41 protein-coding genes are annotated in these 57,671 nt (G+C 45.4%); 24 read left to right on the top strand and 17 right to left on the bottom strand.

The annotated features are described in order from the left end of the window. Positions 1-245 precede the first annotated feature (245 nt). The 3 genes from ACRBG0_RS02310 (at position 246) to ACRBG0_RS02300 (ending at position 4,461) form a co-directional block, all read left to right on the top strand. A complete protein-coding gene (locus ACRBG0_RS02310) occupies positions 246-1,277 on the top strand; it encodes a PorP/SprF family type IX secretion system membrane protein (RefSeq protein ID WP_431485316.1) in 1,032 nt (343 codons plus the stop codon). Positions 1,278-1,407: 130 nt separating this feature from the next. Next, positions 1,408-2,904, top strand: a complete 1,497-nt coding sequence (locus tag ACRBG0_RS02305; protein WP_020538676.1) for an SUMF1/EgtB/PvdO family nonheme iron enzyme — start codon at positions 1,408-1,410, stop codon at positions 2,902-2,904. Positions 2,905-3,138: 234 nt separating this feature from the next. Then, positions 3,139-4,461, top strand: coding sequence for a UDP-N-acetylmuramoyl-tripeptide--D-alanyl-D-alanine ligase (locus ACRBG0_RS02300; RefSeq protein WP_431485315.1), 1,323 nt, complete (start codon positions 3,139-3,141; stop codon positions 4,459-4,461). Between the two features lie 106 nt (positions 4,462-4,567). Here ACRBG0_RS02300 and ACRBG0_RS02295 read toward each other — a convergent pair whose 3' ends face one another. After that, positions 4,568-5,662 carry a hypothetical protein gene (locus ACRBG0_RS02295; protein ID WP_431485314.1) on the bottom strand — a complete coding sequence of 365 codons (1,095 nt, stop codon included), beginning with the start codon at positions 5,660-5,662 and terminating at the stop codon, positions 4,568-4,570. Positions 5,663-5,803: 141 nt separating this feature from the next. Here ACRBG0_RS02295 and ACRBG0_RS02290 point away from each other — a divergent pair, with 141 nt between their 5' ends. The 3 genes from ACRBG0_RS02290 to ribA all read left to right on the top strand — a co-directional run bounded on the left by ACRBG0_RS02290 (position 5,804) and on the right by ribA (position 9,724). Beyond that, positions 5,804-7,060, top strand: coding sequence for a Glu/Leu/Phe/Val dehydrogenase dimerization domain-containing protein (locus ACRBG0_RS02290; RefSeq protein WP_431485313.1), 1,257 nt, complete (start codon positions 5,804-5,806; stop codon positions 7,058-7,060). 256 nt (positions 7,061-7,316) lie between these two features. Further along, entirely contained in the window at positions 7,317-8,783 is a 1,467-nt protein-coding gene (locus ACRBG0_RS02285; RefSeq protein WP_431485312.1) for an OmpA family protein, read from the top strand. A 302-nt stretch (positions 8,784-9,085) separates the two neighbouring features. After that, complete coding sequence (gene ribA / locus ACRBG0_RS02280; RefSeq protein ID WP_431485311.1) at positions 9,086-9,724, top strand: GTP cyclohydrolase II; 639 nt, start codon at positions 9,086-9,088, stop codon at positions 9,722-9,724. A 59-nt stretch (positions 9,725-9,783) separates the two neighbouring features. Here ribA and ACRBG0_RS02275 read toward each other — a convergent pair whose 3' ends face one another. Beyond that, the gene (locus tag ACRBG0_RS02275; RefSeq protein ID WP_431485310.1) at positions 9,784-10,299 is read right to left on the bottom strand and encodes a hypothetical protein; all 516 of its coding nucleotides are present in this window, start codon (positions 10,297-10,299) and stop codon (positions 9,784-9,786) included. 256 nt (positions 10,300-10,555) lie between these two features. Here ACRBG0_RS02275 and ACRBG0_RS02270 point away from each other — a divergent pair, with 256 nt between their 5' ends. Next, positions 10,556-11,134, top strand: coding sequence for a pentapeptide repeat-containing protein (locus ACRBG0_RS02270; protein WP_431485309.1), 579 nt, complete (start codon positions 10,556-10,558; stop codon positions 11,132-11,134). 89 nt (positions 11,135-11,223) lie between these two features. On the opposite strand, the gene ACRBG0_RS02265 is transcribed toward ACRBG0_RS02270, so the two are convergent. After that, on the bottom strand, positions 11,224-11,583 hold the full coding sequence (locus ACRBG0_RS02265; RefSeq protein ID WP_431485308.1) for a cupin domain-containing protein: 360 nt from the start codon (positions 11,581-11,583) through the stop codon (positions 11,224-11,226). A 300-nt stretch (positions 11,584-11,883) separates the two neighbouring features. On the opposite strand from ACRBG0_RS02265, the gene ACRBG0_RS02260 reads away from it, so the two are divergent. The 6 genes from ACRBG0_RS02260 to ACRBG0_RS02235 all read left to right on the top strand — a co-directional run bounded on the left by ACRBG0_RS02260 (position 11,884) and on the right by ACRBG0_RS02235 (position 20,486). Further along, complete coding sequence (locus ACRBG0_RS02260) at positions 11,884-15,111, top strand: S41 family peptidase (RefSeq protein ID WP_431485307.1); 3,228 nt, start codon at positions 11,884-11,886, stop codon at positions 15,109-15,111. 260 nt (positions 15,112-15,371) lie between these two features. Beyond that, positions 15,372-16,805 (top strand): SDR family oxidoreductase, encoded by a 1,434-nt coding sequence (locus ACRBG0_RS02255; RefSeq protein WP_431485306.1) that lies wholly within the window; start codon positions 15,372-15,374, stop codon positions 16,803-16,805. A 165-nt stretch (positions 16,806-16,970) separates the two neighbouring features. Then, a complete protein-coding gene (locus ACRBG0_RS02250; RefSeq protein ID WP_431485305.1) occupies positions 16,971-18,233 on the top strand; it encodes a putative DNA modification/repair radical SAM protein in 1,263 nt (420 codons plus the stop codon). Further along, positions 18,234-19,001, top strand: a complete 768-nt coding sequence (locus ACRBG0_RS02245) for a TIGR03915 family putative DNA repair protein (RefSeq protein WP_431485304.1) — start codon at positions 18,234-18,236, stop codon at positions 18,999-19,001. It begins immediately after the preceding gene. Positions 19,002-19,085: 84 nt separating this feature from the next. Next, the gene (locus tag ACRBG0_RS02240) at positions 19,086-19,808 is read left to right on the top strand and encodes a protein phosphatase 2C domain-containing protein (protein WP_431485303.1); all 723 of its coding nucleotides are present in this window, start codon (positions 19,086-19,088) and stop codon (positions 19,806-19,808) included. 150 nt (positions 19,809-19,958) lie between these two features. Continuing rightward, positions 19,959-20,486 (top strand): GNAT family N-acetyltransferase, encoded by a 528-nt coding sequence (locus ACRBG0_RS02235; protein ID WP_431485302.1) that lies wholly within the window; start codon positions 19,959-19,961, stop codon positions 20,484-20,486. A 9-nt stretch (positions 20,487-20,495) separates the two neighbouring features. On the opposite strand, the gene ACRBG0_RS02230 is transcribed toward ACRBG0_RS02235, so the two are convergent. Together ACRBG0_RS02230 and ACRBG0_RS02225 are read right to left on the bottom strand one after the other, a co-directional pair. Next, the gene (locus tag ACRBG0_RS02230; protein ID WP_431485301.1) at positions 20,496-21,197 is read right to left on the bottom strand and encodes a LytR/AlgR family response regulator transcription factor; all 702 of its coding nucleotides are present in this window, start codon (positions 21,195-21,197) and stop codon (positions 20,496-20,498) included. Positions 21,198-21,199: 2 nt separating this feature from the next. Next, positions 21,200-22,228 (bottom strand): sensor histidine kinase, encoded by a 1,029-nt coding sequence (locus ACRBG0_RS02225; RefSeq protein ID WP_431485300.1) that lies wholly within the window; start codon positions 22,226-22,228, stop codon positions 21,200-21,202. Positions 22,229-22,431: 203 nt separating this feature from the next. Here ACRBG0_RS02225 and ACRBG0_RS02220 point away from each other — a divergent pair, with 203 nt between their 5' ends. After that, on the top strand, positions 22,432-24,810 hold the full coding sequence (locus ACRBG0_RS02220) for a TonB-dependent receptor domain-containing protein (RefSeq protein ID WP_431485299.1): 2,379 nt from the start codon (positions 22,432-22,434) through the stop codon (positions 24,808-24,810). 48 nt (positions 24,811-24,858) lie between these two features. Here ACRBG0_RS02220 and ACRBG0_RS02215 read toward each other — a convergent pair whose 3' ends face one another. From ACRBG0_RS02215 to ACRBG0_RS02205, 3 genes are all read right to left on the bottom strand, one after another. Continuing rightward, positions 24,859-25,845 (bottom strand): NAD(P)H-quinone oxidoreductase, encoded by a 987-nt coding sequence (locus ACRBG0_RS02215; protein WP_431485298.1) that lies wholly within the window; start codon positions 25,843-25,845, stop codon positions 24,859-24,861. 39 nt (positions 25,846-25,884) lie between these two features. Then, a partial coding sequence (locus tag ACRBG0_RS02210; RefSeq protein ID WP_431485297.1) for a CPBP family intramembrane glutamic endopeptidase occupies positions 25,885-26,754 on the bottom strand: 870 nt, incomplete at its 3' end. Between the two features lie 78 nt (positions 26,755-26,832). Further along, on the bottom strand, positions 26,833-27,690 hold the full coding sequence (locus tag ACRBG0_RS02205; RefSeq protein WP_431485296.1) for a hypothetical protein: 858 nt from the start codon (positions 27,688-27,690) through the stop codon (positions 26,833-26,835). Positions 27,691-28,020: 330 nt separating this feature from the next. Between ACRBG0_RS02205 and ACRBG0_RS02200 the strand changes: the two genes are divergently transcribed. From ACRBG0_RS02200 to ACRBG0_RS02185, 4 genes are all read left to right on the top strand, one after another. After that, on the top strand, positions 28,021-30,672 hold the full coding sequence (locus ACRBG0_RS02200) for a DUF5916 domain-containing protein (RefSeq protein ID WP_431485295.1): 2,652 nt from the start codon (positions 28,021-28,023) through the stop codon (positions 30,670-30,672). Positions 30,673-31,061: 389 nt separating this feature from the next. Next, positions 31,062-31,940 (top strand): thioredoxin family protein, encoded by an 879-nt coding sequence (locus ACRBG0_RS02195; RefSeq protein WP_431485294.1) that lies wholly within the window; start codon positions 31,062-31,064, stop codon positions 31,938-31,940. A 232-nt stretch (positions 31,941-32,172) separates the two neighbouring features. Further along, positions 32,173-36,795: a gliding motility-associated C-terminal domain-containing protein gene (locus ACRBG0_RS02190; RefSeq protein WP_431485293.1), complete on the top strand. Its 4,623-nt coding sequence runs from the start codon at positions 32,173-32,175 to the stop codon at positions 36,793-36,795. A gap of 203 nt (positions 36,796-36,998) precedes the next feature. Beyond that, a complete protein-coding gene (locus tag ACRBG0_RS02185) occupies positions 36,999-38,084 on the top strand; it encodes an AAA family ATPase (protein ID WP_431485292.1) in 1,086 nt (361 codons plus the stop codon). Between the two features lie 74 nt (positions 38,085-38,158). Here the strand turns inward: ACRBG0_RS02185 and ACRBG0_RS02180 are convergent, their stop codons facing one another. Next, positions 38,159-39,715 (bottom strand): response regulator, encoded by a 1,557-nt coding sequence (locus tag ACRBG0_RS02180; RefSeq protein WP_431485291.1) that lies wholly within the window; start codon positions 39,713-39,715, stop codon positions 38,159-38,161. A gap of 140 nt (positions 39,716-39,855) precedes the next feature. On the opposite strand from ACRBG0_RS02180, the gene ACRBG0_RS02175 reads away from it, so the two are divergent. Together ACRBG0_RS02175 and ACRBG0_RS02170 are read left to right on the top strand one after the other, a co-directional pair. Continuing rightward, positions 39,856-40,659 carry an SAM hydrolase/SAM-dependent halogenase family protein gene (locus ACRBG0_RS02175; RefSeq protein WP_431485290.1) on the top strand — a complete coding sequence of 268 codons (804 nt, stop codon included), beginning with the start codon at positions 39,856-39,858 and terminating at the stop codon, positions 40,657-40,659. A 4-nt stretch (positions 40,660-40,663) separates the two neighbouring features. Beyond that, positions 40,664-41,386 carry a hypothetical protein gene (locus ACRBG0_RS02170; RefSeq protein ID WP_431485289.1) on the top strand — a complete coding sequence of 241 codons (723 nt, stop codon included), beginning with the start codon at positions 40,664-40,666 and terminating at the stop codon, positions 41,384-41,386. A gap of 294 nt (positions 41,387-41,680) precedes the next feature. Here the strand turns inward: ACRBG0_RS02170 and ACRBG0_RS02165 are convergent, their stop codons facing one another. Further along, on the bottom strand, positions 41,681-42,073 hold the full coding sequence (locus ACRBG0_RS02165; protein ID WP_431485288.1) for a VOC family protein: 393 nt from the start codon (positions 42,071-42,073) through the stop codon (positions 41,681-41,683). 41 nt (positions 42,074-42,114) lie between these two features. Here ACRBG0_RS02165 and ACRBG0_RS02160 point away from each other — a divergent pair, with 41 nt between their 5' ends. Beyond that, on the top strand, positions 42,115-42,570 hold the full coding sequence (locus ACRBG0_RS02160) for a DUF1801 domain-containing protein (protein ID WP_431485287.1): 456 nt from the start codon (positions 42,115-42,117) through the stop codon (positions 42,568-42,570). Between the two features lie 103 nt (positions 42,571-42,673). Here ACRBG0_RS02160 and ACRBG0_RS02155 read toward each other — a convergent pair whose 3' ends face one another. Beyond that, complete coding sequence (locus ACRBG0_RS02155; RefSeq protein ID WP_431485286.1) at positions 42,674-43,108, bottom strand: DUF1761 domain-containing protein; 435 nt, start codon at positions 43,106-43,108, stop codon at positions 42,674-42,676. A 117-nt stretch (positions 43,109-43,225) separates the two neighbouring features. Here ACRBG0_RS02155 and ACRBG0_RS02150 point away from each other — a divergent pair, with 117 nt between their 5' ends. Then, the gene (locus ACRBG0_RS02150) at positions 43,226-44,512 is read left to right on the top strand and encodes an MATE family efflux transporter (RefSeq protein ID WP_431485285.1); all 1,287 of its coding nucleotides are present in this window, start codon (positions 43,226-43,228) and stop codon (positions 44,510-44,512) included. A gap of 383 nt (positions 44,513-44,895) precedes the next feature. On the opposite strand, the gene ACRBG0_RS02145 is transcribed toward ACRBG0_RS02150, so the two are convergent. Together ACRBG0_RS02145 and ACRBG0_RS02140 are read right to left on the bottom strand one after the other, a co-directional pair. Beyond that, positions 44,896-45,837 carry an alpha/beta hydrolase gene (locus tag ACRBG0_RS02145; RefSeq protein ID WP_431485284.1) on the bottom strand — a complete coding sequence of 314 codons (942 nt, stop codon included), beginning with the start codon at positions 45,835-45,837 and terminating at the stop codon, positions 44,896-44,898. Positions 45,838-46,268: 431 nt separating this feature from the next. Then, positions 46,269-47,363 (bottom strand): adenylate/guanylate cyclase domain-containing protein, encoded by a 1,095-nt coding sequence (locus ACRBG0_RS02140; RefSeq protein ID WP_431485283.1) that lies wholly within the window; start codon positions 47,361-47,363, stop codon positions 46,269-46,271. A 118-nt stretch (positions 47,364-47,481) separates the two neighbouring features. Between ACRBG0_RS02140 and ACRBG0_RS02135 the strand changes: the two genes are divergently transcribed. Next, on the top strand, positions 47,482-48,147 hold the full coding sequence (locus ACRBG0_RS02135) for an outer membrane beta-barrel protein (RefSeq protein WP_431485282.1): 666 nt from the start codon (positions 47,482-47,484) through the stop codon (positions 48,145-48,147). Between the two features lie 190 nt (positions 48,148-48,337). Here the strand turns inward: ACRBG0_RS02135 and ACRBG0_RS02130 are convergent, their stop codons facing one another. Next, a complete protein-coding gene (locus tag ACRBG0_RS02130) occupies positions 48,338-53,197 on the bottom strand; it encodes a DNA repair ATPase (RefSeq protein WP_431485281.1) in 4,860 nt (1,619 codons plus the stop codon). A 266-nt stretch (positions 53,198-53,463) separates the two neighbouring features. Between ACRBG0_RS02130 and ACRBG0_RS02125 the strand changes: the two genes are divergently transcribed. Beyond that, on the top strand, positions 53,464-53,826 hold the full coding sequence (locus ACRBG0_RS02125; protein WP_431485280.1) for a four helix bundle protein: 363 nt from the start codon (positions 53,464-53,466) through the stop codon (positions 53,824-53,826). A gap of 260 nt (positions 53,827-54,086) precedes the next feature. Here ACRBG0_RS02125 and ACRBG0_RS02120 read toward each other — a convergent pair whose 3' ends face one another. From ACRBG0_RS02120 to ACRBG0_RS02110, 3 genes are all read right to left on the bottom strand, one after another. After that, positions 54,087-56,207: an SPFH domain-containing protein gene (locus tag ACRBG0_RS02120; protein WP_431485279.1), complete on the bottom strand. Its 2,121-nt coding sequence runs from the start codon at positions 56,205-56,207 to the stop codon at positions 54,087-54,089. 289 nt (positions 56,208-56,496) lie between these two features. Next, on the bottom strand, positions 56,497-57,129 hold the full coding sequence (locus ACRBG0_RS02115; protein ID WP_431485278.1) for a hypothetical protein: 633 nt from the start codon (positions 57,127-57,129) through the stop codon (positions 56,497-56,499). Positions 57,130-57,281: 152 nt separating this feature from the next. Beyond that, positions 57,282-57,614: a hypothetical protein gene (locus tag ACRBG0_RS02110; RefSeq protein WP_020538634.1), complete on the bottom strand. Its 333-nt coding sequence runs from the start codon at positions 57,612-57,614 to the stop codon at positions 57,282-57,284. Positions 57,615-57,671: the final 57 nt, after the last annotated feature.

Below are 57,671 nucleotides of genomic sequence, written 5' to 3'. Positions count from 1 at the left end.
CTATTGGAAAAACCTTAGAGAATGTTTCATTTGTTTTTTGCGCAATAATTAATGTATTTGAAACGTAAACAGCCAATACCTATTTTTCGTTAACGGCAATTTGACCTCAAAATGTCGTTTAGCTGCAATGAACAAGTTTTTTATCACCGCTGGAAGACCAATTGTGTTAAAAATTTTGGGATGCGAAGGGGGTTTGTTAGTTTGGTCTTCGGAAAACTATAAGAAAACGACGAAATCGCGCAGCTATGAGGAGAAAGTTACACCTACTGGTAAGTTTGTTGTTCGTTATGACGATCACACTACAAGCCCAAGACCCTATTTTCAGTCAGTTCTTTGCTGCGCCATTACAGCTGAACCCTGCTTTTGCAGGAACAACGATTGCTCCTCGCTTCACTTTCAATCATCGAAACCAATATCCCAACTGGCCCAACGCTTATATTACTTACGCGGCCTCCTTCGAGCAAGAGATTGAGTCACTCAATAGTGGTTTTGGTATTCAGGTGATGACCGATGCTGCCGGAGATGGCATTTATAAAACCCATCAAGTATCGGGTATTTACTCTTATAAAATACAATTAGGCAGAGAAACCAATGTAAGAATAGGCCTGGAAGCTGGTTTCTATCAAACCAGAGTAGACTGGGACCAGCTTCGTTTTGGTGATCAACTCGATAACATTTACGGCGAAGAAATAAATGGCGTACCACTTCTCAGCGAAGAAAACCAACCAGCTTCGCTCACCACTACCTTATTTGATGCATCTGCCGGTATTCTGTTTTATAATCGTAATGTATACGGAGGTATTACGATGAAACACCTCAATCGACCTAACGAAAGTTTCCTTGCGATCAATGAAAATTTGTTCGCAGGACGGCCTTTACGGCTGACAATTCACGGGGGTGCAGAATTTGACCTTGGTCGGCGCAATAAGCGAGGAGGAACAACGTTTATCTCACCGAATGCTATGTTCGTAAAACAAGGTGACGTCGGGCAAATTATGCTTGGCACTTACTTGGGAACTGGCAGCATTTTTGGCGGTGCATGGTATCGTCACAACTTTACGCTTGCTGATGCTGCAGTTTTTTCGTTTGGTGTTCGACAGGGTGTCTTTCGGATTGCATATAGCTACGACATGACTGTTTCCACTTTAGCAGATGTTCCTAATGGAACCGGAAACACACACGAGATAGCCCTGATAATCAACCTGGAAGATAGTAAGATACTGGAGCGCAAAAGGCACTCCTCACGCTGGAACAACTGCTTCAAAATGTTCAATTAGAGAAGCTCGTTGACCGGTATAAATGTTAAAGTTCGCATTTTTGTGTCCAAGGATTGCGGAGGACGTTAGCTGGCTACCGTTTTTCTCCTATATTTGTTGGTCGATTCGCAAAATTAACTCGGTAAAGGGAATGAAAAATCTGTTAAAATTGGGCTCCATTGCTATGGGCCTCACGTTGGTGTTTAGTTCGTGTGGAAAGAAAGAATCCTCGGACGTCACCGGCTGGAATTTCAATGACACCAAATGGGGTGGCTTCGAGAAAAACCTCGATTATGAAGGACAACCTACGGGACCAAATCTGGTATTAATCCCTGGTGGTACTTTTGTAATGGGTAATACCGAAGCAGACGTAACTTTTGACTGGGACAATACGCCTCGTCGTGTTACGGTTTCCTCTTTCTACATGGATGAAACTGAAATCTCCAACCACAACTACCGCGAATACCTCTATTGGACCAAGAGAGTCTTTGGAGAAAGCTATCCGGAAGTTTACCTCAATGGTTTACCTGACACGCTGGTATGGCGTGATGAATTATCTTTCAACGAACCACTGGTAGAAACTTATTTCCGTCACCCTTCTTACGATGACTATCCAGTCGTTGGTGTAAGTTGGATTCAGGCTAATGAGTTCTGTAAGTGGCGTTCTGACCGTGTGAATGAGGCTATCCTCATCGAGCGCGGTATCCTTAATCCTAACATGGAGCAAAAGGATGAAGACAACTTCAACACCCAAGCTTACCTTGTAGGTCAGTACCAGGGAGATGTTCGCAAGAACCTCAAAGATTTGCAAACGGGAGGTGAAAGACCTGTTCGTTTCGAAGACGGTATCGTACTACCAGAATACCGCCTTCCTACAGAAGCGGAATGGGAGTATGCTTCTTTAGCATTGATCGGTCTTCAGGAAAACGAAAAAGACGAATTGTATACCGATCGTCGTGTCTATCCTTGGAGTGGATCTTCTGTTCGCTACCAGAAGCGTGATCGCTACCAAGGTTACATCCAGGCCAACTTTAAGCGTGGCCGTGGTGACTACATGGGTGTTGCCGGTCGCTTGAACGATAATGCCTGTCCTACTGCACCTGTACGTGCCTACCTACCTAATGACTTCGGTCTTTACAACATGGCTGGTAACGTAAACGAATGGGTACTTGATCTCTATCGTCCATTAACAACCACCGACTTGGTAGATGCTGACAACCATGATATGAACCCATATCGTGGTAATAAGTTCCAGCACTTAGAGTTGGATGAAGATGGTCGCCCTATTGAAAAAGACAGCCTTGGCCGCCTTCGCTACCGTTACGTAGAGGATGAAGAAGCAGCTGACCGTGAGAACTACAAAGTGGGTATGGCTTACAACTTCCTTGATGGTGACCAGCAGTCTGAAGCTTACTACGACTATGGTCGTCATACGCTGATCAGTGACGAAGCTCGTGTTTACAAAGGTGGTTCTTGGTCTGACCGTGCTTACTGGTTGACTCCGGGTACGCGTCGTTTCAAAGATGAAAACAAAGGTGACCGTGCAATTGGTTTCCGTTGTGCGATGATCCGGATGGGTGCACCAACGGACAACGAAACGGAAAGTGGACACTTCTTTAAGACGAAACGGAGTAGCCGTCGTCGTTAGAATTTTCCAGCTCCGCTGAAAAATTAATTTCAGAAAAGCCATTCTGCTCACTGCAGAATGGCTTTTCTATTATATTTGAGGCTTTTAACTATCAGGACAGTATCATCTTAGATCGAGATAATTCTATCCTATACCTGGCACTAAGTGGTTTGCGACATTTAGTAACGGGTATAACACTTATTTATTCTTCACAGCGCTGGTGCTAAAGGTTCCAGCCTACTTCTGTCGATATTTATGGCTTACACCACGGTAGCTACCTTATTGCAGCATTTTTCAAAATGCCAGCGAGTCTGTACTGACACGCGAAAGTTGTTGGCAGGTGATCTGTTCTTTGCCCTAAGGGGAGATAATTTTGATGGCAACCGCTTTGCTGCTCAAGCCCTGAAGGATGGCGCTGCTTTCGTCGTCATTGATGATCCATCAATCATAAAAGACGAACGTTATCTGCTGGTGGAAAATACATTGTTGGCGCTCCAGGCACTGGCTCACGCCTATCGCCAGCAATTAAATATTCCTATTGTAGCCATTACTGGCAGTAATGGGAAAACCACTACCAAGGAACTGGTAGCTGCTGTATTGAGTAAAGCTCACCAGACGCACTTCACGCAGGGGAATTTCAACAATCATATTGGAGTACCACTCACCCTGTTGGCCATGCCTTTGACCACCGAAATTGCTGTTATCGAAATGGGTGCTAACCATCAGGGCGAAATCGCTGAACTCTGCGAGATAGCAGACCCCACCCACGGCCTGATCACAAATATCGGCAAAGCTCACCTCGAAGGCTTTGGAGGAATTGAAGGTGTAAAAAAAGGAAAGTCCGAACTGTATACTTACCTCGCTACTCACCAAAGGGTAGCTTTTATCAATCTTGAAGAAGATTATCTTGAAGACTTAGCAATCCAGCATGGTGTCAACCGAAAAATTGACTATTGCCTTAGTACAACTCCAGACCCTACGACCCCTTTCTATGAGATCCGACTAGACCAGCTCGTCCCAACAATTAAGGTTTCATTTCTTAAGCCTGATGGCAATATTCGTACTGTAGAAAGTTCTCTCTCTGGTCGGCACAACTTGCAAAATATCATGACTGCGATTGCTGTGGGCAAGTATTTCAAAGTTTCTTCTCACTTAATCGTGGAAGGTATAGCCGAATATGTCCCCTCTAATAATCGCTCACAACGACTGGAGCATAAAGAAGTTGGTGTTTATCTGGATGCTTATAATGCGAACCCTTCTAGTATGAGAGCAGCGTTGCTAAATTTTGCAGCGGAAGCCAAAGGACCTCAGACGGTCATTTTAGGAGATATGCTGGAGCTAGGTAAAACAGCGGCAACAGAACATCTGGACATTGCCCAACTGGCACAGTCACTCGCATTTGAAAATATTACACTAGTGGGGCCACTATTTGCTGCCGCTGCTAAAGAACTGGGACTCCCCCATTTCCTCAGTGCGCAAGAGCTTAGGAATGCTTTGGATTGGCCGGCACTTGTTGGTACAGAACTGCTAATCAAGGGATCACGGGGGATGAAATTGGAGCTGCTACTGGAGCAGTAAACGTTTTAACCGGTTAACCAGTCTTTTGGTTTACCCATCCTTGCCCAAGCAATAAACGTTTTAACTAGTTAACCAATCTTTTGGTTTAGCCCCCTACTGCCCAGTGCTAAAACCTCCGAAAAGCATTCCAAAGTCGATCTGGCAATTCTTGCTGGATGGCTTTTTTATAATCGGAATAACTACATGGAATCAGACGGTGGCGTTGTTGCTTGCGGCTGGTTTTGGCAGGTACTTGTAGCCACCAGCGGCCACTCCGAGGGCTCTTCCAAAAAGTAAGTTTTTCTTCCTGTCCTTTCCAGTCGACAACATATTCAGTGAGGCCTTTATTGGTAACAGGATAATCGCCCAGCCGCTGATAATACCCCTCCGTAAAATACCAGACCAGTTGGGCTACAGCCTGCGCAGTAGGAGCTAATTTTCTTTTAGCACTATTATCGACACCGTAAATACCAAAGGACCGCAACTTATCACTCATTCCTGCATAACGGCAGAGTTGAGCGGCCTCTTCCAGAAAGAAACCGCTGGGGCTTGGGTTCAACTGCCCAGGAGCCTCCGATTGTTTTAGCGCATCCAGGTGAAGGGCTATGATATCGGCGTCCCTTAGTTGGGGTTCCACTTCTGCGAGACTCTCTCGTGCTTGCCCCAAACGGAGGTATTCATAATGCTGTTCTTCAAGCCAGTCAATAATTGCAGGATCTGTAAAATGCGCCTGTGCTCCAATGAGACTGAGATGAAATACACTCTCCTGCCTGTGCCGAAACAAATGATTGAGATACTTAGTCGAAGACTTTTTCCGATCCATACTGATAGGCACCTGCTCATCGATCAACGCAATACTTACCAAGTCGCGCAGGTTTAAAAACGATTGGAACTGCGAATAAAAAAGATTGGGGTTACCACCTATCAGAATGGGAAACAATTGACTGTCCATTACTTCTCGTAACAACGGAATGACAAAATCCTCGTTGGTCTTACGTAAGTTCCCTAAATCTGTAAACCCAAGATCTCCGAAGGCCCAACTCATGGGGTAGAGCGCTTCACGCACGGCATCAGCAGCCGTTGCATCCAGACCAATAAGCACGCATTGCTTGGAACTCAGGCTACCTTTCCCTCCTTGATAGAAAGAGATATTCGTGGCCCAGCTATGGGGCGCAGCAGAAGTAGCAATCTTAGTGGTTGGCTCCAGCCAGTGATCAAACATTCTTTCGCGAATAGGTTATGCGCCGAAAATAGGAAAATGGCAGCGCTTTGTTCACTTTTAAGGCATTATTATTCCAATTTCCTATATTTGCTGCGCCAAAAATTACTTGCCTTAGCAAGTATTACCAAACAGAACCAAACCATGGAAGATTTATTACAATTGTATCGGCAGAAACGCCCAGAGATCGTTTTTGAATGGTACGATGAGCCCACCGGTGCTGAGGGCTGGATTGTGATCAACAGCCTTCGCAACGGCGCTGCCGGAGGAGGTACAAGAATGCGCAAGGGCCTTACAAAATCAGAGGTCGAATCACTTGCCAAAGTAATGGAGATAAAATTTTCCGTAGCTGGCCCTAGCATTGGAGGCGCCAAATCCGGCATCAATTTCGACCCCAAAGATCCGCGCCGCCATGAGGTACTCGAACGCTGGTACAAAGCGGTGCTACCGATTCTAAAAAGTTATTATGGTACGGGCGGCGACCTCAATGTAGACGAACTAAAGGACGTTATTCCCATTACCGAGGATTTAGGTCTTTGGCATCCTCAGGAGGGAATTGTCAATGGCCATTTAAACAGCAGCAAAGGTGATAAAATTAATATCATTGGACAGTTGCGCTATGGTTGTGCCAAAATTGTAGAAGATGCGGAGTACGTTCCTGACGGTCCTAAAAAATTTGCAGTAGCTGACCTGATTACTGGTTACGGTGTTGCAGAATCCATACGCCATTTTTATGACCTCTACCATCAAGATACGGCAGCTGGAAAAACGGCCATTATTCAGGGCTGGGGCAATGTAGCTGCTACAGCAGCATCTTACCTCACGTTACAAGGTGTAAAAATTGTAGGTATCATTGATCGAGAAGGTGGTATCATTGCCCCTGAAGGGCTCGGTGTCGAAGAAATCAAAACCTTATTTATTGATAAATCAGGTAATGCACTGGAATCCGTCAATATGCTACCTTTTGACGAGGTCAACCAACAGATATGGTCACTAGGTGCTGATATATTTGTTCCCGGTGCAGCGTCTAAACTCGTGACACCAGAACAGGTAGCTATGATGCAAGCCGGTGGTCTTGAGGTAATTGGCTGCGGTGCCAATGTTCCTTTTATTGACGATGGCATTTTCTTCGGTCCTACAGCTACCCGCCTCGATCAGGAAATTGCTTTGATTCCTGATTTTATTGCTAATTGTGGAATGGCACGCGTATTTGCCTATTTGATGCAGCCAGATATTGAAGTAACAGATAAGGCTATCTTCAGCGATGTTTCAGCTACCATCCGTAAGGCACTGAGCAGGGTTCAGGAAACATCTTCCTTACCCGTAGGCATCTCTATGACGGCCTTAAATATTGCCCTGGAACAATTATTACCAGATAAAAAAGCAGCTGTAACTTCATAAAACACTGATTTTGGGCCAGAAAGAATGCTTTTCTGGCCCAATTTTTGGTAGAGCAGGAAAATTAACAATATCTTTGCTAAGATAAAGGCATTAGCTTGCATTTACCACGATAAACAATCCACCCAAAAACTACACAGAGATTGGTGAAACTCTTACCATTATCAAGCGTAAACAAGGTTTGACCTATTGGGTCAGGCCTTTTCTATTTATTACCCAAAAACAAGAACCCTTGAACATGACTTTAAAAATAACTCCTATGAAGATGAAAATTACAACAATTCTCCTTGGACTAGCACTCCTGCTTTGTGGGAATGTAAATCTCCAGGCCCAAAACGGATCAAACTCCAAGCCTAAGGATATGTACGAATTCGGTGTCAGTGGTGGCTATTTGTTTGTCGCTGGTGAAATTGATCCTGAGTTTGGCTATGCATATGGCCTGCACTTACGTAAAGCAACAGACTACCTTTTCTCTTTGCGCCTGGATCTTATGATGGGCAAAGCAAATGGCATGGGTAAAGATGGTAGTGATGCCTGGGATTTTGAGACCAACTACACCTCTGCAGCCGTTTTAGGTGTGTTCTCTTTAAACAGTGTACGGCTAGACCGCCCAAAGAAGAAAGTTAACCTCTACGCTATGATTGGTGGTGGGGTAAATTTCTTTGAAGTACTAGAGTATAATACGCCTGGTAATATTGCTGGTATTCCTAGAACAGGCTCTATTGCTTCAGAAGTTTCTCCTCATGCTACTGTTGGTGCAGGTGTTTCTTTCCGTTTGAGCAACAAGATTAATGTAGGTTTTGAACACCAATCCAGTGGCCTTTTTGGTAATCGTTCTGATTTGCTGGATGGCTTAAATAAAGAAGGCAGCCAAGGCAGTAAATCTATCGCTGGTGACATCTTGAATTTCACCAGTCTCCAGATGAATTTCAACCTTGGTAATCCTGCTTCACGCAGTGAACCGCTTTATTGGGGTAGTTTGGGAGAAGATATTATGAAAAATATTGACGATGTCAAAAAACGCCAGGATGTTGCCTTAGCAGATACCGACCAAGACGGTGTTATTGACGCCATTGACCAGGAACCTAACACACCTGCAGACGTACCTGTAGATACCAAAGGACGCACCTTGGATAGTGATAAAGATGGTGTTGCAGACTACAAAGATTTGGAACCTTACTATCCACCTCGTGCTGGTGAACGCGTAAACGAAGACGGTGTAGTGATCAACCCTATTGCTGCACCTGGAGGAGGCGTAACAGAAGAGCGAGTGCAAGAGATGATTGATGAAGCCCTTAGCCAGTACGGCCTAACAGAACCTAAAAACAATGTTGCGGAATGGTTCTTGCCTATGATCCACTTTGGCACCGACAACTATACCGTAAAGTATTCTGACTATGGTACACTTGCCAGTTTGGCACGAATGCTGAAAGCTAACCCTGATATGCGTTTGGTCATCACAGGCTTCACAGATAAAACTGGCCCTGAAGCTTATAACTCCAACTTGAGTTACCAACGTGCAGATGCAGTTGCCAAACACCTGATGAATCAGCACGGTATTGGCCGTAGCCGATTGGTTCTTCAATACAAAGGCCAACAAGACGCACTGGTTCCTTCAACGTCCAGTTATATGAACCGTAGAGTAGAGTTCCGAGTAGCAAGCCCAACTGATGTGGAAATGGATCGCCCCACTGGTTTGAAGCCTGGAAATAGCGACGGCTATTAATGGCACAGAAATCTGTTCTACCTTTACTTATTAGTTATAACTAAACAAGAATGCCTACTGAAGCCTCAGTGGGCATTCCTGTTTATTGGCCCACCTTAACATTTTTTTGCAACTAATCCTCAGATAGACTTGTTGATATACCCGTTAGAGATTTTCTCTTCCTTACCTTTGTGATTTCAAGAACAGCACAAAAATAAATTGAGCCTTCGTTTTTTAAAAAGATGGCTAAGCGGTTCAATTTAAGCGTGTCAGCTATTTGAAAAACCACAGAGAAGGCTCAACTTATTTTTTGCGCAATACGCATGGAATGTAAAGCGGAAGTAATCACGCATCCAAGTATGTCAGGAAAGTACCTCAAGCGGCAGGCAGAAGCACTCATCCCCACACCTTGGGGTAATTTCCGAATGCTGGCCTATGCCGAAACAGAAGAGGAATGGATGCCCCATATAGCCCTCGTTCATGAAGACTATCAAGAGGGGAAACCGACCCTCATTCGTCTACATTCAGAATGTATCACCGGTGATTTATTTGGCTCAAAACGCTGTGATTGTGGAGAACAACTTCACTATGCATTAGATCGTATTGCCAAAGAGAACGGTATCCTTCTTTATCTACGACAGGAAGGCAGGGGTATCGGTATTATCAACAAACTAAAAGCCTATCAATTACAGGATCAAGGGCTCAATACCATTGACGCTAACTTACACCTGGGGCTTGAAGTAGACGCCCGACAATACGACATTGGAATTTCTATGCTACAGGATTTGGGGGTTGAACAAGTTCATTTACTGACCAACAACCCAGAAAAAATAGAGGCTATAGATCAGTCCATAATTGAAGTTATTTCCCGGCAACCCATTGTTATTTCTCCCCAAGACGAAAACGCGGGCTACCTGAAGACAAAGCAGGAAGATATGGGACACTTATTTGATTTACTCTAAAAAAAGAACCCCGGATACTCAATCAAGAGCACCCGGGGTTCTTTTTTAGTGTTAAACGACTATTCCTCAAAAGTATAGCGAATAGTCAATGCCCCATTATCGGCACCAAAGCCATCCCCATATCCACTGATGTAGAAGGTCGGCACCCAATCTAAACTTAGGTTTACCGGAGCACCGGCAAACTTATAATCTAAACCAAGATAGCCTTGAATTCCCAGCGACAAGTTCGCTTCGTCTTCAAAACCAGAGAAGTCGTTATCATAACTCCAGAAATAAATAGCAGCACCGCCACCGTAATACCACTGTAAACCATCAACCGAGCTGATAGGGTTATGCACCTGATATGCACCACCTACCCCTATTCGGGTCCAGCCGTAAGAAAATACTTTCTGAGACCGATAGTTAACAAATGCTTCCAATGCGTTATTGGAGTTACCAAGAAACATCTTGTAAGAGATGGAAACAGGGTAGCCTAAACGTAAGCCAATGGCTTTCTGATAATCTTGGGCTTGCAAGCTACTGAAAGCTAAGCTGCAACAAAAAATAGTCAATACAAACAAACGTAAACGGGTCATAATTAGGTTGTTTAGTTGAACGATTAAAAATGATATTATTTCAAGTTATAAGACGACTACAGCTTAGTCCCCCTATAGCTATAGGTGTTACTGATTTTTGAAAAAAATTAAGTAGAAAGTTGGATTAGTGGATATAAAATAGCCCTTTGCTGCCGGCGTACACTTGAGTAGTAATAGTTGCCCAGCAAAGATAAAAAAGGATTTGCTTATCTTACAAAAATGGCGTTTATTTCTATTCTCAATCCAGCAGATCATCATGCCCGACAATTATTTTGTGGATACCACCTACAAGGCTATTGATTTCTCAGCAAAGGGCTTTCCAGCAGGTGATTATGAAGATTGCACCTTCATCAACTGTATATTCAGTGGTAGTAATCTTCGTGGATCTCGCTTTGCTGATTGTGAATTCCAAGACTGCGATCTGAGCAATGCAGAGATGGTTGACACCGCTTTTCAGGAGGTTATCTTTCGCGATTGTAAATTATTAGGCGTTCATTTTTCGAGTTGCCGGACCTTCCGCTTTAAGGTCGAATTTGTAAATTCCCAACTCAATTGGGCTTCTTTTGAAGCACTGCCCATGAAAACTACCCGCTTTGAAAGCTGCCAGCTATTAGGCACCGACTTTACGCAAGCTGATTTGGAGAAAGCCGAATTTATTGGTACTAATCTCGAAGGAGCCGTCTTTTCGCGTACCAATTTAGCTGGTGCTGATTTCCAGACAGCTGATAATTTCATGATCGACCCAGAGGAGAACAACCTCAAGCAAGCCCGATTTTCAGCCCATTCCTTGGCTGGCCTTTTGGGGAAGTATCAGCTTCGGATTGAGGGGGATTAGGTATTCAAAAAGTGAATCGCGCAGAGGCGCACAGACGCGGAGTTTTTTGAGCGGAATTCCCAAATAGCTATACACCTTTGAGTAGGCTCTCACGCTCCCAACGATTGGTAATCCTCTGGCAGAAAACGGGGGCTACAGATTGCCAAAAATACCAAATCTTCCTTTCCTGAGTTATAGATGCGCTGCGCTTTTTCTGGGGAGATATGTACCAGCATTCCGGCGGTTACCTCCTTACGCTCCTCCCCTACTTCGGCTACTCCTTCTCCTGAGAGGATATAGTAAATTTCCGTACCCTTTAAAGCGTGCAATACCGTCGTAACACCCGGTAATACCCTGGCTTGTGCAATCGACAAGCCGGGCGCTTGTTCGCTGTTGAGCAGCTCACGAATGTAGCAACGTTCTTCGAAGTAGTATTCGGGGCAATCTTGTGTGGTTATGAATGTCGACATGTTTTTTTGAAGTATGTTCCAACTGTAGGTTAGTAATACGAGGTTTGAAGTATAGTGTACTGATAGTTGACGGCTTTTTCTAAAACCTCACTGTACTGGATACTAAGTACGTGGTGCCATGTGCAAGTTACGGAAAGCCCATCCATCATCAGGTAGGGTGTTGGGATGCTTGACTATACGAGATACAGCCAAGTCTAACTGGTGCTAAGATAGCCTGTTGCCGAGGAACATCAACCCAAATAGATATTTTGCCTTATTTTACCTCTCTAAGCATTGCATAGAAAATAAAACCTACCATTCATGAAACTGCTGTACAGCCTACTATTCGCCCTCACATTTTGCTCCTTATTCGGCCAAGGCACCCAACTCCTTCGACAGCCAACACTGAGCCAAGACCACGTGGTTTTCGTCTACGCCAATGACCTTTGGAAAGCGGACCGTGCTGGAGGAACGGCCATCCGGCTGACTACTCACGAAGGTTATGAATCCTTGCCGCACTTCTCTCCCGACGAGCAGTGGATTGCCTTTACCGCAACCTATGACGGCAATACTGATGTCTACCTCATTCCTTCTGAAGGTGGCACACCACAAAGGCTTACCTGGCACCCCGGCGGTGATTTCGTCACCGGATGGACACCCGATGGAGAAGTACTTTTCCGCTCTGGTAGGGAAGGTCGCCCTACTCAAACCAATAAGTTATACACCGTTTCGCCAAAAGGCGGACTACCAGTAACGCTGGAAATACCGCGTGCTGCTTACGGTGAAATTTCCGCCAATGGGCAATACCTCGCCTACGTCCCTATCACCTCTTGGGACCCCGAATGGCGTAACTATCGCGGCGGGCAAGCCATGCCCATCTGGATTGTAGACCTCAAAACCAAGGAACTTACCCGTACCCCGCAACCTACCCAAGAGCGGCACCTTGACCCGGTTTGGTGGAACGGAAAAATCTACTACCTCTCGGAAAGAGACCTGGCCAGCAATATATGGATGTACGATCCGAATACCGGAGAAGAAGCACAGATTACCTTTCATAAAAAATTCGATGTAAAAAGCCTCGATGCAGGAACTGATGCACTGGTCTATGAACAAGGAGGCTATCTGCATTTACTGAACCCAACGACCAAGGAAAGCACCCAAATTGCCATTGAGGTGAAAGGCGATCAAAACTTTGCCCGCCCCCGGTGGGAAGATATTTCGGCCCGTGACTGGGACAATCCCCAACTCTCACCTACGGGCCAGCGAGTAATCCTAGAAACCAGAGGCGAAATCTTTACCGTCCCCAAAGAAAATGGCAGCTGGCGCAACCTCACCAATAACTCCAGCGCTGCCGACCGCAACCCGATATGGTCGCCCAAAGGGGATCAGGTTGCGTGGTTTTCGGATGTAAGCGGAGAGTATCAACTACAACTTGCCAACCAGCAAGGCAAGCTTATCAAGACCTTTGCCCTGCCCAATCCTACCTTCTATTTCCGGCCAACTTGGTCGCCAGATGGACGGTACATTGCCTATACCGATACCGACTACAATATCTGGTGCCTGGATCTCACAACTGGCGATGTAAAAGCAGTGGACACCGACCGCTACGCTCACCCCAACCGAGCGATGAACCCCGTATGGTCGCCAGATAGCAAGTGGCTGGCTTACGCCAAACAGCTGGAAAGTCATTTCAAAGCTGCCTTCGCTTTCCAGGTAGAAACAGGTGAACGCATCCAACTATCAGATGGCATGGCCGATGTGATTACACCCGTTTGGGACAAAGGCGGAAAGTACCTTTACTTTTTAGCCAGTACCGATTATGGCCTGAATTCCGGCTGGTTGGATATGAGTTCTTATGACCCCGCTGTCAATCGTAGCTTGTACTGCCTGGTGCTTTCCTCAACGGCGGAAGGGCCTACCTTGGAAAAGAGCGACGAAGAACCTCTTAACAAGGAGAGCAATGACGAAAAAGAGAAAGATGACGACAAGGAAATCACCGTAAGCATTGATCGCGATGGGTTGTTCGGCAGAACCGTTGCATTGAGTGTGCCTGCTGGCAATTATATGGGGCTGGAAGCTGGCACTGCCAATGAAGTTTTTCTGCTTGAAAGTGTTCCTGGATCACAGGGTGTTACCGTACACAAATACAAATTGGAAGGCCACGAGAAAGAAGAATTTCTGACCGGCGTTAGAAATTTTATCACCAGTAGTGATGGCTCACACCTTCTTTACCAAACCAGTAATTGGCACATTGTATCCACCAAAAGCAAACCTAAACCAGGCGATGGAAAAGTAAATGCTGATCTTAAAATCGCCGTAGACCCACAAGCCGAATACCACCAGATTTTCAGGGAAGGCTGGCGCTATATGCGCGACTTCTTGTATGTAGACAATGTACATGGTGCCCCTTGGGACAAGGTCTACGAATGGTATGCCCCCTGGATTGACCACGTTCGCCACCGTACGGACCTAAACTATGTGGTAGACATCATGAGTGGCGAAGTGGCGATTGGGCACTCGTATGTGAGCGGGGGCGATTTTCCGGATACAGACCGGGTCCCCGTGGGGCTGCTGGGGTGTGATTACAAAGTACAAAACGGGCATTACCAAATTGCCAAAATTTATACCGGGGAGCAATGGAATCCTGATGTAAGAGCACCGCTTCACCTACCAGGATTGAACGTTAAAGAAGGAGATTATCTCCTAGCCGTTAATGGTACAAGCTTGGACGCAAACAGCAATATTTATCAGCTTTTTGAGCAAACCAGCAACCGGGCGATCACCATCACCGTGGCTAACACCGTAGCTGGTGACGATGGCCGTGACCTGCTGGTAAAACCCATTTCCAGTGAACGCAACCTGCGCTACTGGGACTGGATAGAAAGCAATCGCCGCAAGGTAGACGAACTCTCGGGTGGCAAGCTCGCCTACGTCTACGTGCCCAATACTGGCAATGGTGGCTTCACCTCCTTCAATCGTTATTATTTTGCCCAACAAGACAAGAAAGGTGTCATCATTGACGAGCGTAACAACGGTGGTGGGTCGGCAGCCGATTACATGATAGATGTGATGTCGCGTACGCTCTTTGGTTACTTCAACAGCAAGGCCAATGACCGCCGCCCCTGGACCACGCCCATGGCCGGTATTTGGGGCCCAAAAGTGATGCTGATTAACGAGCGTGCCGGATCGGGTGGTGACCTCCTTCCTTATATGTTTAAAGCCAAAGGCATTGGTCCACTGATCGGTACTCGCACCTGGGGCGGTCTGGTAGGCACCTGGGATACGCCACGTTTTGTAGACGGTGGCCGCATGGTTGCTCCCCGTGGTGGTTTCTTTGACACCGACGGTGAGTGGGCCGTAGAGGGCGAGGGCATTGCCCCTGACATCGAAGTGATCCAAGACCCAAAGGCGGTGCTTGCAGGTCGTGATCCTCAATTGGAGCGTGCTGTCACAGAGGCCCTCAAAATGCTGGAACAAGAGACCTTTGAACTGCCCGAAGAACCCGCTGCGCCCGTACGTTGGAAGCGGCCTGATGGGTTTAAGGAATAAGAAGACCTTTTGTTCCAATATATTTATCGGCTCCATTATTTGGGGCCGTGCCTTCTCCCAACTGATGCAGTCGGGATAGCCTTTGGCCTTGTTCCGATCTTCCATCGGAACAAGGCCCCGAGCTCCGGCCTGTTGGCCTGCGCACTATTTGGGAATACAACCTCTCTTTACTTTTAAAAACGTGTCTAGGTACAAAGAGATTCAAAACAAAGTGGGCTGTTTTCGACTTATAACAACACATCAACATCTACACATCTTCTATGCGCATCTTACTTACTGGCGTAACGGGCTATATTGGCCAGCGACTTCTCCCCGTGCTGGCGAAGGATGGCCACTACCTTATTTGTTGTGTACGAGACGCCAAGCGTTTTGATGTTCCGCAGAACATTACCGACCAAGTGAGTGTCATTGAAGTAGACTTTCTAAAACCAGAGACGCTCACTAAAATCCCAACAGATATTGACGGAGCCTATTACTTGATCCATTCTATGTCTGGAAATGATGATTTCTCTAGTTTAGAATTACAATGTGCGACCAACTTTCGGGAGGCGGTGGCTACAAACAACCTGCAACAAGTCATCTACCTCAGTGGAATCGTCAATGACGACAACCTATCAAAACATCTGGCATCGCGCAAAGCGGTAGAAGAGGAACTGAGCAAAGGAAATTATCAGCTGACGACCTTACGAGCCGGCATCATTATCGGATCTGGTAGTGCCTCCTTTGAGATCATGAGAGATTTGGCAGAAAAGCTGCCCGTGATGATCGCCCCTAAGTGGCTCAAAACCCGCTGTCAGCCTATTGGCATCCGTGATGTGATTGACTTTTTATGGAAAAGCCTGCTTGATGAACGCACCTACGGCCAGAGTTTTGACATTGGCGGCCCAGACGTCCTTACCTACAAAGAGATGCTACTGGGTTATGCCAGAGTGAGGGGCTTCAAGCGCTATATTTTCACCGTACCTGTTATGACACCGCGCCTATCTTCCTACTGGCTCTACTTTATTACATCGACCTCCTATCCACTAGCAGTGGCCCTGGTAAACAGCATGAAAATAGAGGTAGTAGCAAAGGACAATAGGTTAGCGGGGTTGCTAGGCATTGAGCCCCTACCCTACCAAGTAGCGCTGGAACGCACTTTCCAGAAAATTCAGAAAAACGAAATTATTTCCAGCTGGACTGATGCCCTCTCTAGTGGTTTGTTGGACAATAATTTTTCCGATTACATTAATGTTCCTACCTACGGATGTTTTGTAGACAAACGCACTCGCGCGGTAGAGGAGCCACAAAAAACCCTTGACCGAATCTGGCAAATTGGGGGACAAACCGGCTGGTATTATGGCGACTGGCTGTGGAAAATCCGTGGTTACCTGGATAAGCTCGCCGGAGGTGTAGGACTGCGAAGAGGCCGCACCCACCATGATCAACTATCAGTAGGAGATGCACTCGACTTTTGGCGGGTGCTCTATGCCGATAAAGAAGAAGGACGACTGATGCTTTTTGCGGAGATGTTGCTACCAGGAGAAGCCTGGCTGGAGTTTAACCTTAAAGAGGGTAAGTTGGTGCAGACCGCTACTTTCCGCCCCAAAGGTATTTTGGGTAGGTTGTACTGGTATGCTGTTTTGCCTTTTCATGGGTTTATCTTCAACGGGATGATTGACGCCCTTGCAGGGGCAAATAGCGAAGGCCTTTAGGCCAGAGCTCGGTGCCTTCCGATCTTCCATCGGAACAAGGACAAGGATGGCCCCAAGAAACGCCTAAGCAACCAATACATTAAAACAAAAAGTGTCAAATAAATTGTTTTAATAAATTTATCGTATTAAATTTACTGTTAGTAATATGCAAAAATGCGGCAGTAAATGAATGAACGTGTAAAGGAAAAGCTAGAAATACTGGCGGATGCGGCCAAATATGATGTGTCTTGTTCTTCGAGTGGTAGCAAGCGTAAAAACACCAAAGATGGGCTGGGCAATGCGACGGGAATGGGTATTTGCCACAGTTACACAGAAGATGGCCGTTGTGTCTCTTTGCTGAAGATATTGCTCACCAACCACTGTATTTTTGATTGTGCATACTGTGTGAGCCGTAAAAGTAATGATGTAAAACGAGCGGCATTTACGGTGCAGGAAGTTGTTGACCTTACCATCAATTTTTATCGGCGCAACTATATCGAAGGGCTGTTTCTAAGCTCTGGTATTTTCAAAAACTCGGATTACACTATGGAGCGCTTGGTGCGTATTACCAAGGTTTTGCGAACCGAGCATAAGTTCAATGGCTACATCCACCTCAAAGCTATTCCTGGTGCTAGTGATGAACTCATCCACGAAGCGGGCTTGTATGCCGACCGGCTCAGTGTAAACCTGGAAATCCCTTCGGAAATGAGCCTAAAAAAGGTGGCTCCCGAAAAGAATTATGCCGATGTATACCAACCGATGAATTACCTCAAAGGCGCGATTGTGGGCCATAAGGAGGAGAAGAAGAAAATAAGATCAACCCCCAGTTTCGCACCAGCAGGACAGAGTACGCAACTGGTGATTGGTGCTACTCCTGAAAATGATTTGCATATTCTGAATTTGGCAGACAGCCTTTACGCAGAGCAAAGTTTACGCAGGGTATACTATTCGGGCTACATCCCAATCAGTGAAGACCAACGCCTGCCTGCTTTACGCCAACCGCCACTGATCAGAGAAAACCGACTGTATCAGGCCGACTGGCTGCTGCGGTTCTATGGCTTCAAGGTAGATGAAATTGTTGACCAGCAATATCCAGACCTTGATTTGGAGGTAGACCCTAAAATGGCCTACGCCCTGCGGCATCCACAGCTTTTCCCTATCGATGTCAATCAGGCACCTTACGAGGTGATCTTAAGAATACCTGGCGTGGGTGTAAAATCAGCACGCAAAATGGTGGCTGCTCGACGACATGGGCAGCTCCGCTATGAGCACCTCAAAAAAATGGGGATCGTATTGAAGCGTGCGAGGTATTTCCTAAAATGTGCTGATAAAAACTTCAGCCACCTGGGCTTGTATCCTGAGGCGATCCGAAAAGAGATTACCCAACCCAAACGCGCCAAAACCATCAGTAATCAATTGAGTCTTTTTGGGGCCGTGATGACTAACTAAATGACCTTTACTTACGACGGCACTTTTGAAGGCTTACTCAGTGTAATTTTCGAGACTTATCGCTTGGAAACAACGGCTACTGCCATTGTTCCTGCCGAAGAATGGCAAGGTAGCTTGTTTGAGACGCCACTTTTGGTAACGACCAAAGAAGAATGGGCCGAACGCGTGAAAGTAGGCATCAAAAAGAAGGGAGGTAAGAAAAGCCTGCGGCTACTGGAACATTGCTTTTTATCAGAATTTCCAGAGGTAAGCAAGTTGATATACGATTTTGTGCGTAAGCTGATGGCCAGCCCTATTAACATCAGCGATAATTTTGGGGACGATACGGTTTTGAAACTGCATCAGATCAAAAAGAAAATTGGCAGAGAAGTACACCGAATGCATGCTTTTGTACGTTTTCAGCGAACGCAGGACGATATTTATTACGCGATCATTGAGCCAGATTTCAACGTACTTCCGCTTCTTCCCGATCATTTTGAAAAACGCTATCCAGCACAGCATTGGCTCATCTACGATGGGCGTCGACGCTACGGGATTTATTATGATCAGCAGCAAACGGAATTTGTGAGCTTTGCCGATGATCATGCCTTACAATACCGTCAATTACCCGCAAACATGATGGCTGAACAAGAGGTAGAATACCAAGTGTTGTGGAAGAGTTACTTTGATAGTGTAAACATCAAGGAGCGGAAAAACCCTAAACTCCATTTGCAGCATGTGCCTCGGCGCTACTGGAAGTACTTGTCGGAAAAACGGGAACAATTTTAGGATACTGTATTCAAGACAAGCAAGGAACTTTTCACTACTCGTTCTACTTTGGTTGCCTAGATGATTATACACCAATACACTCAAATGGGAACCTTCCATGAGAACCACTGTGAAGACTACACCATCTTTGCTAATTTAGACACAAATAGGATATTAATGGCCGTGATGGACGGTTGTACCATGGGTAAGGAAAGCTATTTTGCCTCAGCGCTGTTTGGTAAAATATTGAGGAAAGTCGCCTATGAGGAATTTCATAAAAGCTACCTCAGGTCTGTTAGTCCATCTCTAGAAGAGGTACTACAAACGGTTTTCAAAAAGCTGTTCGCTACGCTAAAAAGCTATTCCTCTGATTTGAACCTAGATAAATATGAGCTGTTGACTACCCTTTTGCTTGGCGTCATTGACCTGCAAGCGCAAACGGCATTTGTTCAGGTTATTGGCGATGGATTGGTATTCTGTGATGGCCAAGCCAGTATTTTTGACCAAGAGAATGCCCCTGATTATCTAGGGTATCACCTGCGTGAAAATTTCACCTCCTGGTACGCAAAACAAGATCAAAGGTTGTACTTTGAAAAAGTACAAGACCTTAGTTTGTCTACGGATGGTATCTTTACCTTTTCCCCTTTTCAGGTAGATGAGCAGGAGGCTATTGCAGAAAGCTTTATCTTGGACTTTTTACTGAAAGACCAACGTGAATTAGGTAATGAAAGGATGTTTGCCAAAAAACTTTACCAACTTGAAGGCAATTACAATGTAAAACCAACCGATGATTTAGGGATTGTGCGTTTAGTATTGGTCAAAAATTAACTTTCCTCTTTCATTTCCGCTTTTCAACTTGAACAAACTCATTCCGACTTTTAGTACGGAGTCGTTTATTACTTCACTGAAAAGCGGAAGTCGGAAATTAATTATTCGACCGTTACTTAGTATTAGATTCGCCTAATTGAGCAACTACCAATGATAAATATCCGACCAGAAAAGCCTGCTGATTTTCCGGCTATAAAAACGATTCTTCAACTCGCTTTTGCCTATGATGAACACAGCGACCAGACCGAAGATTTGCTAGTAGAGCGGCTACGTAAGTCACCAGCCTATATTCCTGAACTTGCCATGGTAGCGATCTTAGAAGAAAAGGTGGCCGGGCATATCCTTTTGACAAAGATTGACATCGTTTCTGACCAAGGGAATACCCCTTCTTTGGCTTTAGCGCCCGTATCGGTGCATCCTGATTATCAAAATCGGGGCTTTGGTGGGTCGCTCATCAAAGCAGCTCACCAGCAAGCTCAGCAGTTGGGGTATGGCTCCATTGTGCTTTTGGGGCACGCGGATTACTATCCTCGATTTGGATACAAGCTTTGTCGTGATTATGGAATTGAACTTCCCTTCCCGGCGCCCGCGGAGAACTGTATGGTTATAGAATTACGCGAGGGCGCTCTGACGGGTATCAACGGAATGGTAAAATATGCACCCGCCTTCTTTGAGTAAAAGAAAACACTAATTTATTCTCGCCAAAAAATCATCCTTGTAAGTTCTGCCAATTGGGACAACTGTTTTTCCTTTCAGGTAAACCTGGCTACCCGATATTTTCTCAATTTTCGTTGTATTGATCATATAGGACTTGTGAACTCTAAAAAACTGTCCTTGATCCAGGTTCTCTTCCCAGTATCTCAATGATTCTGAAGATAAGTGCTTCTTTTCTGGCAGAAAAATTTCGGTGTAATCCCCCTCTGATTTTATGTAGAGGATGTCATCAACAAGAACCTTTACCAATTCGTAACCAGATTTGATAAACAGTTCTTTTTTATGTTCTTGCTTGGCTTCAATAGACTGTGAGCTGCTTGGTTTATTGCTTTTTACCGGTACTTTTGCCACCGCTTTGACGAAGCGTTGAAATGAAAAAGGCTTTAATAAATAATCAACAACACTAAACTCATAGCTTTCTAATGCATAATCGGGGAAAGCGGTGGTCAGGATAACAGGAGGAGCATTGGGTATGGTTTTCAAAAAATCGATCCCTGATATTTTAGGTAAATGAATATCCAGAAACATTAAATCTACCTCTTGTATCTTTAGAAATTCCATGGTTTGGAGTGCATCCGTGAAGGTCGCTTTCAGGGTCAGGGTTCCAATATCTTCAATATATTTCTTGAGGATACGCTGAGCAGGTGGTTGATCTTCAACGATAATACAATTCATTATTAGCTGGCTTTTTTCAGCGCTAGAGAAAGAATAACTTCAAAACGATTTTCGCCTTGATGGATTACCAATTCGTGTGCCTGAGGGTAAAGTAAATCTAACCTTTTCCTTACATTCTCCAAGCCAATACCACTAGAAAGGCTATCAATATTTGAATGCGGATGGTAAGAATTCACGCAAGAAAATTTAAGAACACCATCCTTTTCCACCCAAATATCTACCGCTATGGAGATATTATCTGTTTGACTCGCAGTACTATGCTTGAACGCATTTTCAATAAACACGATGAGTAACAGCGGTGCTATTTGATAACTTTCACTGACATTCTCTACTGTTAAACCCACACTCCCTCTATCTTCTATTTGTAGCTCACTGATTTTCATAAAATTCTCAATATGCTCTACCTCTTTACCCAAAGGCACATATTCGGCTTTACAATCATAGAGCATGTACCTTAAAACAGCAGATAGTTCCAGTATTATATCTGGCGTTTTAGGAGAGTTCTCAATGGCATGTGCATAGAGGTTATTGAGGTTATTGAATAAAAAATGTGGATTGATTTGGGACTTCAAAAACTGGAGCTCACTTTCCTTAACTGCACCTTGTAATTTTTCTAGCTCTCGCTCTTTCCGGAAAGCGTCCCAGCCAAAATGAAACCCTACTAGAATAGTGACTACAGGAAGAATGCTCAAAAGTGTGTAGAATATTCCAGGGAAGGAAGTGCCTCGGGTTTCTGGAAAATAAATTTGCTCCAAAACCAATTCTTCCATAACCAAAGTAAAAGCAATGATACCCACCGCCGCCAATGCGAAAGTCAGGTACTTTTTTTTGTAAAAAAAACGAGGCAAAAAGACGTAGTTGATAACAAAAGCTACTACCGCTAAATTGATAAAGAAAACCACCTCAGATTCCTCAATCTGGGGGTTTTTACGATCTATTGCATAAAAGGAAAAAACCACGAGATGCAATATGATCTGGAAGATAATTTCTTTAGTTACGGAAGCTGATTCTTGCTTAGGCATTTTTCTCATGCTCCTAATTTAAGTATTTTGACCATACCAGCCAGTGAAAGTAGCCCAACCGCTCATCTTACCTGCTCAACTACCAATCTATCCCTTTATTTGTAAAAGTTACCGTTCACAGGTTCATTATTGTCGTTCAAAGAATATTTTTCGCCTTGTCTTCAAACGTCTGTTTATTTGTGTCATCAATCTATAATGATAAAAAGTACGCAATGAAATCTATCCTTAACACTTCTCTCTTTACTGCCCTATTGATGCTTATTGGCAGTTCTCTCCTTGCCCAAAATGAGCCTATCGTCATCACTGGTACTGTCCTCGACTATCAAAGTCAGTCTCCTATTGAATTTGCTACCATCATGTTAGGCAACAGTCAAGACAATTCAGTAATAACCGGTACCACAACAGACGAGGACGGTACTTTTACCATCTCTAGTGATACAGAGAATGTTTTTCTGGAAATTAGCTTCATTGGTTATGTTCCTCAAAAAATAACAGATTTCCAAGTACAGTCAAACCGTGTTGAACTTGGCACCCTCTTTCTATCAGAAAACAGCCAAACCCTTGACGAAGTAGTCGTTCGTGCTGAAAAATCACAAACAGAATTCAAGTTAGACCGCAGGGTATTCAATGTAGGACAGGATTTGAGTAGCACCGGTGCCAGCGCTTTAGAATTATTGAATAACGTTCCTTCTGTTAATGTCAACATCGAAGGAGAAATCAGCCTTCGAGGTAGCGGAGGTGTACAAATACTCATTAACGGAAAGCCATCCGTTCTGGCCGACGAAGGTGGTGCCTTAGGGTCTATCACAGCAGATATGATTGATCGAATTGAAGTGATCACCAATCCATCTGCTAAATATGATGCAGAGGGCAGTTCCGGTATTATTAATATTGTTCTTAAAAAAGAAGAGAAAAAAGGGGTTAATGGTTCGGTATCCGTCAATACGGGTATTCCCGATAATCACAGTATAGGATTGAGCTTAAATCGACGTACAGAGAAATTCAACCTTTTCAGTCAGATTGGTGCAGGGTATCGGGAACTGCCTCGTGATAACAATACCATCAACCAGGATTTACTTACAGGTACGACCATTCTGAGCACAGGTACCGACTATAGAAATGAAGCATTCTATAATGTTATTTTGGGTGCGGATTATCATATTAACCCCCTTAATGTACTTACCCTTTCGGGTAATTTTGCCTACGAAGTAGAGGAGCAACCTTCGCTCACCAACTTCCGCCAACTGGGTGGAGATGACCTTCTTGTTTCTGAATGGTATAGACAGGAAAACACCGAAGCAACCAACCCCAAATGGCAATATGAACTACAGTACAAGAAAGACTTTGAAGACAATAAGGATCACACCTTACTATTCAGTGCATTAGGAAATTTCTTCGGAAAAGACCAATCTTCTGAATTTGAAAACGCCACTATTACTGGTAGTGAGGCACCAAGCAACCAGCAAACAGAGACTTCTTTTAGTGAAACTAAATATACTTTTCAACTCGATTACACCAAGCCTTTTTCAGAGAAAATAACGCTGGAAGTAGGAAGCCAATATGTCATTACCGATGTTGCCAATGACTATGCCGTTTCCAATTTGGTAAATAATGAATGGGTGCAAGATGCTGGCTTAACCAATATCTTTGAATTTGACCAGAAGGTATTAGGTGTCTATAGCACAGGTGCCTACGAAGGTGAGCGTTGGGGCGTAAAAGCAGGATTGCGCCTGGAGATGACCGACTTAGCAACCTTACTCACCAATACCGCAGAAACAAATCAACAAAACTACGCCAACCTCTTCCCTAGTTTACATACCTCTTATAAGATTACAAGTCGCTTTTCGCTTCAGGCAGGATACTCGAAACGCATTTTCCGTCCTCGCCTTTGGGATTTGAACCCATTTTTCAATATCCGCAACAACTTCTCTATCAGAACAGGTAACCCTAACCTAAATCCAGAATTTACCGATTCCTACGAGGTCAATAGTATTTACATTTTCGAAAAAGTTTCTTTGAACCTTGGTGTCTATCAACGGTACACCACCGATGTCGTCGAACGAGTATCTACTTTTGAGAATAACGTCAATACTTTCAAGCCTTTGAATATTGGTACCAATAGAGCTACTGGTGTTGAATTAAATGGAAAGTACAGCCCAAATAAATGGCTTACGTTTAATGGTGACTTCAACTACAATTACTTTAACCGTGAAGGTGTATTTGAAGACAATTCTTTTGACTTCACTGCCGACCAGTGGTCTTCCAAATTGACGACCAAAATAAAATTCCCTGCAGCTATTGATTTTGAAGTGACCGGACAGTATCAATCAAAATACCAGACGGTACAGCAAATTGTTAGTGATAACTTCTTCATTGACTTAGGCATCCGGAAGAAGATAATGAACGGTAAAACAATCCTTAACCTAAGCGTAAGAGATGTTTTCGCTTCGAGAAACAGAGAAAGCGAGATTCTTCAAGATGACTTCTACATTTACAACTTTGGCCAAAGAGGCCGGTTTATTACCCTCGGTCTTAGCTACGGATTTGGCAAAGGAGAAGCCATGGAGTACTCTGGAGGAAGGAGAAGGTAGTATAATACTGTGAGGTTTCTTTCTGCTACGAAATGAATCCTCTTACCTTTAGGAAATCTCCAAAATAACTTTACCTGTATTTCGGTTGGCCTCCATGTGTTGGTGAGCCGCTGCAACCTGCCCCCAAGGATAAACACTATCCACAATTGGGAGCAGGTTGCCTTGTGTAAAGGCCGGCCAGTATTTCTGCTGCAAATCAGCCGTCAGTTGAGCTTTATAAGCTATTGATCGCGAACGCAGGGTGGAGCCCATAACATGTATCCGCTTACGCAAAATGGCCGCTAGGTTTACGGCTTCTTGTGTCTTTGGGCCACCCAAAAATGCGAGCATCACCATCCGGCTATCCAGCCCCAAGGATGCCAAATTAGGTACAAAATTAGGCCCGCCTACAAAATCAATCAACACATCTACCCCTTTGCCATCTGTGATTTCTTTTACCCTTTGGCTAAAGTCTTCATTTTTGTAATCAATGGTGTGATGAGCCCCTAAGCTACGGCAAAATTCATGCTTGCTTTTTGAGGCTGTGATAATGATTTCACCAGCGTCCATAAGTTGAGCCAATTGGATAGCCGCGGTACCTACTCCGCTACCGCCAGCATGGATCAGCACACGCTCACCTGCTTGTAATTTAGCTAACCAACCCAGCGCCTGGAAGGCCGTCAAGAATACCTCAGGGATAGCGGCTGCTTGTGTAAAAGATAAACCTTCGGGAATGGGTAGCGCCAGAGATGCAGGTAAAACAGCTTGCTCTGCATAGCCGCCGCCCGGCAATAAGCCACATACACGATCACCTTTTTGAAAACCGCTCACATTTTTGCCCCAACTTGTTATTGTGCCGGCCATTTCCAAGCCTAGAACAGTACTCTCTCCCGGCGGTGGCGGGTATTTCCCTTCTCTTTGCAGGATATCCGCCCGGTTCAAGGCCGTCGCTGCTACGGCAACCAACACTTCATCAGGACCAGGAACGGGTGCTTCCGTTTCGCCGATATACAAATTTTCGGGGCCACCGAATTGATCAAACAGAATCGCTTTCATGAATATGTTCTTCTGGTAGATTTAAAGATGCACGCTCNNCTCCAACTTACTCCACGGAGCCTCATTTTGGACAGAAGGCCAAAAGTAAATAATTGCAGCGAGGATGAAAAACACAGACAAGAGCGATCCTTCTATACCAAAATCTCCACCCGTCAACCATTCAGGGCCAACAATTTCGAGTTCTAAAACCCTGTAAGTATCCATTCCGCTGACGGCAAAGCCCAGTACTGTACTCTGCAAAAAATTCCAAATAGCATGCATAGCGAAAGGCGCCCATATATTTTGAACATACAAATAGAGTTGTCCCATAAGCAACCCACCCAGTACAATTTCCAAGCCTGCAATCCAGGTAAAAGCGTTGTTTCCTACGTGTAGTAAGCCAAAAACCAAGGCACTCACGATTAACCCTGGCCAAGCACCAAAATAGCGGTGAAGCTGATTTTGCAGAAAGGAGCGCATAATCACTTCTTCTGCCAAAGGCTGGATCAGGAAAAAGAGACACCAGCCGGCAAAAGCTATTGGGATAAAACTCACATTAGTGATTTTTACCCAGCCTCCTACAAAAAGAATTAAGAAACATAAAAGAATGATCCCGCCTCCAACTGATAGTCCAGTTCGCAAGCCGAGATTAAAACCTGTTGACGTAAATCCCAGTGTCGACCAACCTTGCTTAGATTGAGCATAAGCAAGGACATAAGCAGCCGTCAGTACACTGATCAAAACAACCGTCCAGCCCCATATTAGCGAAGGTAATTCATTGTCTAGCCAACTACCAGGTAGTAACAGTTCGCCAATCAGCTCCAAAAGCAGCCCTGTTACTAGCGCAAGGAGTACGAAGGCAACCAGTTGTAATACAAGAAAGACCAGCTTTTGCCACCAAACTAGCTGTCGAGAGGGTAATAAATTCATTACACGATTTTGATGCTGAGTCACTAAATCTAGCAACGCTTCACCGCATAAAGATATAAGATATTTAAATCGTGTTGGTTAAGGTACCGCTACGGCCTGATCCAGTGTCCGGCAATTCCAAACGGGATCATAAGATTGGTTCTCATTTTTGTAATAACACACTTGTGTTTGTGTAGCCTGGCGCAAATACAGGGGATTACTGGCGTAAGTCTGCCCCGTTGTATACTCTCCTCTATGGATAAGTTGAAGTTCTTGGCCATCCCAAGCTACTAGTGCTTTATCGATGCCGGTAAGGCAACCCGCCGTGAAAACACTGGACTCAAAAACGATGGTCTGATCACTAGTATTCAAATCAAATATCCGCAACAAGCTACTGGCGCCACAATCTTCGAACAAACAAATTCCTTCTAATTCGAGCGCTTTCACCTCTTTACCCTGTTCAATTATTTTCAGGGATGCGCGGATATCCTCAGGTGCCTGGCGTTCATTTGTACTGAGCCCTAAAGCAATCAGCTCTTTACTACCGTCCCCTTCAAGGTCAAAATATTGCCAACTTTTGGCCAAATAACCTCCCCAGATGTATCCGGTGTACACATTTCTGTCCGCACTGCAAGCTTCCACAAGGAACCACTGTTCGCGATAACCGTGTTGTACACTAAACACTGCTTTTTCTACTGGAATAGCGAGATTTGTTACGACCTGCCCTAGCGTTAGCTTGCCTATACTTTGACCTTTGGCTTGCGGGGATTTCATTACAGGGGCATCTTCAACAAAGGAAATCAGCTGAGCACCGTCCAGGTAAAAATCCGGCGTTTGGCTATATTGATGGAACCATTCGTAATAATCACGAAATTCTTCACCTGTATAACGAACCTGAGATAATACTGCCGTACTAGACAATGACAAAATAAGAATGGGCGTGAGATAGTTTTTCATAGGAAGTGTATTGAGCAATGGGATATTATGTAAACGGCTATTTTGACCAAATTATTACCTGACAATAGATACGAGTCATGAGTTTCAGTTGGATGTTTATACTTATTGTAAGTAGAGACATTAATCCTATGTTCGCTCTTCCTCATCTTTTACAAACGTTAATTGCTGTTCAAGACAAAACGTTACTGCAACTTTTCATTTTTCTACTCGTCTTTTTTTAAGACGCAAAAAAATAGGAAAGGGAACAGTTTTTTGTTCCTTAATCTGACCTAAGCGCATTTTCGGACGATTAAATCCGCTGTTTTCCTTAATCAAAAACACCCGACTAGTATGAAACTTCACCTTCTGACCTTCCTCCTACTGTCCAGTACTTTTTTTTGGCTTACCGCCCAACAAAATGATTCCATCCCCAAACGGATATTGTTTACACAAGCAGTAAAAGGTAATGCTCCCCAGATTGACGGTGATATCAGTGATGCTTGTTGGGAGCAAGTCGAATGGAGTGGCAACTATCAACAATTTGAGCCCTACAACAGTGAAGCGCCAACACAGGAGACTAAACTAAAGATACTCTACGACGCTAAAAACCTCTACCTCGCTTTTCGTTGCTACGATGACGAACCTGATAAAATTGAGCGTCGCATGTCGAGACGAGATGGATTTCCCGGCGACTGGGTTGAGATCAATATTGATAGTTACCATGATTTGCGGTCTGCTTTTTCTTTTTCCATTTCTGCTTCTGGCGTGAAAGGCGACGAATTCATTTCCAATGATGGCAACAATTGGGACGCCAATTGGAACCCCATCTGGTATGCAAAAACCCAGGTAGATGAAGAAGGCTGGACCGCCGAAATAAAAATCCCCCTCAGTCAACTACGCTTTGGTGAGGCAGAAGAATACGTATGGGGCATTCAATCGACCCGGCGTTTTTTTCGCAAACAAGAACGGGACACCTGGCAGCCTATTCGGCTTAATGAACCCGGGTGGGTAAGTCGCTTTGGAGAATTACATGGCATTAAAGACATAAAACAACAGCGACAGGTAGAGATTCAACCTTATATCTCTGCCCAAAGAGCTTCTTTTACCGCCGAAGAAGGTAACCCCTTCGCTACCGGATCGGATGGTCGTATAACTGCGGGTCTTGATGGTCGTATTGGTGTCACTTCCGATTTGACGCTTGACTTTACCGTCAATCCTGATTTTGGCCAAGTGGAGGCTGACCCCGGTGCACTGAACCTCAACGGTTTTCAGATTTTTTTCAGTGAGCGGCGGCCTTTTTTCATTGAAAACCGGAATATCTTTAATTATTCCATTACAGAAGCCGAGGCTGGAGGAAATTTCAACAGTGATGGTTTATTCTATTCACGTCGAATTGGTGGAGCTCCGCATAGGAGGATTCATTCTGATCCCGACGAAAACTATTTTGTTGATCGTCCCGACAATACGACCATTTTAGGCGCCGCGAAATTTAGCGGGAAGACCGAAAATGGGCTATCCATCGGTATCCTTGAAAGTATTACCCAACGAGAAATGGCTACCATTGATGTTCTTGGAGAACGTACCGAAGAGGTCGTTGAGCCCCTCACCAATTTTTTCGTTGGGCGAGTTCAACAAGACTTCCGAGGGGGTAATACCGTGGTAGGCGGAATGTTAACTGCGGTTAACCGAGATTTGAATAATGATCCGGAATTAGCTTTCCTCCACGAATCTGCTTATTCAGGAGGGCTAGACGTTGTTCATCGCTGGAAAGACAACCAATGGGTGTTTACTGGAAAAATGCTCTGGAGCCGTGTCAATGGTAGTACCGAAGCTATTCAATCCACTCAGGAAGCCTTTGAACACCTTTTTCAGCGCCCCGACGCTGAGCACCTGGAAATAGATACCACCGCCAATAGCCTGATGGGGACAGGGGGAACCTTTAAAATTGCAAACTACGGAGGTGATTGGATTTTTGAAACCGGCATGACTTGGCGATCTCCAGAGCTGGAACTCAATGATATCGGCTTTCTCGTCAATACCGATGAACTCAACTATTTCTTCTGGGGAGCACGCCGCTGGACCAAGCCCAACAAGACTTTCCGTCGCTTTCAGTGGAATTACAACCACTGGAGTCGTTGGGATTTCTCTGGGAAAAACCTGTACCGAGCAGTAAATACCAATGCCCACCAACAATGGGCCAACTTTTGGTCTTCTGGTGGTGGTATCACTTATGAAAACCTTGACATTTCTAAAAATGCGCTGCGTGGTGGGCCCCTACTACGTCGGCCTAATGGCTTTGGGATCAATGCTTACTTAAATACCGATTCTCGCAAGAAAGTGCAGTTTGGTCTCAACACCTTCCAAGGCCTAAGTCAAAACAATATCGTGAGAGTACAAAGCTATGGCGGCTATATTCAACTACAGCCCACCAATGCTATGAGCGTCAACATTAGTCCTTCCTTTGACCGTTACCAGCGACAGGAGCAATATGTAACCCAATTAGAATTTGAGGGTGACAAAAGATACATCAACGCCCGAGTCGACCAACAGACAATAAGCCTAACTATTCGCCTGAATTATAATATCACCCCAGATTTGACCATACAGTATTATGGTCAGCCTTTCATTTCCAGGGGTCGTTACCAGGATTTTAATAAAACTACAGCTACTCCATTAGGTAAGACCTTTGAGGATCGGTTTACCCTATTTGAAGCGATCACTTACGATAGCGAAACCGAAGAATACAGTGTAGATGATAATTATGATCGTGCTTTTGATTATTCTTTCAGCAATCCCGACTTTAACTTTATTCAATTTCGCTCCAACTTGGTGCTACGTTGGGAATACGTACCGGGCTCAGAGTTGTTTCTTGTTTGGTCGCAAGGAGCCAATGCATCTGGTGACCCCAATCGTGGTTTGACAAGAAGCCTATCAGAAAATTTATTTGGTGATAATGCCCGAAATGTATTCCTGGTTAAGGCCACGTATCGATTTTTGAGGTAGGGGTGCTCATCCCAACACCTCGGGATTCGCGGTAATTCGCACCTGACATTTAGGGACACGAGGAGACTATCTATAGTCTCGGGTAAGCATTGTTTATTAGTTGACCGAAGAATTAAACCGCCTCCTCTTTTGTACTCAAAAAGACCGCGAACGAAGCGAATACTCCCGTGATCCTAACCACTAGGAGGAAGAAGACCTTCGCGAGCGCCAACGAGTACATACATGAGCTCTCGCATTGGGAGAGTACCCAGATGAGCAACGCGAACACTCCTACGAGCGTCAGCGAGTACCTAACCCCTCCCTTACCCTACCGTTCCCTAAATTCCTCCCTAAAACCCCGGAAGCTTGAAAATAAAAGCTTAACTTTCGTATCCCAAAAGCGACCTTCCATGAACATCCCTACACACAAGCAAGCCTTGCTGGGCTTAGCCCTCTTGTTTTTGCCCAAGCTCATTCATGCAATGCCTATAAATTGGCTAGCGCCAGATTTAGAGCGAATTCAGCAACAGGCTCAAGACGAAGACAAGCTATTCATCATCTATTTTTCTGCCGACTGGTGCTTACCTTGCCAATGGATGCAGGAAAACACTTTCCAAGACGCTGAATTATCAGAATACCTAGGAACACATATCCTTACAGCCAAAGCAGACCTCAACCAAGCTGCTTCTAAAGTGCTCCAGCATCAATTTGAAGTAGAGACAATCCCCACCATTCTTGTTTTTTCACCTAATGGTAAACTGCTTGATCGGCGTGAAGCAAGTATAGAGGCTCGGCCGTTATTAAGATGGTTGAAGAAACTGGACAAGCCAACAAATCATATCAGTGCAACCCTTCCATTGACCAATGACAAAATGGCGATGGATGCTCCCCAGCCAACAATTGCATTTAGTAGGCCTGCCTTGATTCCGGAAGAAGATAACGCACCAATGCTAAGCAATACTTCTCCTCCATCAGAGAATCAAGCACCACCACTATTGGTGTTGAGTGGTGAGCCGATCGCCGCCATACAAACAAATTTCGCCCCACGCTCAGGTATGGCTTACGGTGTGCAATTAAAAAATGTACTCGTTGACTACCCTACTGCTATTAGACTCGTTGGAGAACTAGAACGAAAATATGAACAAAGTACAGAGCTGAAACCCAATGGGCAAGGACAGTTCTATCTGGTACTTGGAGACTTCACCACAACCGGTAAAGCACATCAATTTTTACACTTTTTGCAACGTAATGATCGCGAAGGAGAAGTCATTCTGCTATCAAATAAATAAATCTTAAGCCCTACTTTTCAACTTTAACACAAATATTGCCCCAAGAGATTGTAATTTTGCGGCCGTGTAAGACGTTTGGAACTTGTCATATGCCCGCCATAAGCCCTAATTACGGCTTTTCCGGGCAGCATAAGCCAAACAAACCGTATCTGTTGAGCAGAGATACTTCGTCACATTTATCTCTTTTTTACCTCTGGCAGCCATCTGCAAAGAAAAAATTCAAAACGGAACCATGAACAGGATCCTTACTAGTTTAGTCATCCTTATTTTCGCCGTACTAACGGTACAGGCACAAACTCCCGATCAAGTAGTACTCACCAGGACTTTACCCGTCGGGGAAGCCCGAATGTGTACCTCCGATGCCGGTACTATTAATTCTTTTGGGCCTCTCATTGGCCAGACCAATGATATTACGCCTGATACCATTTTCCTGTGTTTAGGAGATACCCTATTCATTGATCACAACGATGATCAAGACCTCAGTGGTGATCCCAACATGCTTACACCGGGAGGTATCGGCTATGCTTTTTTCAATTGTCTACCCACGACTACGGGGCCGGATACTGCTGCCATCAAAAATGATCCTTGTACCTTAGATGATGGGAATGCGACCTACGGTTTCTACGTCTATACGGGAAATACAGTGAGTGGTGATGTGCCTTTCTTCAATGATGGTAACCTGCAAACTACCTTCAATGGAGGTGATCCAGCCATTTATCACTTTGCGCCCATAACTTTCGACGCTTTATTCCTCGGTTCTTTAGCCGAATATGAAGGTACTCCGGTGGGTGATTGTGTCAATTTACGTTCAGATCAAGCATTTGCTGTTGCTTACCTCAACGAGATAACAATCAGCGAACTATCGCTTACGGGCTGCCAAGGAACCTTCCGGGTTCAAGGTGGTCTATCCGAGCTAGACAACTCTGATTACCCAAGCATTATCGTTTACCGTCAGGATGACCCTTCCGTAACAGGTTCTATTATTGGCGGACCATTTGATCACGATGACTTGGTTAGTTTCACCGTACCAGGGCCTGGCACCTACGTTATTGAAGTAGAAGATGGAAAAAGTTGTGGTGGCTCAGCTACCACTCCGGCCATAGCCGCTTGTGATGCCGTAAGCTTCGGGCTTCCGCTTACCAACCTACTCCCTGGCACTAATGAATGTGTACCGTTGACAGTAGGTAACTTCGTAGACCTTATCTCAGCCCAGTTCTCTGTAAACTGGGACCCTAGCATCCTCAGTATTTCTGGTGTACAGGGTTTCAATCCTATGGTTCCAGACTTGAACGCTGGTAATTTTGGATGGCAAAACTTCCCCGCCCCTAACGCTATTGCTCCAGGAGTGATGACTTTTTCGTGGTCAGATAATACTTTTGCTGGTGTCACGCTCCCAGATGATGCTATATTTTTCGAAATATGTTTTGACGTGATCGGGCAGCTCGGAGATTGTTCCCCATTAGACATCACTGAAAACCCTGTAGCATTTGAAGTCATTGACAATAATAGCCAGACTATTCAATTGATCCCTGATAATGGTAAAGCCCTCGTGACCGACAATCCATTCTTTGTTTTGTTGACACAAGATAGTCTTACCTGTCCTTCTTTTGACGATGGTAGTTTCACGGTTACCGTCGATCAAGGGCTCGCACCATACCAATTCACTTGGAACACCGTACCTATTAGTGGCCCTAACAGTGCTCCTGTTGTCATTCCTACTGATGGGAGTTTTGCAACCGTTAGTAACCTTGCTGCAGGTAATTACCAAGTGACCATTACAGATGCCACTGTCCCCAGTCAAATGGTGGTGGATACGATTGAAGTCATTGCTGGCCCAGTATTAGGAATTACCATTAGAGACACCGTTCCTACTTGCTTTGGTTTAAGCGATGGTTCTCTAGCCTTCTTACCTACTTCGGACGGTCTTCCTATTACTAACCCAGGACCAGAATACACCTTTAACTGGAGTGTTCCCAACGGGGTAACCAACCCTGGAAACACCTTCTACATTGACAATATTAGAGCCGGTTCTTACGGAATCACCATAACCGACCCTGCGGGCTGTCAGGAGATTGCGTTGATTCCTCTTGGCCAGCCGCCTGCACTACGTGTACTAGATGCCAATACCTTTATCACTGATGCCAGTTGCACCGGTGGACAAGATGGTGAAATTACGATTTCAGCTTCCGGAGGTACGACAGCCAGCGGCAACTATACCTTCAACTGGAGTACAGGGCTCAATATTCAAGCTTCGACGACGACCATCATCAACCTAAACCCTGGGCAATACTGTGTGACTGTGACCGATGATAATGGTTGCTTTACAGAAGAATGCTATACCGTGGGTGCTGTTAAAGTATTGTCGTTAAACGAAAATGTAACGGATGTACAGTGTAACGGCGACGTTACTGGCTCAATTCTAGTAAGTGGCAATACTACTGGCGCTCCTGCAGATACCCCTTATTCTTTTGTATGGAGTATGAACGCACCTGCGGCAAGTAATACACCTACCACAAGTGAAATTACCGGATTGGGTGCGGGTGCCTACGCTGTGACAATGACCGACGCTAGTGCTGCTGGTTGTCAAGTGATTGATACATTCACGGTCACCGAACCACTGGCCCTGGATGCACAAGTTCTTAATTTCACGAACGAAACCTGTATCGTAGGAAATGATGGTAGCGTAACGCTAGGTGTAACAGGAGGTACAGCACCTTATACTTATAGCTGGTCGCACGACGCTATGTTGACGGATTCCGTTGCAATGAACCTTCCGGCAGGCAATTATACGATTGATGTGACGGATGCAAATCTGTGTACGACTCAGATAAGCCAGATGGTTTCTGCTCCAGATCCACCTATCATCACTAGCTTACTTGATAATTCTGTCACTTGTGCCGACGATCAAGACGGTAACCTCATTGTTCAGGTTACGCCTGCTCCGGGGACAGCCATTCAGTCGATTGTGTGGAATACAGGCCAAATGGGACCTGCTATTGGCAACCTGTCTCCTGGTGAATATATTGTAACCATTACTGCTGACAATGCCTGTGTGACCATTGATACTGCCCTGATCACTTCACCTGATCCTATTTTATTAGATTCGGTACAAGTTCGACGTCCTGTTTGTCCTGGTGATGCCAATGGCCAAATTTCTGTTTTTGCCAGTGGAGGAACCCAGCCTTACTCCTATAGTTGGGCGCATTTGGGCACGCCTACCACCAACAACCCAATTACCTCATTGGTTGCGGATGATTACACCTTAGTAATTTTCGATGCAAACGGTTGTAGCAGTGAACAATTTGTGATCACAGTAGAAGATCCTCCAATGATAGAGGTGAGCTTCTCAAACGTAACAGATACCAGCTGTCCTGACGATAACACCTGTGATGCAATGGCAACAGCCACGGCAAACTTTTCTGACGGTACCACTGGCGACTTCATCTTCACCTGGGCATCTGGCGAAATGACGACTGGAGGAGTTACCTCTACTGCACTTCAATTATGTGAAGGGCCTCAAATGCTTAATGTCATCAGTGGCCTTTGTGGCAATAATTTTGATATCACTATCGAGGCACCTGAGCCTATTGTTGTTGCAACAGAAATCGAACCAGTGAGCTGTAACGGAGATGCCGATGGTACGATTACAATTGCCCCTAGTGGTGGAACAGGGCCTTATGATTACTTCTGGGTAGAAACGAGTGAGACTACAGACAATATCAACAACCTGAGCGCTGGCCCTTACACGGCAGTGATCACAGACGCCAACAATTGTACGTTTACCCAAACTGTTGTTGTTGACGAACCTGCTCCACTTACCCTGGCCATCGATCAGGTCACTACTACTGATCAAGTGACCTGTGCCGGCGATACAGATGGTGTAATTGCGGTCAATGCTACCGGAGGTAATATTAGCCCTGCCAATCCTTACCAATTCCTTTGGAGTAACAACGCTGTTGGTGCTATCAATGCAAATCTGGCTGCTGGTACTTATACCGTAACGGTAACGGACTTTAAGAACTGTATGGATGACCTTAGTTTCACCATTGGTGAACCTGACCCATTGGTTTTCTCACTTGAGCCGATTGAACCCCCATTATGTTTTGGTGATCCTACTTTTATCGTTATTGATACCGTATTTGGCGGTGCTAATAATCCATTCGAGGAGTACACCTTTATGGTTGACAATAACGGGTTAAGCTTCCCTGTTATTCAGCCTGCTACTGTTTTCGCAGGAGACCACATCGTGACTGTTGAAGATATTAATGGTTGTACCGAAGAACTTGACGTGACGATTGCTTCGCCAGGGCAAATTCAAATTATCCTACCTTCTCCAATCGTGGTAGAATTAGGAGACAGTACCGCTCAGTTATTGCCGACGATCACACCTGGAGGTAATTATACCTACCAATGGACACCTGCCGACTACCTGAGTTCAGATACCATTCGTAATCCATTCATCTTCCCTGAACAGAGTTTAGAATACTCTCTTACTGTTATCAATGAAAATGGATGTACTGCTTCGGAGACCGTGTTTGTAGAACTGGATGCCAACCGTAACGTATACATCCCTAACATTTTCAGCCCTAACGGTGATGGTCGCAATGATGACTTTGCTGTTTTTGCCTGCCTTGGCGTAAAGACCATTACATCTGCTCGCCTGTTCGACCGATGGGGAGGGCTGCTATACGAAGGAACCCTCTTGGATCCCGCTTGCCTCAATGGCACGAGACTTTGGGACGGTAGCAAGAATGGAGAAACCATGCCTCCGGGGGTATACGTTTACATGATCGAGATCGAGTTTCTCGATGGTGTAGTACTCACTTATCGTGGCGATGTGACGCTGATAAGATAGGCTTGCACAAAATAGTTTTTAAACGAGCAAGCGTTCTTTTCCTTTATTGGGGAAGAGCGCTTGTTTGTTTAGCCCAACTTGCTAAAAATTGATTTGGGAACTATTGTGTAATTTCACCCGTTCTCCAAATGATTTGATACGCTAAGCCTTGACAAAAGATCGACTTATTTTAGAATCCATGGCGATCTCCAATTATTTACCCAATGAACGAACTGCTTAACAACTACAACGCGCACGGCAATTTCTTAAGAGAAAACTATTTTGTTCAGACCTATAATTGTCTTCCTTCCAAGCACTATTTGGAACTACAATTGGAAGACAAAGAGGAGCACATGAACACACTCCTTGATCAATTATTGGCTTCTGACCATCAGCTTGACCTCGTTTTTAAAATCTGGAAAAACCAAGATGCTGAAGAAATCGCTGAAAAAGGTGATTTCCCTCGTCATTATTTCTTTAAAAGCAGCAGCAACGATTTTTGTATCTGGATATCACTGGATTATGAAAGGCTGTTTATAGAAACCCTTTACAATCACTTAGACCAAGAGCTGGAAACCTGGATCAGGGCCTATTTGCAAGAGATCAAAGATAAATTCAGCCAAAAGAAAACAGCCGTCTTTAAAGTCTTGTCTAAAAGTGGTTTTGATTATTATACCGAGGACATCAAGATCAGCGAAATAACACTCGATGTCAATGCACACTATAACGACGACTTCACCCCTATTCATGGCGTCATAGAAGAATCTCTGAAAGTCGATAGCTCAGGGCTCATTCTGCTGCACGGAGCACCAGGCACGGGCAAAACGTCTTACATCAAGCACCTTTTGAGTAAGCAGGGCAAACGCAACTTCATTTTTATTCCTAATGATTTTGTCAGTGAATTACTTCAGCCCAATTTCGTTTCCTTTTTGATTACCAATAAGAATTCAATCCTCGTCATTGAAGATGCAGAAAAGGTGATCATTTCTCGGGACAGCAATAGTGAAAATTCGGTGGTATCAACGATTCTTCAGCTTACGGATGGCCTGTTTAGTGATTTTCTCAATATCAAAATCATCTGTACATTCAACACCAGTATTGATAAAGTAGACAAGGCACTGTTGCGAAAGGGACGTATGATTGCTTATTATGAATTCAAAGCATTGACGACGGACAAAACTAATGCCTTACTCACCACACTTGGCCATGAAACGGGCAAGAAAGCCATGACCTTAGCCGAAATCTTTAATATCAATAAAATTGATTTCGAAAGCAGGACAACGGCAAACGCTATTGGTTTTAAGAAGTAATGAATATGAGGTTGGCATGTAAAACTAATAGAGGGGACCATCAATTGATAGTCCCCTCTACTTTTTCAGGATGGTTACCGTTTTCGTAATAGCACAACGGGGCAGATCATCTCTTCCAAGCTAATACCTCCATGCTGGAAGGTATCTCGGAAATAATTATTGTAGTAATTATAATTATTGGGGTATAGGAAGTACTTATCTTCTTTTGCAAAAATGAAGGTAGAACTCACATTGGGGCGTGGAAGGCCAGCCTCTAGCGGATCGCGAATTTCAAGAACATCCTTCTTATCGTAATTGAGGTTCTTGCCCACTTTATAGCGCAAATTGGTCGTTGTGTCACGATCTCCTACCACCTTGGATGGGGTATTAACACGGATGGTACCATGATCGGTAGTCACAATTAGCTTGACATCCCCTTTTTCTACGATCCTCCGTAACGCAGCCCATAATGGAGAATTTTTGAACCAGGAGACCGTCAGAGAGCGATAAGCTTTTTCATCACTTGCCAACTCCTTTAACACTTCCATTTCTGTACGGGCGTGGGAAAGCATATCGATGAAGTTGTAAACGATCACCGTAAGATCGTTGTGCATGTAATCAAGGATACTATCTTCCAGCTGTTTGGCTTTGCTGACGTTGGTAATTTTGGTGTAACCAACTTTAATATCCCGCCGTACCAAGCGCTTTACTTGCGCCTGCAACAAATCTTCTTCGTGGTTATTCTTGCCTCCTTCCTCTACGTCATTTTTCCACCATTGTTTATAGTGGCGTTCAATTTCAGCTGGCAACATGCCGGCAAAGATAGCATTGCGACTATACTGCGTAGTTGTAGGCAAAATACTGCAGAAAAAATCTTCTTCTATTATCCGGAACTCTTCGTTAAAAATGGGTTCTAGTGCTTTCCACTGGTCGTAGCGAAGGTTATCAAGTAACAACATTACGGTTGGTGTACCTTCTTCCAGTTGTGGCAACACTTTTTCTCTAAGCAGGCGGTCGCTCATAATAGGGCCGTCGCCATTTTTAAGCCAGCTGAGATAGTTTTTTACAATAAACTTTGAAAAAGCATTATTGGCCTCATTTTTCTGCATTGAGAGGATATCGCCCATTGCAGTAGACTTACTTTCATCAATCTTGATCTCCCAATTGACGATCCGCTTATAAATATCTATCCATTCTTTGTAATTGAGGTTACTATTGATTTCCATCAAAATCTGACGGAATTCTTGCTGGTAATCGGAGCTGGTTTTCTCGCGAAAAAGGCTCTGACTTTCCATGAGTTTCTTCAATGTTAATAATATCTGGTGCGGATTTACAGGCTTGATAAGGTAGTCGCTGATTTGGCTACCTATGGCTTCTTCCATGACTGTTTCTGCCTCATTTTTGGTAATCATCACCACAGGAATATTGGGCTTGATTTCCTTGATTTTTGCCAGCGTTTCCAGTCCTGTAATACCAGGCATACTCTCATCCAGGAAAACGACATCAAAATCGTTACTTTCCTCTATCTCTTCTAGGGCATCATGACCATTGGTAACAGTTATTACATCATAGCCTTTCTTTTCAAGAAAAAGTAACTGGGGTTTCAGCAGATCGATCTCATCATCCGCCCAGAGAATCTTAATGGCGTCCATATTTGGTAATACGTTTTTATATTTTAGGAGGATTCTATTTCCTCAAAAGTAATCATTCGCAATAAGAACAACGTTGCAGAAGTAAGAATGGATATAAAATTTTCCAAAATCATTATCTTTACCGCAAAGAGCATAGTAATTTGGAAAGGACACCCCCTATTGTTACGATCACTTCTGATTTTGGTTGGCGAGATTATCACCTGGCGCTGATCAAGGGTACTATTTTACAGCATACCCCTAATGCGCGTATCGTTGATATTAGCAATGCCGTCGCCAATTATAACATTGTCGAAGGGGCCTTCCTTTTTCGACATGCCTGGCAGGCATTTCCTGCGGGCACCATCCATTTGCTCAGTATCAACGATTTTGATCAACCAGATCGCCCTTTTTTAGTGTTTTCCCACCAAGGGCATCATTTTGTTGGGCCAGATAATGGTTTATTTTCTCTGATCTTTCAGGAGCAGCCCGCTAGCATCTTTCAGTTAGATACCGAAGATATTTCTTTCAGTCGTTTCCCGCTCGCCGATATTTTTGGCAAAGCCGTAGGGCATCTTGCTCAGGATTTTCCCGCTGGTGGAATGGGTAGTGCAGTGGATCAATGGCTCGAACGGATTACCCTACAGCCTGTCACTGGCCCCAACCATATTCGTGGATCAGTGGTCTATATTGATCAATTTGATAATGCGATCCTTAATATCGACCGGCAGCTGATGGAAAACATTGGACGTGATAGATCCTTTGAACTGTATTTCAAGCGCCACTCCCCTATTACAGAGCTTTCGACTTCTTTTCATGATGTTCCTGTTGGAGAAATTTTGTGCCGCTTCAATTCCGCTGATTTGCTGGAAATAGCTATTAATATGGATCGAGGAGCCAGCCTCCTTGGCCTCAAAATAGAAGATACCGTCCAAATAGACTTCTCTAACGGCAAAAAACAAACTTGACATTATGCCTAGCTCTCTCCCTGAAAATTTTCCCGATCCTCAAATCAAACGAATAAGCACCAAAACCATTGGTGCTTCCCTGCTATCAATTCTCAATCTGGAGCGAGGTATTTTTTATACTGTTTGGGAATTGATCAAAAATCCTGGCGCGGCCATGCGCAGGTACTTATTTACGGACCGCAGTGGCTTTATTGAGCCTTTAAAGTTCTTGGTACTAACGATACCCATCTATTTATTTATTTCCTTCACCTTTTTCCCTGACAGTGGCTTTTTTGCTGGTTTTGAGAACGAGTTAGCAGGCAATGAAAACGAAGCAATCGATCCAGAGAAGCAAGCATTGACAAGAAATCTGATTAGTATTTTTAAAGAGTATGCTAATCTACTCCTGTTGATTACCGTGCCATTGGCCGCTATTTTCACGAGGATGCTATTCCGAAAATACAAGCTCAATTTTGGTGAACACCTGGTTATTAACGCTTTTCTTTATGGATTCTTGACGTTTACCAGCACCTTATTACTTCCAACGGCCTGGATATCTACTGACCTGAATTCTTGGTTGATGGCCCTCCTTTATTTAGTTTACACCACTTATTTCCTTCAATCCCTTTTCCAGTTTTCCTGGTGGCGATCTTTCGGAAATACGATCCTCATCTATCTGTTTAGCATTTTGATTACGGTTGTCGTGTTTATAGTATTTATGTTCATCGGTTTATTGGTATTATTATAGGAGGACACATCCAGGTGGTATTCTTATTAGACTAGGTGTTTTTTGAGCCAAATAAGTTCATAAAAGGACATATAAGCACCTTTTTCCCTAGTAGAACTGGATTGTTTGGGTGATGGGCTTTCCTCCTCCGTCACTTCGTGACACCTCCTCCGAAGGAGGACAGGGATATTGCTTGGGCTAGAGGCGCAAGGCGAAGCCTGGAGCCCGGTGCCCGGAGGGCGCAAGGACAAAGGATGGGCAGCCGCTCNNCAGACAGCCTGGTGCCGAGGAACGATGGCATGGCCCAATAAAGACCTATGCTGTTGGCTCAATAAAATCCCAAAGGTTGCCGTATAAGTCTTTGAAAACGGCTACGGTGCCATAAGGTTCCTTCACTGGGGGGCGTACAAACTCGATACCTTCGGCCTTCATGTTTTCGAAATCTCGCCAAAAATCATCGGTATAGAGGAACAGGAACACCCTGCCTCCGGTTTGGTTGCCTATTGATTTTCGCTGCTCTTCATTAGCTGCTTTGGCCAATAACAAGGCACACTCTTTCCCTCCGGGAGGAGCCACCACGACCCAGCGTTTTTCGGGTGTCAGCTGGGTATCTTCTATCAGCTCAAATTTCAATTTTTGAGTATAGAAGGCGATGGCATCGTCGTAATCGGCTACAACCAAAGCTATTCGGGCAATATGTTGGCGCATTATTTGTTATTTTTGGAGCAAACAAAGGTATAGAACAAAAGATGAAGATAGAAGCTACTTCCCCCGATAATTATATCGAACAACTGCCTGAAGACCGCCAAGCGCCGATGCAGAAGCTCCGTGCAATTATTAACGATAACCTTCCTGCTGGTTTTGAAGAAGCCATGAATTATGGAATGATTGGCTACGTGGTACCTCATTCGGCCTACCCTGCGGGGTACCATTGCGATACCAAGCTCCCGCTCCCTTTTATGAATATTGCTTCGCAAAAGAACTTCATTGCGCTTTACCACATGGGCATCTACGCCAACCCAACACTCATGGAGTGGTTTGTGGCCGAATACCCGAAGCACAATAAGCGTAAACTGGACATGGGAAAAAGCTGCATCCGGTTTAAGAAGGTGGAAGAAATTCCATACGACCTGATTACAGAATTGGTGCAAAAAATGACGATGCAGGAATGGATTGAGCTTTATGAAGCCAATTATAAGAGGTAGGGGGTATTGGTTGGAAAAGTGTAAAAATGTAAAAGTGTAAAAGTGTAAAGGTCAATCAGATATCTTTCCAACCCTTACACCCTTACACTTTTTAAACCGACTACTAAGACTTCCGCCAACCGCCAATGATCGCCCCCATGGCGATGAAAAGCAGAAAAGCGTATCCGCCGTCTACCATCGACAATGAGGTAGGATTAGCTGCGAAACGGTTACTTACATAGGTGTTCAGAAATACGATGAAGCCTACTGCTGCGCCCAGGGTAGCACCGCCTGCCCAGCTGGTCATGCTTGTTTTTCCTATCAACCAATTCATGATCAGGGCATAAATGAACATCGCTATGGTGTTGATGATCATCGGCAATGCGGTAACTTCTACCTTCTCGCCGTAGCGCAACATCTCCATGTCTGTTTCTCCCTGAGCTAGGCCGTTGCCAGCCATCCAGATGTCCTGAAATAAGGCACCATAAAATAAAAACCCGAGGCCCATGCCTACTACAGCGGCGGCAATAATAGCCAGCCAATTCGTTTTGTTTCCCATAATATTTTCAAGTTTAAGCTGGTTAAAAACAGCACAATAAGTCTATTGTGCCTACATATTATACCCAATTTAAGCAATTCGTAGCTTATTTTTACTCATACTCCTTAGCTTGTGGCTATGAATAAAGAAATTTTACGCCTGGCCATCCCCAATATTTTGAGCAATATTTCGGTACCACTCCTCAGTTCTTTTGATACGGCGCTGATGGGGCGCATGAGTGCCGACCACCTCGGGGCCGTAGGGCTGGGTAGTATGATATTCAACTTTGTCTACTGGAATTTTGGGTTCCTGCGCATGGGCTCTACCGGCATGACTGCCCAGGCCTTTGGCCGCAAAGACCAAACCGCTATGAGCACAGTGCTGGGCCAGGCCGCCATTGTTGCTATTAGTCTGGCTTTACTTTTGATGATTATCCAGGTGCCACTCCTCAACGCGGCCCAAAGTTTACTACAAGTAGCTACTGATCAGCAATCACTGGTGGGCACCTACTTCCGGGTGCGCATCTGGGCAGCGCCCGCCGCTTTGGGTATGTACGCGCTTATGGGCTGGTATTTTGGTATGCAAAATGCCATCTACCCGCTGCTACTCACTATTCTCATCAATGTCACTAACATGCTGGTCAGCTACTGGCTGGTACACTATTGGGGTTGGGGTATCAGTGGCGTTGCTTGGGGCACCGTCGTTGCACAATACACGGGTCTTTTTGCCGGATTGAGTTTATTGTTGTACAAATACCCGTGGGTGCGAACTACCGTAAAGTACCAAGCCTTGTTGCAGTGGGAAGCCCTCAGCCATTTTCTGCGCATCAACAGTGATATATTCTTGCGTACGCTGTGTCTCACCCTGGCCTTTGCTTTCTTCTATCGGCAGTCTACTGGTTTGGGAGAACTGGTGTTGGCCACCAACGTGATCTTGCTGCAATACGTCAACTGGATGTCCTACGGGGTTGATGGCTTCGCCTTTGCGGCAGAGAGCCTCGTAGGGAAATACTACGGAGCAGCCAAGCCCCAAAAAACGCAACATGCTATCCGGCTCAGCTTTTTGTGGGGCATGGTGCTAGCAACCGTTTATGCACTGATTTACGGCGGATCGGGCGAGTATCTCTTGTATATTTTCACCGACAAGGAAGAGATTGTCAACGCGGCACTACCCTATCTGCCCTGGATGATCGTCTTCCCGCTGCTGGGTACACCTTGTTACATTTGGGACGGCATCTACGTTGGTCTCACGGCCTCCAAGGCGATGCGAAATACGATGCTGCTGGCTTTTGCGGGCTACTTGCTCCTCTATTATTGCTATGCACAGCATCAAGACAACCACGGCTTATGGCTCAGTTTGCTGGGCTTCATGATTTTTCGTGGGGCTATACAATGGTGGTGGTATGCGCGGGGCAAGGTGGGGTGAATTTTCGGCATTAGATACCTTGTACGAGGTACTAAGATTTCAATTTATCCCAAAGTGACAATGAAGTCCGTTTACCGATAATGAGCACTTTTCATTCAAGCTTTACGATATTTATTTGGCAGCCTGCCGCCCTGGCAAGAGACTGATTAAACGGATGCACTCCTTGGGCGGCACCGCGCTATCCACTCCTATGTGCTCGCCAAAGGCTCCGCGCATACCGCTACTATCGCTGGCTGAAAAGGGCGGGGAAAGTGTAAATGTGGAAAAGTGTAAGGGTTACGATCAACCATTAAGATATTCTCAAAGTCGGAATTCGGAAATAAAATGCTGGACGATTTACTTGGCCAAAAACTAAAGTGCCTTTGGTGGTTCAAAAAAGGCTATTAACGACTCAAAAACGCAGCAATATCCGCATGCATGGCGCTGTTTTGTCGTTTACACAAGCGGCGCAGGTTCAAAAAACCGTGGACAACACCCCGGAAATTCTGAAATTCCACGTCTACACCCGCAGCTTCCATCTTTTCGGCGTAAGCCTTTCCTTCATCCCGCAAAGGGTCTAAGTCAGCAGTGCAGACATAAGCCGGAGGTAGCCCACTCACATCCTCTGCCAGTAAAGGCGACATCAACGGATTTATGATATCATCCTCGGTGCGTTGATAATGCATGACAAACCACTCCATCAACTCACGGGTCAAAAAATAGCCTTTGCCCAGGCTATCCACAGAGGGGTAACACAAGCGAGCATCAGCCGTGGGGTAAATGAGCACTTGCCGCCAGGGGGCGATTCCGCCTTCTTGTTTACTCAATAGGCATACTACCGTAGCCAAGTTGCCTCCGGCGCTATCGCCCATCACTGTGATCCGCTCGGGGTTCAGTCCTAGATCGGCAGTAGCACTTACCAACCACTTGAAAGCATCATAGCAGTCTTGCACGGGTATCGGGAACTTAAATTCGGGTGCCAACCGATACGCTACCGAAAAGACGGGCATCCGGTTCTCTTGGGCCAGTCGACGACATGCCTTATCATGAGAATTCAGATCGCGCGTCACGAAACCACCGCCGTGAAAGAAGAGAATGGACTTTCCTTCCTTGCCCATTTCTAAGGGTTGATAATAGCGGTAGCTAATGCTGGTACCATCTGTGGCGGTAAAAGCGCCTTCTTCTACCCTTTCCATTTCGCAGGGAGATACATCGATAATTGAGCCAATTTTTTGTAGCTCTTTTCGGTTCATCTCCCGTATTTTTTCTGGAGCAACTCGGTTTAAGTCTACTTTAGGCTTGAGGTGATTGACATAAAATAAGAGTATCCGGAGGGGTAAGGTCATTTGTTTTTTCTTTGAGGTGAGGGTTTAGGGGAGTTCGCAAAAAATCATCTACACATTTTGCTACAAATATTTCCTCATCCCTAAAGTTAAGTTTTCTCTGACATTTTCCGTTCAAAAGAATTTGAAACGCCTTCTCAAGCAACAAAAACAACTTTAATTAAATAAATTAAAACTAAAATTTGATTAATTGTTTTTATTATCTACATTTGCAAACCAGCAAAGTTGACGACTTTACTGAAAATCGAAGGTCACTACCCTTTCTTTCGTCCGAAAGGAATTCAGAGGTTTTTTTTCGCATTGCTTGGCTGTTCTCGACGACGAGAGCAGGTATATTCGCGTGCCCATTCACCAGAATGGTGAGAGGGTGTTCCGGCGGTCCGGACAGCTGGGAGGGCCCTCCCACTTGAGGGTGTTATGTCCCCATCCCTCACTCAAAGCGCCCGATACAAATCAATCCGCTCCTGCCGTCCTCTCAGTTCTATTTGATCTGAAACCTGCTCGCCACCTTCGGGGAATTCATCGGCGATCTTATCCCAAAGTGGGCCCGAAATAAGGTGATCTACGCCGAGGTCGTTACATTTCGACTGGATGCGAGCTGCCGTGTTGAGTACATCGCCAGAGTAGGTGATGTCGCGTTTGATGATACCAATTTCTCCGGCCATCACTTGGCCAAAGTGGAAACCTGCTTTGAAAGACGGTAGCACCCCGTAATTTTCTTCGTAATACGTTTTCCGCCGCTGTAGCTGTCGTTTTATCCCAAAGAAGGTTCTCACACAGCGGGCCTGCTCTACGCCTACTTTCATTGGCCAACAGACAATCACTTCATCGCCAACATATTGATAGATTTCTCCTGAATTGTCGAGAATAGGGCCTGTCATATCTGCAAAACAATCCTTTAGTAGATTAAAATAGTTTTCTTCTCCTATTTGCTCTGCAATGGTCGTTGACGATTTCATATCCAAAAACATGAAGACGCGTTCTTCTCGCTTTGGGCTATAGTATTGCCCCATAAGTAACTTCCCAAACATCCCCGGGCCATACTTTTCATTGACCAAAATAACAATGACCGTTACGACAGTCACCAATAACCAAAAGAAATAGACGGCAAGAAAATTAGGCGTCTGTAAATAACCAAAAGCGTAGGCCAGGCTGTCTCTACCATACACGACCACATCATTATCCAGCGCGTAAATCACTGGCATAGCCACCATATCAGCGACCAAGGCAATCAGGGTAAATCCGCCTAACAGATAGCTCAGCACCTTCCAATAAGGAGCGGCCCTTAGTGTACGATACAAAAGATAGACGATAAATGGGCCTAGCAACAACAGGCCAATCGTGCAAGCGACCCAACTGCCGATCAACCAATTCATAAACTCAAAAACCTCTCCTCCATTGTTTTTTAGCAGGTAGTAATCATAGATGGTCTTGGCCAAAGCTACGAAGTACCAAAAGACGGCTACCCGCAGGATCAACCGCCAGGAACGGGAACGAAAACTGCTTGTTTGTGCTAGTTGTGGATTCATTTGATGGAATAACGCTGCCAAATGGCATAATGTGGTGCATAAAGTTAACAGAATTCAACTCACCCAACCATTTCTAAAAAAACAACCGTCTTGCCCAGTACTCCAAAAAATCAAAATTATGAAGTATTCTTTTCTGTTTTTCCTTTCCCTGATCCTCAGCAGTGGCTTATTCGCACAACTCAGCCTTGGTCTAAAAGTGCAAACGGGTGAAGCCTGGCAAAACTACGGCGACGAAATCGCAATCGACGGTTTTGATCAACGAATTGAGCATTACGGCGTATCAATGGAAGCTTTTTATTCGGTATCGCCTGCTATTAGCGTAGGTCTCGCACCTGGCTACCTACGCCGAGGGGCTGCTTGCGAACCAGGCTTTGTGGGTAGCAACCCTTTTCTTGTACAAGATGCAACCATCTACGCCAACTACCTCCAATTGCCATTGCTCATCAAAGCCAATATTCCACTGGCTAATCGCTTTTCTCTATTTGGGCAAGCGGGTGCTGGATTAGGTTACCTTATGAGTGGCCATCGTGATGTTCTCTTTCTATCTTCTTTAGATGGTGGCCGCGAACGACAGGAACTCGACTTCGAGCAAGAAAACACACTCAACCGCTTCGATTTCGGTGCCCAAGCAGGCCTTGGTTTTGCTTACCAACTTGGGTTCGGGAGCCTTCAACTATCTGCCGACTACTACCATGGCTTTCTGGATATGACAGAAACCAACACTTCTGAAAACCGTAGCTGGTCGATAGGTTTGGGGTATTCCATAAATATCAACAGGCCATAATAGGCAGACATATTTCTGAACCACAAAGAGCACCAAAGACACCAAGGATTTTCAGATTAAACCACCAAAGGCACCTAGTTTTTTTAATAGAGAACTAACTAAGAAAAAATACTTAGGAACAGCACGAAAACAAAATCGCAGTTTATTTTCTGCGCAATACTTAGGTGCCTTTGGTGGTTTAAATAATCAACTACTTAGTATCTCCATTCAAAGCCTGCTTAATGCCTCGGAGACCACTATTGAAATCATCTAGTTGTGCCAAAATTTGCGCCATCCGATCCGTTCCATCTTCGCTGGCAAAGAGCTTATTCTTGTTGAAAGTCTGCTTGATTTCTTCCCATCGCGCGGCTTCTTTTTTAGTTTGTAAACCTAACAGTTCTTTCAGTTTCAACAAGTTTCCTTCTGCATCCGAGGTCAGGGTTTGTACCTCGCCCTCATAATGTGCCAAGAGAAGGGTATTCAACTCTTTGTCATTCATGATAGGTGATACCTTTTCCGCCAATTTATTCATATTCCGGTACGAGCCTTGCAGTTTGAAAGCTGGCTCGGTACGATAGGCATCCGACATTCCTGCCGACTGGATATAGGCTTTATTGACCCTCAGTACGACATCACGTACATACAACAGCTTGGTAAGTACATTGATGTAGGATTTCAATTCTTCACCACTATAACTTCCCTCCAGCTGTAAATCTTCGAGGCGAGCGGTTTCTACGCCCTCGATCATTGTATACAAATCTTTGCGCGCCTTCATTGCTAAAGGTGCCAAAGTTGGGTTAGAAGTCAGGCTGTTCTCTAGATAACTCAGCTTAAAGGCTTTGGCAGAATCACCTATGATATCACCAAGATTATAAATATCAGCACGATTTGCCAACATATCCGGTATCTGGAAGCGGTCACCGCTTTCGGTATAAGGGTTGCCGGCCATCACTACCGCCACGCGGCGTCCGCGTAGATCGTAGGTTTTAGAGCGCCCTTGGTAAACGCCTTCTATCTTGCGCTGCGCATCACACAAGGAGATAAATTTCTGTAGAAATTCTGGGTTACAATGCTGAATATCATCAACATACAGCATAATATTATCGCCCATTTCTAATGCCAAATTGAGTTTCTCCAACTCTTTGGCAGCGCCCATCGAAGGGGCATCTTTAGGTGCCAGCGAGACTACATTGTGCCCAATTGCCGGTCCGTTGACTTTTACAAAAATGAGGCCGAGACGGTTGGCAATGTATTCCATCAGTGTCGTCTTACCGTATCCAGGTGGCGAAATCAGGAGTAGAAGCCCCATTCTATCGGTACGGGTCTGCTCTCCTACTGCGCCAATTTGCTTGGCCAGATTGTCACCAAAAATCGGCAAATAGACTTGATCAATCAAGCGGTTCCGCACAAAGGAACTAAGCACTTTGGGCTCAAACTCTTCCAGCTGCATCTCCTTACGGAAGCTTTCCGCTAAGGCCCGCTTACGCTGGGTGAAGGCTACAAAACCAGGAACACTGGTATTGACATAAGCTTCCATTTTGTCCATAAACGTATGGTAAGCCAAGGTGTAACTTCCATCGACGATCAAAGCATGGTCACCCCGCATCCCGGCGATCTGCACCAACAACGGTGCATCAACGAGCGTAGTGGTGAGTAATTCGCCATACAACATTAGCCCCGCCAATTCTTCCTGATAAGCCCACAGTTCTTCCTGGTTTTGCATTTCCAGGTAGGCGTGAGCCCACTTTCTGGCTAGCAAAAACTGCTCGCGCGGGTGAGAGGACAATAACTTCAATGACTCTTTGAACTTCGTCAATGACTTCTCCTTTTTCAGAAAAGTCTGTAAATCTTCCCACAATTGCCCTGCCGTTTGGCTCACTGAAATTGAACCTCCGTTTGTTAGCTCGTTGAAAAGATATGCAGCTGCACGCTTGGTTAAATACGTTGGAAATAACTTATGAGCTGCCAAGAACTGCTCTAGTTCTACTACTAAATCTTCTTTCAGGTAAGCAAACTCTTTCGTCGTTGGGAATACTTTCAGGATGGTGCCAGCACTTTCCAGTTGCTGCTCTAGCTCTGCCTTACGGTCATGCTGCGCAAATTGCATCCACCAAATCAGCGCAAGCGCGCGCTCACTAGGCGTAAATGACAATAAACCAATCGTACTTTGCATTCCTAGCAGTGCACTCAGTATTCGTGCTGCATCTTCGTCGTGGATGCCTTTGGTGTAACCTTCCTGGTAACGGCCAGCCGCCGCTTCCTGTATCTTTGGCAAAATCACATCATATTCGGCACCCCACCCTTCTTTTAATGCTACTGGCAATAAAGAGAAGGCCAGGTACTCGCCCCGGTACACTTGTTTGTCTTCTGAAATGAGGCGTTGCTGCCAGTAGGTTTTATTCCCATTCAGTACTTCATCTTCAATAGGCAGATAGAAATTGGTACCTGTCAAATGGTAAAGTAATTCGTCTCCTTCATTGACGACTGTCAACTCCAAAGGCTGGCTGTTTACAGAGAAGCGATGACGGCCCAGTTTGATAACGTTCTCTCCTCCTACAAACAATTCCTGGCGATCACGCAAGCCCCGTACAGCATCTTCCTGCAAGCTCTTCAATTGGGTCTGAATACGGTCAGCCTTGTTGCTATCGTCCAGGGCATAAAGTTGCTGGATGATATCCCGCACTTTGTCCACCATCAAATCTGCTGCAAAAAAGCTATTGATATCTGCCAACTCCTTAAAGGCCTCCGTGCGTTTCTGTACGCCCGTAAAAATGCGCTCCGCAGCTTTTGCTAAGGCAGTTGTACGATTATTTCTGGCTTCAACCAAACTATTTTTACGATTCTCCAGGGCCGCATAGACCTCCTCCCGCTTTTCGGTCAGTTCAAGCGTAAAGGCTTCCACTTCGGCAAACTTGCTGTCTAGTTCTTCAAGCTGCACCATCAGTTTGGTCAGGAACTCATCACAACGTGCAGGTGTATCTGCGAGATCGAGATAATTGATCAAGCTTTGGTCCAGCAGCTTCAACTGTGCGCCAAATTCCGCCGCAGACTCTTGGGTACGAAACTGCTGTGCTCGCTTTTTGATCGCTGCTTTATGCTGATTAAGCTGGGTAAACAAGGCTGAAATGGTATCGATAATGCGGGTTGTCTGGGTAGCATCTGCAATCTTCAAATTGCTGACCATCTCCACCAACAGCTCCAACTGTCCACCGATTTCATCAAAACCCTCTTCCAATTCACTGGCCGCTTTGGCCGTCTTCAGGTTACCGACGAGAGACGCCTGCTCAATAATTTGTGCCTCATAAGGCTGTAGTGCTTCCGGTAACAATAGGAATTCTACACAGGTTTCAGCCAGCTTTTCGTTGTTTTTCTGAGCCTCTGCCTGAAGTTCTACGATAAGTTCTTCATTGGTAAAAGGCAGTTCCTTTAGGCCAAGAATATCTCCTCGTAGCTGGCGCAGGGCCGCTAATTGCTCAACAAAAAGCTCAATGCTGTCAAAGCGTTCTCGACGGATACGGTCGAATAACTTTTCCGCACGTTTTGCCACTGTTCCCAGTGCATTGTTGGTTTGGCGTTGGGTACGTACTTTCTTTTCAAACTCTTCAATAGCAGCTTGGGCCGTTTCTCGGATGGGCCGAAGGCCTTCGGCCAGTTGAAATACTTTTGGGTCATCAATCCAGTAGTAGGCGTCCAGTATATCGGTTACCCGCTTGGACAAATCATCGTAAAGGTTGGCGTAAGAGTCTTCCTTCCCGCAAAGGGTAAGGACTTCCTGGCACTCGGCCATCGCACGAACGATGTCTTTATTACCTACTTTAAACAGGAAATTCTCCTGATTGCCCGTCTTTGCCTGCACATCAGCGACGAAAGGCGTTTGCCAAATCTGCATAACGTGATGCTTCGTGGCTTCTTCTTCGGCCTTAAAATAGCACAGTTCCCCGCCTGGAAACAACGTAAAGCCATTACAAATGATGGGCGTCGTTATTGACTGACTGATGATGTTGTAAGGCAAAAGCACGTAAGTACCATGCAGGTTGTCGTAAAAAACAAAGAGGTAATCTTCTCCATTACCAGAGCTGATTCTTTTTTTAAATACCAAACCTTGGGTGACCTGCTCAAAGAGCTTATGTTCTCCCGTCTGGAGGTAGTAACCGTTAGCAAAGATCAAGCCTTGGCTTTCTGGCAAAAGGATACCCGACTTGGCGAGCGCATCGACGCGTTCTACTTTTTGGATCTTTTCGTTGAAAACGAAATAGCGGTCTTTTTCCTGATAAGGGCGAATACGTAATGCAATGAGGTTGCCCAGGTCAGCGTAGGAAAACTCCGCATCATCAAGGGTTTGATCAGGGTATTCTACTGGCTCGGCGTAAATACCGCGTCCATCGCTGGTATTGTCTTCTACCTTGATGGTTAAATCACCACCCACTGTTTCTACAAACACACGATCCATGATAGATACGTGTGGATGCTTGCCCTGCCGCTGATCGTCGCGGGTTGCTAAACGCCAGCGAAACTCATACTGCTCCGGGAATTTCACTTCATGGTCAGAGCGGTTATCGACATAACGGAGCCCTTCATCTGTGATCAACCATTTGAATGTTTTGAAGTCCGTAGTACCTTCGTTCAGATGAAACACCATATACAAGTACTGCCCTCGGCGAGAAAACCGCGCGAAGAAAGCATCCTTGTAATAACGGTATAGGTTCTGAAAATCCGTCAGGAATTTTTCATCTTTCAGAATGCTCAGCTCCTCTTCTTTGAAGCTTTGTTCTGTAAAACGATAGCCACTAAACACATCAGAAAGCTTGATACCCGAACGCAATCCAACGTGTACGTTGTACCCAAAAATACAATGGTCACCGATAGCTACTACATCCCGTGCAGTACAGTAGTTGCCGGTGTGAATACGGTCATTCGCCACCAAAGTCGTCTCGATGGCCCCAAAAACCGTCTTACGTTCTTCGTTCAATTGTGCTAAACGCTGGCGCAAGGCATCGGCCTGCTGCTCCAATCGTCCGCGGATGATATCATAGGTGCCTGTGTCGAGGGCTATATTTTGGGTATTGGACATGTTTAGTTTTTTAGTGTTCGGCGTTGCCTCACGGGGGTACTCGCTGCACTCGCGGTGGTGTTCTCCCGACTTTTCGTCGGGATCACGGGGGTACTCGTCCCGATACCTCGGGACTCGTGGTTATGTTCGGCGTTGCCTCACGTTTTTTTTGGGTAGTGTTTTAGGGTTTCACAAAACCATGTACTAAAAAAATAAGTTTGTTTCATGTAAAACAATAAACAAAATTATTTTTTTTAGCTTTTTTCAACAAACAGACAGCAGGTTTCATGAATTACCGCAAACTCTCTATCTGGCAGCTCGCTCGTGCGCAATCTATTGCTATTCACAAGATGAGCCTAACGCTTCCAAAATTCGAATTGTATGAAACTGGGTCACAAATCCGACGGTCGTCTAAGTCTGTAAGAGCGAATATTGTCGAAGGGACGGGCCGAAGGCGATATCCCAAGGAGTTTATTCGATTCCTCATTTTCTCTAAATCTTCCCAAGATGAAACCATTGACCATCTGGAAACACTTTTTGAAACTGGATCCCTCACCGATGAAGTGCTCTTAAAACGACTCCAAAAGCAAGGGATTCAGTTAGGTATTCAACTCGCCAAGTTTATCGAGGCGGTTGAGCGGAGGGGGTAGAGGTACTCGTCCCGATACCTCGGGACTCGTGGTAGTGTTCGGCTGCGCCTCACGGGAGTACTCGCTACGCTCGTGGTTGTGTTCTCCCGACCTACTGTCGGGATCACGGGGGGACTCGCTGCGCTCGTAGGGGGGGCGTTGCCTCACGGTTCTTTTTATGAACGCGGTGAGATCGCCAACAAAACCCGCGAACGAAGTGAGCACGACCCCGGCTTTCCGGGGGAATACCTCCGCGAGTCCCGAGGTATCGGGACGAGCACCTACATCAATTTCCCTACCTCTACCCCTCCTAATCCAAGGCTTTCTACCTTGTTGAGGAGTTGCTGAACGAGGCTGCGATCGTCCCCACTCAATTCGTTATTTAGGCGAAGTAAGAGGGCCGTGAGCGTCAGGTTTTTGATGGTTTCAGTTGTGAGGCCGGCTTTCTGAATAAGGCCCAAGACTTGCGTCAGGACACCACCGTTGCCGCCTCCACCATTAAGCAAACCATTACTCAATTGGGTCAGGTGCGTAGAGTTGTTGATCAGGCCATCAATAGACTTGCCTCGATTGATAGAGTTCATGATGCTGTTCACAAACTGCATTTCGCCGCCGACGATGTCGATATTGGCATGCTTCATGGCTTCTCCCAAGACCATCGCCTGGGCTTCGGCCACGTGCTGCTGCACATTGATACCTGCCAGTTCGACTTCCTTGTCTTTCTCCAGGCGAAGCTTGAACTCTTCGTGCTCTTTGCCTACACCGTCGAGCTTCTTCATCGCATTGGCTTTCTGCTCTACACCACGAGCTTCGGCAGCTAGCTTGAGTTCCATTACTCTGGCGTCTACTGCGCCTTTCTGGTCTGCAACTTCGGCTTCGGCCATCCCTTGCTTCTTGATCGCATCAGCTTTGGCTTCAATACCTTTCGCTTCTGCGAGGGCGCGGGTTTCCAGCACCAGTGCCTGGGCCTTACCTTCCTGCTCCATAGCATGTGCTTTGGCTTCGATCACCTGCGCTTCCGATAGACCAAGGGTTGCTTCTTCCGCAGCTTTGGCTTCGGCCATGATTTTGCGAGCTTCGGCTTCTTTACCGGCAGCTTGCTTGCTGGCTTCCGCTTCGATCAACAACTGATCGGCTTGAATGGCAGCGGCCAGCTTTGCGGCTTCGGCACCACGTTCTTTCTCAATAACGATGGCTTCTCCTTTGGCTTGGCTTTCAATGATAACCTTCTGCTTGAGACGATCAGCTTCGGCCAATACGCGGGTATCCTTGATGCGCTCCTCCTCTTCGACGACTCGCTTCTCGACCATGATCCGGTCGCGGATGACATCCTGGATATTTTTCTTCTCTTCTTCTACCGCGCGCTGCTTCTCGATCTCCGCCAAGGTGACGATCTTCTCACGTTCGGTGAGTTCTAGCAAGCGATCTTTCTCTACGCGCTCCGTTTCTACCGCTTCGGTACGCTCCTTGTTCTTCTCAGCGACAATGACCTGGCGCATACGGTTTTCTTCCGCAATTTGCAGTTCTTCGTCAGTCTTGATCCGTACAAGTTGAGCACGAAGGCGCTCTTCTTCCGTAATCTTGACGATTTCTGCTTCTTCCCGCGACTTGATGTTCGCGATCTCCCGCTTTTGGCGCTCTTCCTTCTCGGCAAGCTGACGCTCGTATTCGAGGATGGCTTCGCGAGCTTCTACATCCTGCTCCTTGAGGGTCTTTTCTTCCTCGCGGCGGATATGATTTGACTTTACTCGCTGCTGAGCGGTTAGCTCGGTGATCTTCTTGATACCTTCGGCGTCGAGGATATTATTTTCCTTGAGGAATTCGATATCTGTTTGCTCTAGATAATCAATACTTACATCATCCAGCTTGTAACCGTTGAGGTACTCGCCGATGGTATTTTGGATCTCGGAGTTGAACTTCTCGCGGTTGTCGTAAAGCTCGACAAAGTCGAAACGCTTACCTACCGTTTTGATAGCTTCCGAGAACTTGGCCTCGAAGAGCTCACGTAAGGTATTGAGGTCAGAAGCACGGACACAGCCGATATTCTGTGCGACATTCTGGATATCTTTAGAATCCTTATTGATCCGGACAAAGAAGACGACTTTGATGTCGGCGCGGATATTGTCCTTACAAATGAGGCCATCCTGATTCATCCGGCTGATTTCGATGGTTTTTACGGAGAGGTCCATCTCTTCGTACATCTCGATCCCCGGGATGACCATGAGGCCGTTTTCGAAGGCAACTCGCGTACCGCGTAATCCGGTAGCGATGATGGCTTTGCCCTGGGGCACCTTGCGGTACCATCTGACGAGCATGACCAAGAAGCCAAAAAAGAGCAGGATGAGGATTCCCCCGAGGAGGTAACCCATGGATCCCGCAATGTCTACTTGCAATAATAGCATGACTGTTGAGGTTTATGGTTGTTTAAATATATTTTCGTGCGTTGTGCGGAAATTGCTTCCGACTTCCGAATTGTAGTGCAAGGTGCTTTGCCCGAACTTTTCCACTTTTCCAAATTTTGCCCCTTATTTAGGTACTGTTTTTAGTACTGGCCCGTAGCGAGGTACGAGCGGAGGGCGGTGGCCGGAGGCCGCAAGGACAAGGGATGGCAGCATCCTACGGTAGTAGGTGCGTACAGCCCGGTGCCGCCGGTAGGCCGGCATGGCCCCAAATCCAGTTTGGTAAAGGTTTTCAACTACCGTCCAGTGGTTCGACAAGCCAGTAGCGTTTATCTTCGGTACGCCCGATGATGACGGTTTCCTCCCCAGCTTTGAGGGAGTGAGTGCTTTTGATGTTGACCAATAGCTCATCGCCATCGTGATAGACACCGCCCTGTCCAAAGTTCTTGCCATAAGGCGGAAGTTTGACGCGGCACTGCATACCTACGTATTCCACAGGAGCAGCGGCCGTGTTCATACGAGCAAAAAGAGGGATCAGCGGATAGCTGAGGATTTTTGCCAGGAGGAATGCTATCAGCAAAATAGGCGCGGCCAAAGCGAGGCCATAAGCTGCTGAATAGTTGCCCCAGTAGTGGTTGGTGAGCACCGTCATACTCCATGCTGACAGGACAACCAGCGACATGATGAGCATGAAAGGCACGCGATCGAAGTGGAAGAAATGCAGGGCGGAGGCAAACAAGCCACCTACCGAAAAATCTGCATCGACGTCTACATCTGCATCCAGGTCAGCATCGAAATCAAAGTCAAAGGCACTTATATCAATCGCACCCAAGACCACTGATAACCAGTACAATACGACCAACATCATAAGTACAGTGTAGACCAAATTGAGAGGATGTACTGCTACCTGAAATAGTTCTTGCATGAGGGTTTCGTTTTAAATTACTGCGCGTGCGATGTTTGCCAAGCTATGCCTGCGCAAGGGTAGGTCCGCTGTGGTAAGATACAACGCAGTCGTTATTTCTTACCTAAACAGCAGATTAATTGTAAAAATTAGGATTAGGTAACCTAATATTCCTAAACTAAATCGTGGTGATAATTGGTGGTATCCTGGGGCCTATTGGTTTGCCGTTTAGGCGGGATGGGGCTTGCGCACGAAGAAGCTAAGCCACGTACAAGCATTTCGCCGTTGCGCCAAACGTTGGCCGAGACACCAAGGTTGTTGTAGCCAACCTTAACAATATACTCTACCCAGTCGGGGCCTTCTTGTATCTCGAAAGTGTGGGTAGCACCGAAGAAGGAGTACTTACCGCTGACTTCGCGGTCGTTATAGAACACCTTTTCTTTGCCTAAGATGGTATTGCGTATGGCGATTTCGTTGCCGTGGGAGAAAACAGAGAGAATTCTCATAGTTAGTAAATTTAATGATGACTGTTTGTGTACTTCGAGACACATCTACATAGAATC

Origin of the sequence: Lewinella sp., assembly GCF_050633125.1 — a bacterium.
Taxonomy (GTDB): Bacteria; Bacteroidota; Bacteroidia; order Chitinophagales; family Saprospiraceae; genus Lewinella.
The sequence above is the reverse complement of the archived record's forward strand: the minus strand, read 5'-3'. Positions and strand labels throughout refer to the sequence as shown.

What these genes read in the sequence shown, in the direction of transcription:
- ACRBG0_RS02195 (WP_431485294.1), top strand. Translation starts at nt 31,062, where the DNA reads ATGAACATCCCTACACACAAGCAAGCCTTGCTGGGCTTAGCCCTCTTG.
- ACRBG0_RS02250 (WP_431485305.1), top strand. Translation starts at nt 16,971, where the DNA reads ATGAATGAACGTGTAAAGGAAAAGCTAGAAATACTGGCGGATGCGGCC.
- ACRBG0_RS02220 (WP_431485299.1), top strand. Translation starts at nt 22,432, where the DNA reads ATGAAATCTATCCTTAACACTTCTCTCTTTACTGCCCTATTGATGCTT.
- ribA (WP_431485311.1), top strand. Translation starts at nt 9,086, where the DNA reads ATGGAATGTAAAGCGGAAGTAATCACGCATCCAAGTATGTCAGGAAAG.
- ACRBG0_RS02145 (WP_431485284.1), bottom strand. Translation starts at nt 45,837, where the DNA reads ATGACCTTACCCCTCCGGATACTCTTATTTTATGTCAATCACCTCAAG.
- ACRBG0_RS02155 (WP_431485286.1), bottom strand. Translation starts at nt 43,108, where the DNA reads ATGGGAAACAAAACGAATTGGCTGGCTATTATTGCCGCCGCTGTAGTA.
- ACRBG0_RS02295 (WP_431485314.1), bottom strand. Translation starts at nt 5,662, where the DNA reads ATGTTTGATCACTGGCTGGAGCCAACCACTAAGATTGCTACTTCTGCT.
- ACRBG0_RS02165 (WP_431485288.1), bottom strand. Translation starts at nt 42,073, where the DNA reads ATGCGCCAACATATTGCCCGAATAGCTTTGGTTGTAGCCGATTACGAC.
- ACRBG0_RS02255 (WP_431485306.1), top strand. Translation starts at nt 15,372, where the DNA reads ATGCGCATCTTACTTACTGGCGTAACGGGCTATATTGGCCAGCGACTT.
- ACRBG0_RS02150 (WP_431485285.1), top strand. Translation starts at nt 43,226, where the DNA reads ATGAATAAAGAAATTTTACGCCTGGCCATCCCCAATATTTTGAGCAAT.
- ACRBG0_RS02285 (WP_431485312.1), top strand. Translation starts at nt 7,317, where the DNA reads ATGAAGATGAAAATTACAACAATTCTCCTTGGACTAGCACTCCTGCTT.
- ACRBG0_RS02310 (WP_431485316.1), top strand. Translation starts at nt 246, where the DNA reads ATGAGGAGAAAGTTACACCTACTGGTAAGTTTGTTGTTCGTTATGACG.
- ACRBG0_RS02275 (WP_431485310.1), bottom strand. Translation starts at nt 10,299, where the DNA reads ATGACCCGTTTACGTTTGTTTGTATTGACTATTTTTTGTTGCAGCTTA.
- ACRBG0_RS02180 (WP_431485291.1), bottom strand. Translation starts at nt 39,715, where the DNA reads ATGGACGCCATTAAGATTCTCTGGGCGGATGATGAGATCGATCTGCTG.
- ACRBG0_RS02260 (WP_431485307.1), top strand. Translation starts at nt 11,884, where the DNA reads ATGAAACTGCTGTACAGCCTACTATTCGCCCTCACATTTTGCTCCTTA.
- ACRBG0_RS02205 (WP_431485296.1), bottom strand. Translation starts at nt 27,690, where the DNA reads ATGAAAAACTATCTCACGCCCATTCTTATTTTGTCATTGTCTAGTACG.
- ACRBG0_RS02170 (WP_431485289.1), top strand. Translation starts at nt 40,664, where the DNA reads ATGCCTAGCTCTCTCCCTGAAAATTTTCCCGATCCTCAAATCAAACGA.
- ACRBG0_RS02240 (WP_431485303.1), top strand. Translation starts at nt 19,086, where the DNA reads ATGGGAACCTTCCATGAGAACCACTGTGAAGACTACACCATCTTTGCT.
- ACRBG0_RS02115 (WP_431485278.1), bottom strand. Translation starts at nt 57,129, where the DNA reads ATGCAAGAACTATTTCAGGTAGCAGTACATCCTCTCAATTTGGTCTAC.
- ACRBG0_RS02185 (WP_431485292.1), top strand. Translation starts at nt 36,999, where the DNA reads ATGAACGAACTGCTTAACAACTACAACGCGCACGGCAATTTCTTAAGA.
- ACRBG0_RS02265 (WP_431485308.1), bottom strand. Translation starts at nt 11,583, where the DNA reads ATGTCGACATTCATAACCACACAAGATTGCCCCGAATACTACTTCGAA.
- ACRBG0_RS02135 (WP_431485282.1), top strand. Translation starts at nt 47,482, where the DNA reads ATGAAGTATTCTTTTCTGTTTTTCCTTTCCCTGATCCTCAGCAGTGGC.
- ACRBG0_RS02200 (WP_431485295.1), top strand. Translation starts at nt 28,021, where the DNA reads ATGAAACTTCACCTTCTGACCTTCCTCCTACTGTCCAGTACTTTTTTT.
- ACRBG0_RS02225 (WP_431485300.1), bottom strand. Translation starts at nt 22,228, where the DNA reads ATGAGAAAAATGCCTAAGCAAGAATCAGCTTCCGTAACTAAAGAAATT.
- ACRBG0_RS02140 (WP_431485283.1), bottom strand. Translation starts at nt 47,363, where the DNA reads ATGAATCCACAACTAGCACAAACAAGCAGTTTTCGTTCCCGTTCCTGG.
- ACRBG0_RS02270 (WP_431485309.1), top strand. Translation starts at nt 10,556, where the DNA reads ATGCCCGACAATTATTTTGTGGATACCACCTACAAGGCTATTGATTTC.
- ACRBG0_RS02305 (WP_020538676.1), top strand. Translation starts at nt 1,408, where the DNA reads ATGAAAAATCTGTTAAAATTGGGCTCCATTGCTATGGGCCTCACGTTG.
- ACRBG0_RS02120 (WP_431485279.1), bottom strand. Translation starts at nt 56,207, where the DNA reads ATGCTATTATTGCAAGTAGACATTGCGGGATCCATGGGTTACCTCCTC.
- ACRBG0_RS02230 (WP_431485301.1), bottom strand. Translation starts at nt 21,197, where the DNA reads ATGAATTGTATTATCGTTGAAGATCAACCACCTGCTCAGCGTATCCTC.
- ACRBG0_RS02235 (WP_431485302.1), top strand. Translation starts at nt 19,959, where the DNA reads ATGATAAATATCCGACCAGAAAAGCCTGCTGATTTTCCGGCTATAAAA.
- ACRBG0_RS02290 (WP_431485313.1), top strand. Translation starts at nt 5,804, where the DNA reads ATGGAAGATTTATTACAATTGTATCGGCAGAAACGCCCAGAGATCGTT.
- ACRBG0_RS02110 (WP_020538634.1), bottom strand. Translation starts at nt 57,614, where the DNA reads ATGAGAATTCTCTCTGTTTTCTCCCACGGCAACGAAATCGCCATACGC.
- ACRBG0_RS02245 (WP_431485304.1), top strand. Translation starts at nt 18,234, where the DNA reads ATGACCTTTACTTACGACGGCACTTTTGAAGGCTTACTCAGTGTAATT.
- ACRBG0_RS02160 (WP_431485287.1), top strand. Translation starts at nt 42,115, where the DNA reads ATGAAGATAGAAGCTACTTCCCCCGATAATTATATCGAACAACTGCCT.
- ACRBG0_RS02300 (WP_431485315.1), top strand. Translation starts at nt 3,139, where the DNA reads ATGGCTTACACCACGGTAGCTACCTTATTGCAGCATTTTTCAAAATGC.
- ACRBG0_RS02215 (WP_431485298.1), bottom strand. Translation starts at nt 25,845, where the DNA reads ATGAAAGCGATTCTGTTTGATCAATTCGGTGGCCCCGAAAATTTGTAT.
- ACRBG0_RS02190 (WP_431485293.1), top strand. Translation starts at nt 32,173, where the DNA reads ATGAACAGGATCCTTACTAGTTTAGTCATCCTTATTTTCGCCGTACTA.
- ACRBG0_RS02130 (WP_431485281.1), bottom strand. Translation starts at nt 53,197, where the DNA reads ATGTCCAATACCCAAAATATAGCCCTCGACACAGGCACCTATGATATC.
- ACRBG0_RS02125 (WP_431485280.1), top strand. Translation starts at nt 53,464, where the DNA reads ATGAATTACCGCAAACTCTCTATCTGGCAGCTCGCTCGTGCGCAATCT.